Origin of the sequence: Streptococcus oralis (genome assembly GCF_001578935.1) — a bacterium.
Classification (GTDB): domain Bacteria; phylum Bacillota; class Bacilli; order Lactobacillales; family Streptococcaceae; genus Streptococcus; species Streptococcus oralis_R.
Genome location: NZ_KQ969522.1, coordinates 170,710 through 228,380, shown reverse-complemented (window position 1 = coordinate 228,380; position 57,671 = coordinate 170,710). Strand labels below are relative to the sequence as shown.

Here is a 57,671-nt window from a genome sequence, read left to right as displayed (position 1 = left end):
GGACCTAATATCGGTTTGATCAATAACTTGTCATCCTATGGACACTTGAACAAGTATGGATTTGTTCAAACACCATACCGCAAGGTGGACCGTGAAACGGGTGTGGTAACCAACGAAATCGTTTGGTTGACAGCCGATGAAGAAGATGAATTTACTGTAGCGCAGGCTAACTCTCGTCTTAACGAGGACGGTACTTTTGCTGAGAAAGTTGTCATGGGACGTCACCAAGGGGTCAACCAGGAGTATCCAGCTAATGTTGTGGACTACATGGACGTGTCACCAAAACAGGTAGTTGCCGTTGCGACAGCATGTATTCCTTTCTTGGAAAACGACGACTCCAACCGTGCCCTCATGGGTGCCAACATGCAACGTCAGGCTGTGCCTTTGATTGATCCAAAAGCACCTTACGTTGGTACTGGTATGGAATACCAAGCAGCTCATGACTCTGGTGCTGCTGTTATTGCTCAGTATGATGGTAAAGTTACATACGCAGATGCTGACAAGGTAGAAGTACGCCGCGAAGATGGTTCATTGGACGTTTACCACATTCAAAAATTCCGTCGTTCAAACTCAGGTACTGCCTACAACCAACGCACTCTCGTTAAAGTTGGCGATGTCGTTGAAAAAGGCGACTTTATCGCTGACGGACCTTCTATGGAAAAAGGGGAAATGGCGCTTGGACAAAACCCAATCGTTGCCTACATGACATGGGAAGGTTACAACTTCGAGGATGCCGTTATCATGAGCGAACGCTTGGTCAAAGACGATGTCTATACATCTGTCCACCTCGAAGAATACGAATCAGAAACGCGCGATACAAAGCTTGGGCCTGAAGAAATTACTCGTGAAATTCCAAACGTTGGTGAAGATGCTCTTAAAGACCTTGACGAAATGGGGATTATCCGCATCGGTGCTGAGGTTAAAGAAGGGGATATCCTTGTCGGTAAAGTCACACCTAAGGGTGAGAAAGACCTCTCAGCTGAAGAACGTCTCTTGCACGCTATCTTCGGAGACAAGTCTCGTGAAGTGCGTGACACTTCTCTTCGTGTACCTCACGGTGCCGATGGTGTCGTTCGTGATGTTAAGATCTTTACACGTGCAAATGGGGATGAGTTGCAATCCGGTGTGAACATGCTGGTTCGTGTCTACATCGCCCAAAAACGTAAGATCAAGGTCGGAGATAAGATGGCCGGACGTCACGGGAACAAAGGGGTTGTCTCTCGTATCGTTCCTGTAGAAGACATGCCTTACCTTCCTGATGGAACTCCAGTAGACATCATGTTGAACCCACTTGGGGTACCATCACGTATGAATATCGGTCAGGTTATGGAACTCCACCTTGGTATGGCAGCCCGTACTCTTGGTATCCACATCGCAACACCAGTCTTTGACGGAGCAAGTTCTGAAGACCTTTGGGACACTGTTAAAGAAGCAGGTATGGATAGCGATGCCAAAACAATCCTTTACGATGGACGTACAGGCGAGCCGTTTGACAACCGTGTATCAGTTGGTGTCATGTACATGATCAAACTCCACCACATGGTTGATGATAAATTGCACGCGCGTTCAGTCGGACCATACTCAACTGTTACCCAACAACCACTCGGAGGTAAAGCTCAGTTTGGTGGACAACGTTTCGGTGAGATGGAAGTTTGGGCTCTTGAAGCCTACGGTGCGTCAAATGTTCTCCAAGAAATCTTGACTTACAAATCTGACGATATCAACGGACGTTTGAAAGCTTATGAAGCTATTACAAAAGGAAAACCAATTCCAAAACCAGGTGTTCCAGAATCCTTCCGAGTTCTTGTCAAAGAATTGCAATCTCTTGGTCTTGACATGCGTGTCCTTGACGAAGACGACCAAGAAGTGGAACTTCGCGACTTGGATGAAGGAATGGACGAAGATGTCATCCACGTAGATGACCTTGAAAAAGCCCGCGAAAAAGCAGCTCAAGAGGCTAAAGCAGCCTTTGAAGCTGAAGAAGCTGAGAAAGCAACAAAAGCGGAAGCAACAGAAGAAGCTGCTGAACAAGAATAAGCAGTTCACTTAGAATAGAAAGGGAAGAAATAGTGGTTGATGTAAATCGTTTTAAAAGTATGCAAATCACCCTAGCTTCTCCAAGCAAAGTCCGTTCATGGTCTTATGGAGAAGTCAAAAAACCTGAAACAATCAATTACCGTACGTTGAAACCAGAACGTGAAGGGCTCTTTGATGAGGTCATCTTTGGTCCTACAAAGGACTGGGAATGTGCTTGTGGTAAGTACAAACGCATTCGCTACAGAGGAATTGTTTGTGACCGCTGTGGGGTTGAAGTAACGCGTACAAAAGTTCGTCGTGAGCGTATGGGGCACATCGAGTTGAAAGCTCCTGTATCTCACATCTGGTATTTCAAGGGGATTCCAAGCCGTATGGGCTTGACCCTTGATATGAGTCCTCGTGCCCTCGAGGAAGTTATCTACTTTGCGGCTTACGTGGTAATTGATCCGAAGGATACACCGCTTGAGCACAAGTCTATCATGACAGAGCGTGAATACCGTGAGCGCTTGCGTGAGTATGGTTATGGTTCATTCGTTGCCAAAATGGGTGCCGAAGCCATCCAAGACCTCTTGAAACAAGTAGATCTTGAAAAAGAAATTACTGAACTCAAAGAAGAGTTGAAAACAGCTACTGGACAAAAACGTGTCAAAGCCATCCGTCGTTTGGATGTTTTGGATGCCTTTTACAAGTCTGGGAACAAACCTGAATGGATGATTCTCAATATCCTTCCGGTTATTCCACCAGATCTTCGTCCAATGTTGCAGTTGGATGGTGGCCGTTTTGCCTCATCTGACTTGAACGACCTTTACCGCCGTGTTATCAACCGTAACAACCGTTTGGCTCGTTTGCTTGAGTTGAATGCACCAGGTATCATCGTTCAAAATGAGAAGCGTATGCTTCAAGAAGCAGTTGACGCTTTGATTGATAATGGTCGTCGTGGTCGTCCGATCACAGGACCAGGTAGCCGTCCACTGAAATCATTGAGCCACATGCTTAAAGGGAAACAAGGACGCTTCCGTCAAAACTTGCTCGGTAAACGTGTTGACTTCTCAGGACGTTCCGTTATCGCCGTTGGTCCAACTCTTAAGATGTACCAATGTGGTGTGCCACGTGAAATGGCGATTGAGCTCTTTAAACCATTTGTGATGCGTGAAATCGTTGCCCGCGACATCGTGCAGAACGTCAAAGCGGCTAAACGCTTGGTGGAACGTGGAGACGAACGTATCTGGGATATTCTTGAAGAAGTAATCAAAGAACACCCAGTACTTTTGAACCGCGCACCGACCCTTCACCGTTTGGGTATCCAAGCCTTCGAGCCAGTCTTGATTGATGGTAAGGCCCTTCGATTACACCCGCTTGTCTGTGAAGCCTACAATGCCGACTTTGACGGGGACCAAATGGCCATCCACGTACCGCTTTCAGAAGAAGCTCAAGCGGAAGCTCGTATTCTAATGCTTGCTGCTGAGCATATCTTGAACCCGAAAGATGGTAAACCAGTTGTTACTCCTTCTCAGGACATGGTTTTGGGTAACTACTACTTGACCATGGAAGAAGCTGGTCGTGAAGGTGAAGGAATGGTCTTCAAAGACCGTGACGAAGCTGTTATGGCTTACCGTAATGGTTATGTTCACCTCCACTCACGTGTTGGTATCGCGACAGATAGCCTCAACAAACCTTGGACTGAAGAGCAAAAACACAAGGTCTTGTTGACAACAGTTGGTAAAATCCTCTTCAACGATATCATGCCAGAGGGTCTGCCTTACTTGCAAGAACCAACAAATGCCAACTTGACAGAAGGTGTTCCAGCTAAATACTTCTTGCCACTTGGTGGAGATATCAAGGAAGCAATCAGCAAACTTGAACTCAACCCTCCATTCAAGAAGAAAAATCTTGGAAATATCATCGCTGAAATCTTCAAACGTTTCCGTACGACAGAAACTTCTGCCCTACTTGACCGCATGAAGAACCTCGGTTACCACCACTCAACTCTTGCAGGTTTGACAGTGGGTATTGCCGATATCCCAGTTGTTGAAGACAAGGCTGAAATCATCGAAGAATCACACAAACGTGTGGAACAAATCACCAAACAATTCCGTCGTGGTATGATCACAGACGACGAGCGCTACAACGCTGTTACAGCTGAATGGCGTGCAGCCCGTGAAAAATTGGAGAAACGTTTGGTTGCCAACCAAGATCCTAAGAACCCAATCGTTATGATGATGGACTCTGGAGCCCGTGGTAACATCTCAAACTTCTCACAGCTTGCCGGTATGCGTGGTCTGATGGCCGCTCCGAACGGACGTATCATGGAATTGCCAATCCTTTCAAACTTCCGCGAAGGTTTGTCAGTACTCGAAATGTTCTTCTCTACTCACGGTGCCCGTAAGGGTATGACCGATACGGCCCTTAAGACAGCCGACTCAGGTTACTTGACTCGTCGTTTGGTTGACGTTGCCCAAGACGTTATCATCCGTGAGGACGACTGTGGAACCGACCGTGGTCTCTTGATCCGCTCTATCGCAGAAGGAAAAGAGATGATCGAGTCTCTCGAAGAGCGTCTCAATGGTCGTTACACCAAGAAAACCGTTAAACATCCAGAAACTGGTGCAGTGATCATCGGTCCAAATGAGTTGATTACAGAAGACAAGGCGCGTGAGATTGTCAATGCTGGCGTGGAGGAAGTAACCATCCGTTCTGTATTTACATGTAACACTCGTCATGGTGTCTGCCGTCACTGTTACGGTATCAACTTGGCGACAGGTGATGCGGTTGAAGTTGGTGAAGCAGTTGGTACAATCGCTGCCCAATCTATCGGGGAACCTGGTACACAGCTTACAATGCGTACCTTCCACACGGGTGGGGTTGCCTCAAATACCGATATCACTCAGGGTCTTCCTCGTGTCCAAGAAATCTTTGAAGCCCGCAATCCTAAAGGGGAAGCGGTCATCACTGAAGTCAAGGGTGAGGTTACAGCTATCGAAGAAGATGCTTCAACTCGTACTAAGAAAGTCTTTGTTAAGGGCGAAACTGGCGAAGGTGAGTACGTGGTGCCATTTACAGCACGTATGCGTGTCGAAGTTGGAGACCAAGTCTCTCGCGGTGCAGCATTGACAGAAGGTTCTATCCAACCAAAACGTCTCCTTGCTGTTCGTGATGTCTTGTCAGTTGAAACCTACCTCCTCGGTGAAGTACAAAAAGTTTACCGTAGCCAAGGGGTAGAAATCGGTGACAAACACATCGAGGTAATGGTTCGTCAAATGATCCGTAAAGTTCGTGTCATGGATCCAGGTGACACAGACCTTCTTATGGGTACCCTCATGGATATCAACGACTTTACAGATGCTAACAAGGATGTTCTTATCGCAGGTGGAGTTCCAGCGACTGGTCGTCCAGTTCTTATGGGAATCACCAAAGCCTCACTTGAAACCAATAGTTTCTTGTCAGCGGCTTCCTTCCAGGAAACAACTCGTGTCCTTACTGATGCGGCCATCCGTGGTAAGAAAGATCATCTCCTTGGACTCAAGGAAAATGTTATTATCGGTAAGATCATCCCAGCTGGTACTGGTATGGCTCGTTACCGTAACCTTGAACCACAAGCCGTCAATGAAGCAGAATATCTGGCTCCAGAACAAGAAGAGGCAGAACTTGCTCCTGTAGAGGAAGTTGTAGAAGTTCAAGTTGAAGAAACAGTAGAATAAAAGCAAACAAGAGAACCTTTGGGTTCTCTTTGTTTTATTTCAGAAAATTTTCCCACTTTTTCATAAAGTATGGTAGAATAGAAGAACTAAAACGCCAAGGAGGTTCGTATGGAGCAAACATTTTTTATCATTAAACCAGATGGTGTGAAAAGAGGGCTGGTTGGCGAAATTCTGCAAAGAATGGAACAACGAGGTTTCAAACTCGAAAAATTAGAGTTACGTTCAACCGTTTCAGAAAATCTGATTGACCAACACTATCAAGACTTGGTTGAAAAAAGTTTTTATCCTCCTATCCGTCAGTTTATGACTTCAGGCCCAGTAGTAGTGGGCATTCTATCAGGTCCCAAGGTGATTGAAACCTGGCGGACTATGATGGGTGCTACTCGTCCAGAAGAAGCTCTGCCAGGAACTATCCGAGGAGATTTTGCCAAGGCTGCAGGAGGCAATCAAGCCATTCAAAATGTAGTTCACGGATCCGATTCTGAAGCTTCTGCAAAACGCGAAATTGCTCTCTGGTTTAAAGATTAAAGTTAGAAGAGAACAGTTCTGTGTATAACGGAACTGTTCTTTTGGTCAGTTGAGCACAAAAAAAGAACACTTGAGGCGGAAACAATCATTTCAAATTCTTCACAAGGTATAATCCCATATAGGGAGGGAAAAGAAATGGTAAAATCAATTCGCCTATTGTTACTGATTGCAGTCATCCAGATTAGTTTTAGTAGTTGTCTATTATGGAAAGAATCCTTTTTATCTTTAAAACAGGCTAATGCTTATTTTTTGATTTTGATAGTAGGAATTTCTGTTCTCTGTGCTGGGATAAATTATTTCCATACAGCAGACCAGTCTAGACATAGTATTTTACATGTTCAAAAGAAAGTGAGTCTGGTTTATTGCCTCCTTTTAGTAGTCAATCTTCTGGCAACCTGTCTGGTTCTCTCAGAAAGCATCCAAACCTCTAGCAAATTGCAGCAGGAACTGGTTGACCTCTTTTTACCCTCCTTCTTTTTCTTGCTAGGAGTAGATCTATTGATTTTCTTACCTTTTGATAAAATTTTTCGCGATATAGAAAATCGCCTAAATAAAAAGAAAACAGTCGTCATTTCCGTTCTAGCTACGATGGTTTTCTTGAGGAATCCCTTAGTGATTTCCTCGATTCTCATTTATATCAGTGTTGGTTTTCTATGCGCACGTTTCCTTTTTCCAAAATGTATTCAAAGGGAAATCTCCTTTTATGGACACCTGATTCGGGATATCCTGTTTGTTTTTTCAATAGTTGTATTCTTTTAAGTAGAGGAGAACTTTTCAAAATTGTTATAGTAAGTCCATAAAGAAAATTCACACAAAAGAAAACTTTTTGGTATAATAGTAACATGTACACAAAAAATGAAGAAGAGCTTCTAGCTCTCGGAGAAAGATTAGGTCATTTGTTTCAAAAAGACGATGTTCTGATCTTGACGGGAGAGTTGGGTGCGGGTAAAACAACCTTTACAAAAGGCATTGCCAAGGGTTTGGATATCCGTCAGATGATTAAAAGTCCAACTTATACTATTGTCAGAGAGTACGAAGGTCGCCTGCCACTTTACCATTTGGATGTCTATCGTATCGAAGGTGATGCTGATTCTATTGACTTGGATGAGTTTCTCTTTGGAGGTGGTGTGACTGTTATTGAGTGGGGGCATCTTTTGGGTGAAGATTTACCAGATTCTTACTTGGAGTTGGAAATCTTGAAAGAAGCTGAGGGTCGTTGCCTTCATTTTACAGCTCATGGCCCTCGGGCTGAACAACTCATCAAGGAGCTTCAGGATGGAGTATGAGTTGTGTATTCGTGAGGCAGAGATTTCAGATGCTACAGCCTTAATTGCATTTTTAGATTGTGTTGGTCAAGAGACAGACTTCACCAGCCTAGATGAAAATGGTATCATGATGACAGCTTCTGAAATGGCTCTTTTTATCGAAAAACAAGCTGCATCAGAGAATCAAATTACTCTCCTCGCCTTACTGAATGATGAGATTGCAGGAGTCTTAAATATCACAGCGGACCAACATTTAAGAGTTCGACATATTGGTGATGTTTTTCTAGCAGTTCGCAAGAAATTTTGGAACCAAGGCTTGGCAACTATACTTCTAGAAGAAGGCATCGAGTGGGCTAAAGCCAGTGGTGTCTTGCGCCGCTTGCAACTCAGTGTACAAAAACGAAATGAGGCTGCTATCCACCTCTATTCAAAAATGGGATTTATCACAGAAGGCTTGCAAGAAAGAGGAGCCTATTTAGCAGAAGGGATATTTTTAGATGTTTGTCTGATGGGCAAATTGATAGATGAATAACGAGATGATCAAAAAATTAATTGGAATGGTGCTAGGTTTCCTGGCAGTAACAGTTGTAGGTGTAGGAATTTATGCCTACACAATCTATCAGCAGGGAACTGCAACCCTGAGTCAAAAAACTTACAAAAAAATCGGTGAAGAAACCAACGTTATCGAAGCAACTGAGCCTTTAACGATTCTCCTAATGGGGGTGGATACGGGAAATTCGGAACGTACAGATCCGTGGGCAGGGAATAGTGACTCCATGATTCTCTTGACGGTTAATCCAAAAACAAAGAAAACCACAATGATGAGTTTGGAACGGGATATTCTGACCAAGATCGAGAGTGGAAATGGCCAAGTTCAGGAAGCCAAACTCAATGCGGCCTATGCCAATGGCGGTGCGGAGCTTGCAATTTCTACTATTCAAAAGATGATGAATATCCACATTGACCGCTATGTAATGGTCAACATGCAAGGCCTTCAACAATTGGTGGATGCAGTTGGTGGAATCACTGTCAACAATACACTTGGTTTTCCAATTTCCATCACTGACCAAGAAGAGTTTAATAAGATTTCCATTGGTGTTGGGGAACAAAACTTGAATGGTGAGGAAGCCTTGGTGTATTCACGGATGCGTTACCAAGATCCTGAAGGAGACTATGGGCGTCAAAAACGTCAACGTGAAGTCATTCAAAAAATCGTAGAGAAGGTTTTGAGTCTGAACAGTGTGAGTCATTATCAAGGGATTTTAAAAGCTTTGAGTGATAACATGCAGACCAATGTGGATTTATCAGCTAAGAGTATCCCACAATTGCTCGGCTATCAAGATTCTTTCAAGAATATCGAAACGCATCAATTGCGTGGGGAAGATGCTGAGCTACAGGGAATTTCTTATCAGATTGTCACTTCAGAACATATGCTCGAAATGCAAAATCTCTTGCGTAGTTCACTAGGTAAAGAGCCAGTGACAGAATTGGAAACCAATGCGGTACTGTACGAAACAGCCTTTGGCCGGACAGCACCTTCAACCAGTACTAGTATTACAAACGAAGAGGTAGAATAAAACAAAGAATCAAATCGTGGGAAATTTCCTACGATTTTTTCAAAAAAATACGAATAGATAGGTAGGAGGAAACATGAAAGCAGAAATCATTGCTGTTGGAACAGAGATTTTGACAGGACAGATTGTCAATACCAATGCTCAGTTTTTGTCGGAAAAACTAGCAGAGACTGGGGTTGATGTTTATTTTCAGACGGCTGTAGGAGACAATGAAACTCGTCTCTTGTCTTTACTTGAGATTGCCAGTCAACGTAGTAATCTTGTGATTTTGACAGGGGGCTTGGGACCAACTGAGGATGATTTGACCAAACAAACCCTGGCAAAATTTTTAGAAAAAAATCTAGTGTTTGACCCTCAAGCGCAAGATAAACTGGATATCTTCTTTGCTCATAGACCTGACTATGCTCGGACACCGAATAATGAGCGCCAAGCTCAAATTGTAGAAGGGGCAACTCCATTGCCAAATGAGACAGGTTTAGCAGTAGGAGGGGTGTCGGAAGTGGATGGCGTAACCTACGTGGTCCTTCCAGGACCGCCGAGTGAGTTGAAACCTATGGTCTTAAACCAACTCTTACCCAAGTTAATGACTGGTACCAAGTTATACTCACGTGTGCTCCGTTTCTTTGGAATTGGGGAGAGTCAGTTGGTGACCATTTTGGCGGATTTGATTGACCATCAAACCGATCCGACTTTGGCGCCGTATGCCAAAACAGGAGAAGTGACCTTGCGCTTGTCTACAAAAGCAGTTAGTCAAGAAAAGGCTGATCAAGCGCTGGATATCTTAGAAAATCAAATCTTGAGTCGCCAAACTTTCGAGGGAATTTATTTACGAGACATCTGTTACGGATATGGGGAAGAAACCAGTCTCGCAAGTGTCGTTGTAGAAGAGCTAAAGAAGAGACAGAAAAGCATTACTGCGGCAGAAAGCTTGACGGCAGGTCTCTTTCAAGCGACATTAGCAGACTTTTCGGGCGTTTCAGCAATCTTTAATGGCGGTTTTGTCACTTACAGCCTAGAAGAAAAGTCCAAGATGTTGGATATTTCCGAGCAAGAGCTAAAAGAACACGGGGTTGTTTCTGAGTTTACGGCTCGAAAAATGGCAGAGCAGGCACGGATCAAGACTCAGTCTGATTATGGAGTCAGTCTGACAGGTGTAGCTGGGCCAGATAGCCTAGAGGGTCATCCAGCTGGTACAGTTTTTATTGGACTGGCACATGCAAAAGGGACAGAGGTTATCAAGGCTAATATCGCAGGACGGAGTCGAGCAGATGTCCGACATATTGCGGTCATGCATGCCTTTAACCTAGTTCGCAAGGCTTTATTAAGTGACTAAATTTTGGTATAATGAAAGATAGGTCTAAGGACTAGTAGAATATAGGAGAACAAAATGGCGAAAAAACCAACAAAAAAATTAGATGAAATTGGGAAAAAATTTGGAGCAGACCGTGAAAAAGCATTGAACGATGCTCTTAAATTGATCGAAAAAGACTTTGGTAAAGGCTCAATCATGCGCTTGGGTGAGCGCGCGGAGCAAAAAGTTCAAGTGATGAGCTCAGGCTCATTGGCTCTGGACATTGCTCTTGGTTCAGGTGGTTATCCTAAAGGACGTATCATCGAAATCTATGGACCAGAATCATCTGGTAAGACAACGGTTGCCCTTCACGCTGTTGCGCAAGCACAGAAAGAAGGTGGTATTGCAGCCTTTATCGATGCGGAACATGCTCTTGACCCAGCCTATGCAGCGGCTCTTGGAGTCAACATTGACGAATTGCTCTTGTCACAACCAGACTCAGGTGAACAAGGTCTTGAAATTGCTGGAAAATTGATTGACTCAGGTGCAGTTGACCTTGTCGTTATCGACTCAGTTGCGGCCCTTGTACCTCGTGCGGAAATTGATGGGGATATTGGAGACAGTCACGTTGGTTTGCAGGCTCGTATGATGAGTCAGGCCATGCGTAAACTCGGAGCTTCTATCAATAAAACCAAAACAATTGCCATCTTTATCAACCAATTGCGTGAAAAAGTTGGGGTTATGTTTGGAAATCCAGAAACAACACCTGGTGGACGTGCTCTGAAATTCTACGCTTCAGTCCGTTTGGATGTTCGTGGAAGTACGCAAATCAAGGGAACTGGTGACCAAAAAGATACCAATGTCGGTAAGGAAACCAAGATCAAGGTCGTGAAAAACAAGGTAGCTCCACCATTTAAGGAAGCCTTTGTTGAAATCATGTACGGAGAAGGGATTTCTAAAACTGGTGAGCTCTTGAAGATCGCAAGTGATCTCGATATCATCCAAAAAGCGGGAGCATGGTACTCTTACAAGGGTGAAAAAATCGGACAAGGATCTGAAAATGCTAAGAAATACTTGGCGGATCACCCAGAAATTTTTGATGCTATTGACCACCAAGTTCGTGTTCAATATGGCTTGATTGAAGATGAAGAAGGGACAACTCCTACCACTGTTGCGGAAGATCTAGCACCTAACCAAGAAGTAACGCTTGACCTAGGCGATGGACTTGAAATCGAAATTGAAGATTAAAAATAAAAGCGGAGAAGTCCTTCTCTGCTTTTTATGTTTAATTATTAAGTCTCCATAAGCTTCAAAAGCGTAATAAAAGAATATTTAATCAAAAAAATTAAAAAAACTGTTGCAATTTTTTTAATTTGATGATAAAATTAAATCATTCTATAAAAAGGAGACTACTATAATAGGGAAACGCCTTGTTCGTAACGTACAAGACAAAAAGATTGCTGGTGTTTGTGCAGGTATCGGTGACTACTTTAACATGGACCACACACTTGTTCGTGCACTTTGGATCATCTTCACTCTACTTGGTGGTTCTGGAATCTTAGCTTATGCTGTTCTCTACTTCCTTCTTCCAGAAGGCAATGCAGAAGCTTAAGCCATAGAGAGAATAAAAGTTTATTCTGATCAGTTGAAAATAAAAAATGCATGTAATCGTGGATTACATGCATTTTTATATGTAGCTTCTATCGAAAAAGAGAGGTCCTTCACCAGATGGACAAGTCTTGTTTAATGGTCACTAAAACGACGATACTCTATATGAAAGTCAAAATAATGTTCCTTTTGTAACTTTTGGAAGATATCGCGATAGGCCTCTTCGTCAAAATGGTCGCCACGGTAGAGAATTTCAAAACTCAAACCTTCGTACTCTAGAAAAGCGTTGGCTGTTTTGAAACCATTTTGGTGATAGAAATCCATGCGGGCCTTTCTCTGCTCCAAGTTATCGCATTCTTCATCCAATCGCTCGACTTCTAGTAACATGGTTCGCTGGTAAAAATCAGTCAGCTTTTCGATGATCTCTTTTCCATATCCGTGGCTCCTCAAGTGAGGCATGATGGCAAAAAAACTGATATAGAAGGCCTTTGGATTGGAGATGGCAAAAGCAAAGCCGACAAACTCTTCTTGGTTATAAAAGGCAAAAAAGTGGGCGTCCTCTCGGTCCTGATAGCGCAAGAACTCTGACAGAGGAACTCGTTCTTCCTCGGGGAATGCTTCCTTGTTTAGCTTTTCAACTTTATCCAGATCAGGAAATACATCGGTAATTAATTGACTGGTCAAACTCATAAATGACCTCCTTTTCTTGATTATAGCAAATTGTCTCTCTGTAAGCAATTGATTGCAAACTTAGTGCAGAGCCTTGTCGCTCCTTTAGAAAGCTGATATAATAGCTTTATGAATAAGAAACGATCCGTGGACTTGATACATGGTCCTATTCTTCCTGCGCTGTTAAGCTTTGCCTTTCCAATCTTGCTGTCTAATATTTTCCAACAGCTCTATAATACAGCTGACGTCTTGATTGTTGGGCGATTTCTTGGTCAAGATTCCTTGGCTGCAGTAGGGGCGACAACGGCCATTTTTGACTTGATTATAGGTTTTACGCTTGGTGTTGGAAATGGCATGGGGATTGTCATTGCCCGCTATTATGGGGCTCGTAATTTCACCAAAATCAAGGAAGTAGTAGCAGCAACTTGGATTTTAGGTGCTCTTTTGAGCATTCTGGTTATGCTGATGGGCTTCTTTGGTCTTTATCCACTCTTGCAATATTTAGAGACACCTGTAGAAATCCTTCCTCAATCCTACGAGTACATCTCTATGATTGTGACCTGTGTAGGCGTCAGCTTTGCCTATAACCTCTTTGCAGGTTTGTTGCGGTCCATTGGTGACAGTCTAGCAGCTCTTGGCTTTTTGATTTTTTCTGCTTTGGTTAATGTGGTTCTGGATCTCTATTTTATTACGCAACTGCATCTGGGAGTTCAATCTGCTGGCCTTGCTACCATTATCTCGCAAGGCTTGTCAGCGGTTCTCTGCTTTGCTTATATCCGTAAGAGTGTTCCAGAACTACTCCCTCAACTCAAGCATTTTAAATGGAACAAGGCCCTGTATGTGGACCTCTTGGAGCAAGGTTTGGCTATGGGGCTGATGAGTTCGATTGTGTCTATTGGCAGTGTGATTTTACAATCCTCTGTTAATACCTTTGGAGCCGTGATTATTAGCGCCCAGACGGCAGCTAGACGCCTTATGGCTTTTGCTCTCCTTCCGATGACGGCTATTTCTTCTGCTATGACGACCTTTGCCTCTCAGAATCTAGGCGCTAAACGACCAGACCGCATTGTTCAGGGGCTTGGGATTGGGAGTCGCTTGAGCATGTCCTGGGCAGGCATTATGTGTATCTTCCTCTTTTTTGCCAGTCCGACCTTGGTTTCCTTCTTGGCCAGTTCGACGGATGGATACCTGGTAGAAAATGGTAGCCTATACTTACAGATTAGTTCAGTATTTTATCCGATTTTGAGCCTTTTGCTGATTTATCGGAATTGCTTGCAGGGATTGGGGCAGAAAGTCCTTCCTCTAGTTTCCAGCTTTATAGAACTAATCGGGAAAATCGTTTTTGTGGTCTTGATTATCCCTTGGGCAGGGTATAGGGGAGTTATTCTCTGCGAACCTCTTATCTGGGTTGCCATGACTACCCAACTGTACTTTTCACTTTTCCGCCATCCCCTGATAAAAGAAGGCAAGGCAATCTTGGCAACAAAAGGACAATCCTAGCTAGATTTGCTGAATAAAATCCATTTCCTCTAGTGAAAATCGAAAAAACTTGTGTTATAATAAGAAAGATTAAAATGTGAAAAAAGGAGATTCCTAATGGGACGTAAATGGGCCAATATTGTAGCCAAGAAAACGGCTAAAGATGGAGCTAACTCTAAAGTATATGCAAAATTTGGTGTAGAAATCTATGTAGCAGCTAAAAAAGGTGATCCAGACCCAGAATCAAACACTGCTTTGAAATTCGTTATCGACCGTGCTAAACAAGCCCAAGTGCCAAAACACGTTATCGATAAAGCGATTGATAAAGCAAAAGGGAACACAGATGAAACCTTTACAGAAGGACGTTACGAAGGATTTGGACCAAATGGTTCTATGCTGATTGTGGATACCTTGACTTCAAACGTCAACCGTACAGCTGCGAACGTTCGTGCTGCTTTTGGTAAAAATGGCGGAAACATGGGTGCTTCAGGTTCTGTTTCTTACCTCTTTGACAACAAGGGTGTTATCGTATTTGCTGGTGATGATGCGGATGCTATCTTTGAATTGTTGCTTGAAGCAGATATTGATGTGGACGATGTAGAAGCAGAAGAAGGAACAATCACTGTTTACACAGCTCCAACAGATCTTCACAAGGCTATCGTTGCTCTTCGTGAGTCTGGCATCCAAGAATTCCAAGTGACTGAATTGGAAATGATTCCTCAGTCTGAAGTGGAATTGTCAGGCGAAGACCTTGAAACCTTTGAAAAACTTTACAGCGTTCTTGAGGACGACGAAGACGTACAAAAGATCTACACAAACGTCGATGGGTTCTAATAGAAAAACGAACAGTTTTACTAGCTGTTCGTTTTTTGTTATTTGAGCTTAGATTCTGGTTCCAGAATCTCTTTGCTGCTGGCTTTCTCCTAGGCCTACAGCTATTTTATGAATTAGTAAGAGCTGTCCATTGTCCTGTTTTGCAAAAGTTAAGGTAACAGTCTTGATATTGTCATCAATAGAGATATAGGTGATTTTTCTCGTATCGTATCCCCCAATAGTGGAATCAAACTCGGAGTCTGGCAGTCCGTGTTTTTTGATAATATCCTTGTAATTGGTACCACCTTTTCCTTTGTTATCGAGGTCACCTTCGATTAAGGCGTCGAACTGTTCTTGGGTCCAAGTGAAGGTATCGTCTTCTTCCTCCTCTTCAGGGAGTGAATCAATGGTATCATCTGTCAAGTCGCGTTCCATTGAGGAGCTAGCTTCTCTATAGGAACGGTTAAACTCTCTGACAAACTCTTTGTAAACATTAGCATACAACATCTGGGTCGTAAGGAAGAGTATAATAGAAGCAATTGACAAGGATGTTCCGATAATGGCCATTGTTTTCCGTTTTTTGAGGTTGACGATAAGGCCGATAATCCCCAAGATAAATGCGACGATGGCGATGAAAAATGATAGATAGTTAATAAATGGGATCCAGGACCCTAAAAGTGCGATGGCTCCAAAAATGGTTGCCAAGATTCCTAAAACTCTTTGTTCTTCTGGTTTCATTTGAACGTTTTCTCCCTTCATCGAGTGAATGGATTCCTATCCACGGTAGCTAGTGCTTATTATAGAGAAAATATTCTCCAATGTCAATTCAGACTAAAATAGTTCTCTAGGAAACTTTTTTCTTGACATTTCTTCTGGGAGTGATAAAATAGTTCTCATGGGAACATAAATGATTCTTATGAGAACTATTTAAAAGTAGAGAAAGGAGTATCCATGGAGAAACCCTTGTTAATTTTCAGGCGCTTTGGCCATCAAGTTCATCTGATGATGAAGACGGAAGCCAAACGATCTGGTTTTGAATTTATTGGAGGACCACAGGGCCAGGTCTTACGCTATCTCAATCATCAAGAAGAAATGGGCCAAACCTCCAAGGTCGGAGATATTGAAAAAGAGCTAAATATCAGTAAATCTGTAGCCAGTAACTTGGTCAAGCGTATGATCCAAAATGGCTTAGTTACGATTGAGGTCTGTGAAAAGGATAAACGGGCCAAGTTTGTCTCCCTCACGGACCAGTCCCGAGCGCAGATGAAACAAGTTCAGGAGTTCTTTGATCAGCTGGATCAAAACCTAGTAGAGGGAATTTCCCCACAGGACTTGCAGACTTTTGAGCGAGTTCTGGCACAATTTCAAGAAAATATCGAAAAGATTGGAGAAAGAAGTCATGAAGAAACTCGCTAAACGCATGACCGGTAAAGAGTGGGGAATGGTCCTCTTGGCCATTCTTTTTACCTGCTTTACCGTGTATTTAGAACTCGAGGTGCCCACCTACATCTCCCAAATTACCGAACTCTTAGGAACGAGTGGAACTGAGTTAGGGGATCTCTGGTCACCAGCTGCGAAGATGATTGGTTTGTCTTTATTGGCTTTCTTTTCATCTGTTATGGTTGGTTTCTTTGCCGCTCGCGTTGCAGCCTCCTATACAACCCATCTACGTAGAGATGTATTTCATCAGGTTTTAGATTTTTCACAGACAGAAATCAAACGTTTCTCCATCCCAAGTCTTTTGACTCGGACGACTAATGATATTACCCAAATACAGATGCTCTTTACCATGGGCTTGCAAGTGGTTACTCGTGGGCCAATCATGGCTATCTGGGCTATTGGAAAAATCCTTGGAAAATCGGAATACTGGCTCTGGGCGGTCCTTGTGGCTGTTATTGTGAATGTTTTGATGACCACTGTTCTCATAACTCTGGCCTTTCCAAAACAATCGGTCATCCAAAAATTGACAGATAAACTCAATAGCATCACTCGTGAAAGTTTGACTGGGATTCGAGTTGTTCGCGCCTACAATGCGGAAGATTATCAAGACGAAAAATTTGAAGTAGCTAATGACGAAGTGACGCGTCTCAATCTCTTTGTTAATCGGCTGATGGCGATTATGAACCCGATTATGATGGCGATTTCGAGTGGGTTGAGTTTAGCCATTTACTGGATTGGTGCCTATATCATCAACGATGCAAGTCTGACAGAACGTCTGCCACTCTTTAGTGATATGGTGGTCTTCATGTCCTATGCTATGCAGGTTGTGATGGGCTTCCTTCTCATGGGAGCACTCTTTATCGTTCTTCCTCGTACCTTGGTTTCGGCAGGACGTATCAATCAAGTATTGGATTTGCATTCTTCTATTGAAAATCCTAGTCATGCACAGACAGCGGATCCTTCAGTTCAAGGACAAGTGGAATTTCGTGATGTAACTTTCCGCTACTCTAAAAACTCAGAAGCAGTCGTGGAACATGTCACTTTCAAAGCAGAAGCGGGTCAAACCGTAGCCTTCATCGGTTCGACTGGATCAGGTAAATCTACTCTAGTTAATCTGATACCTCGTTTTTACGATGTTTCAGATGGACAGATCCTAGTGGATGGTGTCAATGTGCAAGATTACGATTTGGAAGATTTGCGCAATAAGGTCGGCTATATTCCACAAAAAGCTGTACTCTTTTCTGGAGATGTCAAGGAGAACTTAGATTTTGGTAAGAGCAAAGAAACTCCTCTAAGCGAGGCTGCTATGTGGCAAGCTCTTGAATTGGCCCAGTCTAAAAGCTTCATCGAGGACAAGGAAGCAGGACTTGCATCAGAAGTGGCCCAAGGCGGGACCAACTTCTCAGGTGGACAAAGACAGCGGTTGGCTATTGCGCGTGCCTTGGCTCGTAAACCAGAGATTCTCATCTTTGATGATTCATTCTCAGCCTTGGACTACAAGACAGATCGTGTCCTGCGCCAAGAGCTAGCTGAGAAAACAAAATCCATGACCAAGCTCATCGTAGCGCAACGGATTTCTACCATTATGGATGCTGACCTGATTTTAGTTCTGGATCAAGGAAAAGTCGTGGGACAAGGCACCCACAAGGAACTTCTAGCTAGCAACGAAGTTTACCAAGAAATTGCCTATTCACAACTATCGAAGGAGGAATTGGAACATGGAAAATAAAAAAGTGTCGCTCTGGAAACAGTGCAAACCGTATATGACAGGTCTCCAACTCCCTCTCCTAATAGCAGTTGTGGCTGTAGTCATTTCAAGCATTATTACCGTTTATGGGCCAACTAAGATTAAAGAAATTACTAACTTGATTTCAGACGGATTGGCAACTGGAATTGATTTAGGAGCTGTATCAAGTATTGCTGGTTTCTTGGTTGTCCTCTATGTATTTGGAGCTATTCTTAACTATACACAAGCTTATATCTTTTCAACTAGCATTCAGTATTTTTCAAAACGCTTACGGACGGCTATTGCTGAGAAAATTAATCGTTTGCCTCTCGGCTATTTTGACCGTCATTCACAAGGAGATACTCTTTCGCGTGTGACCAATGATGTGGATACGGCGGCGCAATCTCTCAACCAAAGTCTGGGAACAGTTATCTCAGCTAGTTTCTTGTTGATTGCTGTTCTAGTGACCATGTTTGGGATGAACTGGATTTTGGCCTTAGTAACAGTTGTTTCTACGCTTCTTGGTTTTGCTGCTGTTTCGGTAATCATGCTTAAATCACAGGGACACTTTGAAGCTCAACAAAACAATCTGGCAGCCGTCAATGGTTACGTAGAGGAAATGTACTCTGGCCACAATGTAGTGACCAGCTATAACGCTGTGGACACCACTAAAGAAACATTCGCAGGTTTAAACCAAGACTTGCACGACAGTATCTGGAAATCTCAATTTATTTCTGGTATCATGATGCCAGCCATGATTTTTGTTGGAAACTTTAGTTATGTCTTAGTCATTATCGTTGGGGCCGCGCTGGCGTTAGAAGGACATATCAGTATCGGAATTATCGTGGCCTTTATGGTTTACGTACGTACTTTTTCTCAACCTCTGTCACAGATTGCCCAAGGGATTACGAGTTTACAACAAGCGAGTGCGGCCATGACTCGTGTATTAGAATTTCTAGCTGAAGCAGAGATGCGAGATGAATCTCACAAGGAAAGACAATTGAGCAACATGAAGGGGGAAGTAGTCTTTGATCATGTGTCATTTGGCTACACACCAGAGCGCACCATCATCCATGACTTTTCTGCGACAGCTCATGCAGGTCAAAAGGTCGCGATCGTTGGACCGACTGGGGCTGGTAAGACAACCATTGTCAATCTTTTGATGAAGTTCTATGAGATAGATAAGGGAAGTATCCGCATCGATGGTGTCGATACCAAGGATATGAAGCGATCAGAAGTACACGATGCCTTTTCAATGGTCTTGCAGGATACATGGCTCTTTGAAGGAACGATTCGAGAGAACCTGATCTATAATCAGACAGACATCAGTGATGAACGAATGATGGAAGCCAGCAAGGCTGTAGGAATCCACCACTTTATCATGACCTTGCCAGATGGCTACGATACTGTTTTGGATGACACTGTGACCTTGTCTGTTGGACAGAAACAGCTCTTAACCATTGCTCGTGCGCTTCTTAAGGATGCGCCACTCTTGATTTTGGATGAGGCGACATCTTCAGTCGACACACGTACAGAGGAATTGATCCAAAAAGCTATGGACCGTTTGATGGAGGGTAGAACTTCCTTTGTCATCGCCCACCGCTTGTCTACTATTCGTAATGCCGACTTGATTCTTGTCATGAAAGATGGCAATATCATCGAACAAGGCAACCATGAGGAACTGATGGCGCAAGGTGGCTTCTACGCTGACTTGTACAATAGTCAATTTACAGAAGACGAAGCAGAAGAATAAATCAAAAGAAGGCTTGACGGCCTTCTTTTTCTGGACTATACTAGAAGACAAACGTCTCACCAGTAGACAAAAACAAGGTAATGAATGAGAATTATAAATGAAAAATTATCAAGAATGGTATCGAAATATCAGCTCTAGACTAATCAGTCATCCCCCCCTTTTATTTCTATTACGCAGTTTCAATCGCTTGATGACAGTCGCTATGCCCCTAGTCTACTTGACCTTGCTAGTCACCACTTACCTGCAACTAGGACTTGGTCAGCAAGTTGGGGTTTCTGTGCTTATTCCTGCATCAGGCTTTGTGATTTTGTCTCTTTTTCGTAAGAAAATCAACCACCCGCGACCTTATGAAACTTGGGATATCAGTCCCCTGCTTGAAAAGGATAGTTCGGGACGATCGATGCCCAGTCGCCATGTTTTTTCGGCAACCATCATCTCCATGGTCTGTCTGCATGCTAGTCTACCTGTTGGATTGGCATGCTTGCTCTTCTCAGCTTTGCTGGGCTTGGTGAGGGTTTTAGGGGGTGTTCATTATCCCAAGGATGTCTTGGTTGGCTATATTTGCGGTCTGGTGTGGGGATTCCTTTTCTTCCTATTCTGACATGTAAGTTAAGCTAGCCCTACAACCACTTACTGCTTCAAATTGACCACTTGCTTTTTTGTCCTTGTATTCCTAACTTAGCTTTGATATAGTAGAGTCAGAAAGGAGATGTGATGAAGTTACGAATTGAGATTGACGGCAATTTAGAGGAAACTGAAATTGTCATCAAGACCCCCACTTTGACAGATGAAATTGCAGACTTGCAACGACTTTTGCAAGAGTCAAAGGCTCCGAGGTTAACTTTTTACAAGGGGACAGGTGAATATTATCTAGACCTGTCAGAAATTCTCTTCTTTGAAACAGAAGGAAGCAAGATCTACGCTCATAACCAGAAGGAAGCCTATGAGGTTCGCCTCAAGCTCTATGAGTTGGAGTCCATCTTACCTCGCTATTTTAGTCGAGTTTCCAAGTCAACGATCGCAAACATCCGTCAGATTTACTCAGTGGACAAGTCCTTTTCAGGAACGGGCACCATTTCCTTTTATCAGACGCACAAGGAGGTTCATGTGTCACGACATTACCAATCCCTCCTAAAAGAAAATCTAAGAAACATGAGGTAAAAAACATGAAAAAGAAAGCATTTGGTATTGTTTTATTGGTTTTAGCAGCTTGGATCTTGCTGCAAGGAAATTTTGGCATTCCTTCTTTGGATGGCAAGATATGGCCTTTACTAGGTATTGTTTTTTTTGCTTATAAGTCCATTGAGTCCATCCTTAGACGCCATCTCACTTCGGCAGTTTTTACAGGGTTACTAGCGCTCATCATTGCAAATTACGCTTATGACTTGTTACCAGTTACCAATCATTCTCTCATCTGGGCTAGCATCTTGGTGGTACTCGGTGTTGGTTATCTGACGCATTCAAGTAAGTTCTGGAATGAAAAAAAATGGTGGTACGATGGGAAAAAAACAGTCGTCACGGATAAGGAAGTCGCTTTTGGTAGCGGGACCTTCTATAAGCAAGATCAAGATCTCGTAGATGACCAAGTGGAAGTCGCTTTTGGAGATGCTAAAATCTACTATGACAATGCAGAGATGTTAGGTGATTTTGCTACTTTGAATATCGAAGTGGCTTTTGGTAATGCAACAGTCTATGTTCCACAACACTGGCGTGTCGATTTGAAAGTAGAAACCTCCTTTGGTGCAGCTAAGGCAGACGCTCCTGTAGCGCCAACAAACAAAACCTTGGTTATCCGTGGGGAAGTCGCTTTTGGTAAACTTGGAGTTGTTTACGTTAAATAAAAAAATAGTTCTAAGTGTCTAGAGTTTTGGGAAAGTGAAAAATTAAATATTAAATATCATATAACCTGAGAGGGCGAGAAAATCGCTCTCTTTTTTCGTTGCAAAAATTAAAGAAAGGAGAAAAAATGTCAGATAATCCAGAATTGATGAGATATATTTAGGGAAATAAATTCTATAATTTATTTCATTGTCCCTTTAAAACAGATTTTCTCATTATCCATTATGATATAGCTGTGAATTAACACTAGCTTGTGACAAGAAAGGATTACCTATGAAACAACACCAAACAAAGGTCTCAAGGTTGACTAGAGACGTAATGATTTTAGATTTGATGAATACAATGGGATGGACTAGAAGCCGTGCTATTGCAGCTATTGAAGAGTTAGAACAAACTCATCTTGTTTATTTTCCTGAAGCTGGTGGCTTGAGGTTACAAGTTGTAGGGGGATACTAATGGCAGATATCACGATTGACCAACTAGCCACTCTAACTTTTTATCAAATTCCAGAAATCTTTTTCACCCGTATTCAACACAATGAGAACGGCTATGTCAAATTGACTAGTTCTTACACGGGTCTTTCATCTGATGCTAAGTTAGCTTATGGCGCTCTTTATAATCGCTGTAAATTAAGTATCAGTTCATTCCAGAAGGGAAATAGAGATTACGTTGATGAAAATGGAGCGGTCTTTCTAATTTTTACAGTTTCTGACCTGATGCTGCTATTGGATAAGGGAAAGATGAAGGTTACTAAGATCAAGAAAGAACTGCAAGAACATGGTCTCTTACGGGAAGTTAGGCAGGGACTCAATAAGCCAAATAGACTTTATCTTCAGCTAGTAGATGCTAATTTAGAAATAGTGGAGCACTATTCAGCTGATGGTGAGTTACTGAAGAGGGTTAATGCTTTTGGTAAAGTTCTCTATGAAAAAGTATCCCAAAGCATTGGTAATAGCGAAAGTATCAAAAATGGACGTCCGCAAAATGGACTTCAAAACGTCCACGAAGCGGACGGAATAAATACAGAGAGGAGTCAGACAGAGTCCTCATACGATACTAATCGATACGAGGGCGAGTCATCTTTATCTGATCTATCAATTTCTGAAGCGTTTAAAATGGGGCAACATGGTTTTCTTTCTCCTCAACTAGTTCAGAAACTCAGTTTGTTTGGGAAAGATGCAAAAATTCTTGAAAATAAAATCTATCAAGCAAAACGTCAAGTTGAGAAGAATTACAACAACCTCTTAGCTAATCAGGAAATTTATGGAGAGGTTTGGCTGCAAGATCTTGAACGTGAGCTTGATAAATTGATTTTCAAAATTAAAACAGGAGAGGCTGAAGGAAAATCAATCCAGAATGTCCCAGCCTACTTCTACAAAATGATGATTCGCTTCTGGAAAATGGCACTGCTTATCGAAAAAGAACATGGTTTCCTGGAGCTATCAGGACAAAGTGAGCACGCTAGAAAATTCCCTGATGAGTGCCCTAGTCTGATTGCATATTATTATCCAGATAAACTGTCGGAGACGAAACTCAATAGCTATTTATCAGAATTGTCTAAGGGAGTTGAAACATGTTAAAAGATGAATTTAGACCAATTGATGGTAAAGTGCTAACGATAGGTCGTAGCCCGAAGGAGAAAATCTACATGGTTCCTAAAGCTGTTTTTGATTTACCGAAAAAAGAAAGAGCTGAGCAACTCAGCCAAATTTTCTCATCATGGCAACAGAAAGAGGATTGATTTCATGGGATTGTTTAATAACCAAGAGAGAATGAACAGATTACAAGCTGTGAAGGCTACACCTTCTCAACCAGTTCAAGAGATTGAAATGATTGTAGAGTATTTTGATAAAACGGTAGACAGTATTTCCGTCACTTCCAACTTAGAGGAACTAGAAAAATTGGTATCAAGTTCATTTGGAACAGGAGCGAGTATGAATTTTCCATCAGCGATTCCGCCGTTTTCTATCAATCCTCGATGGGTGAAGAAGATAACTTATCGGATAAAATAAGGAACAGTATCAGGAGGATAGTAATGTTTAAACTAGTTACAATGGCTTTATTATTGATCTTAGCTTATGGAATAGGGCTTGTCATGCTGGAGCTGAAGAATGCTCCTCTGATGGATGATGAAATACTATCAAGTTCAAATAATGAAGGAGATAAGTAGATGTGAGGAAACAAACACAAAATCGTATCAGAGAATTACGAAAAAAAGCCAGGTTGTCACAACAGACTTTGGCTGATCAGATAGGAGTGTTTCGCAACACAATATCTAACTGGGAGACAGGATATAGTCAGATAAGTCTTGAAAATGCTAAAAAAGTAGCAGAATACTTTGGGGTAACTATTGACTACCTGTTAGGATCAGAATCGGACCAAACCTAGTACAGATAAATCTATATTGACCGAGAAGTCATTAAACTACAGATCTTTGAAAACTGAATATAAGGCTTGCCCTGATGCAGCGTGGCTATGGATAAAAAAGAAACGGGGGCGAGTAGCAAACTAGAAAAGGATATCTAGTCCAGCCACTGAACGAAAAAGCATGACAATGGTCATAAGCTGAAGGAGTAAGGGTTCCTAGACTATAAACCCAGCGTATGAAATACCGATGTAAAAATACGTTTTTACACAGCACGGCGTAATTTTCGCCTTTCAACTTCAAGGAGAAATCTATGACAGATGAAATAACCGTCCGCCTAAAGGACTTAAAAAACTTAGGAAAACAAGGAGGTGCGACAGCTCGCTTAGAGGACGGCACAGACCTTATTCTGAAGCCAGACTATGCAGTCAAACAGGCTAGAGGATACGTAGACGGTCTTTTAAGGGATGTTGAATTTCATTTGCCTTATAAAAAGGTTTATGATCAAATTCGCACTATTAAGAGAGATGCTCAAGTTATAGCTCGAAAAGTTAAGACACCATCAGGAATGGAGCTTCGTTTAACTGGAAAAGGTTATAACCCGAAAAATAAATAAAGAAAAGGAAAAATCAAAATGAACAAGAAACAAGTATTAGCTACACTCGCACTTTCAACTATCGCACTTGCACAAGCTGGCTATGTAGCAGCAGACGAAGTGACACCAATTGATTCTTCTGCTCCAACAACAGAAGTGGTTACACCAACTACCTCAACAGATACAGAAACTCCAGCAGTTCAACCAACAGATCCTTCTGTTACTCCAGTTGATCCAACCACTCCAAGCGCACCGCAAGGGAAGGACGATGCGGAGAGCTTGGACGGTGTCCCAACTGACAAGCCAGTAACACCAGAGAAACCGCAAGGCAAGGACGATGCGGAGAGCTTGGATGGTGTCCCAACTGATAAGCCAACACCTTCAGATAAACCACAAGGGAAAGACGATGCTGAAAGTCTTGACGGTGTTCCAGCTGAAAAGCCTGAAAAACCACAAACAACTGACCAAGCCAACCAGCAAGGTACATCACAAATTGGCACAACTTCCACTTCGACAGGTCAAGTGGTGCATGATGTAACCAAAGAGCCAGTTCAAACCAACACAGGAGCTTCCGTCGTCAGCACACAAAACGGGAACGTGGTTCTCTCAGATGGTTCTGTAGTGGCTCCTGAAGAAGTAGGGGGAAGCCTTAACGAAGATAAGACTATTTCTATCACTGATAAAGATGGCAAGCTCAAAACACTTCCAAACACTGGGACAGCAGAAAGCATTCTAGGAGCTATTGGTGGGATGTTGTTGACCGCAGTTGGCTACTTCTACAAGAAAAAATTATTTTAATCAAGTAAAGGAGACGAACCGATGACAGAAAAGAAACAAGGATACGGATATTTCCGTAAGAAAAAATGGGCGAAAGGTTTAGTATCAGGAATTGCAATCGCAGGGGCTATTGCCTTTTCAACCGGAGCCGTACTTGCGGATGAGGTAAAGCCAGCTGATCAAAAATCAGATAGCGCTACAGTGGTTGAAGAAAGTAAATCAGCTGAAACCGTGCAACCAGAGAGCAAGAATGATAACAATGCTTACGCTAAGCAGGCTGGTAAAACAACAGGAAGCCAGTCTGTAGCGATTGATAATGGAGTAGTTACTAAGGCAGCTGGAAAAGCAAGAGAAGCAGGGGTAAATGTTTCTGAGACTCAATCAGTTGACAAGGGGACAGATACCACTGCTCCAAAACTTGAACAGTCTAAGTCTGAGATTAAACAAGATCAGGATAAACAAGTTCAGGAACTTGAAGCCACAACTACAAAACAAGTTCAAAACAACGAAGCTTTCAAGGAAGCACAGAAAGCCATCCAAGCTAACAATCAATTTGTAGCGGATGAAAAAGCCAAACATGAAGGGGCAACAGCTGTCACAGTGACCAATGACGGTTCGACTGCCACAGATGGTTCAGCAGCCCAAAACAAGAAAGCTACTCAAACAGCTAAACAGGTCTTGTTAGAGAACAAGAAAGCAGTAGCAGATTACCTGGTTGAAAAAGGGAAGTATGATGCGACTGTGAAGCAAGCTACTACCTTAAACAAAGCGGTAGAAAGCGCATCTGAACAGCTGAAGAAAGAAAAAGTTGATGTTAAGGTCGTGACACATACCGTTTCTTCAGTCAAAGAAGTAGAGGATCTACAAAAGAAAAATGAACAGGCTATTGCAGCTGCAAAAGGAAAAGTTGAGCTTAACAAAGCGATTATGGCTGCCTACACAGAGAAGAAGAATGCTAGTGAACAAGTCAATCAAGATGCTGATCGCAAATCAGCTGATTTGAAAAATTCTGGTGTACTTTTAACTTCTAAAACACAAGAAGTTTCTTCAGCAGATGAAGCGAAGCAAATTGGGAAACAAAACCAAGCAGCTTATGACAAAGCTAAGCAAGCACAAGCAGACTGGCAGAAGAAATACAATGAACTTCAATCTAAAACAAGTACGGAAGGGTACACAAAAGAGGTTGTCTTACAGGCTCTTAGTCTTGCAACAGCTAATCCTGAAGCAACAGTGAAGTCATCTGCTTCAGGTTCAACAGTAGTAACGACAAGTTATATTGCTTCCTCAAGTGGTTCTTCAGGATATGGTCGTATTCTTGATTCTACCAAAGTCTTAAAATATAAGGATGTTGGTAATGGCTGGAAAACTGAAATTGACTACACAGGCTTAAAAGGTTTAACCGTTTCAACTGCAGATGGTTCAAAGCATGCTATTTCTCGTATCCATCGCAAATTTGAAATCCTTAACCAAGGGAAAACGGGCTTGAATGATGTATACGTTTTGAATGATCCAACAGAAGGCTTTGTAGTGGCTCGTAATGATGGTACTGGTGATACTTCGGATTACATGAAGTTTAGGGTGACTGACACTTATTACTACAATGTTGATGGTAAAGAAGTAGTGTTCACTGCTTCAGAAAAAACTCCAGCAAGTATAACTTATTCATCTCTTAACTATAACATAATTGGTTGGGAAGGTGCTGGAGCAGTTAATGGTAAAAATGTTGAGATTAACGGTTCAACTGTAACATATCATAAAAACGATGGTTACAACTATGCTGATAACTATAATACAGAGGAAAATGTAGGGGTTACATGGGATACTTCTGACTCTTCTTATCAATATAAAGGAGCAGCACTCGGTGTCTTCACTGAAGGTACTGATTTCACTACTGATTTTGCTCAATGGGATGGCTCTGCAACACCAGCAGGACAGACATACTGGTTTGCTTTGAATACGAAGGTTGTAACTCCAGTTGTTGAAGTTCCAGCTACTGCAACTATCACAAAAACAACTGTGAAGCCTGTCAAAACTGAACCTGTATCAGCCGAATTGGTTAATACAAAGAATCCAGTCAGACCAACCTTGACTCTTAAAACTCTCTCTGAAACCAAAAATCAGAAATTATCTGCAAGCTATCACGGTTATAAATTGCAGTATAAGCCAGTTGTCAGCAAATCTGTAGCAGATACAGATAAGACCAATACAGATGGCCAAACAGTAGCTAAAAACGCTACTCAGACCTATACATTGACCCATGATAATATCTATGCGAACCTTAAAAAAGGGGACAAGATTACCATCATTGATCCACTTGAAACTGGTGCTGTTCCTGATGTAGCTGTCACAAAAGCAACTGCAGAGAAAGCAGGATGGGGCGTTGCCTATGATGCAGAAAAGAACACTTATACCTTTACTGCAACTTACGAAGGGAAACGCTTAGAAGCTCCAGTGATTACCTGGAAGCCAATCTATGACAAGGGATTCTATGATAACACTTATAAAGTGTTAGTGAATAACTACGAGGCTTACTCAAACACTGTAACAAACTATACGCCGAAACCACCAAAACCAGTCAAAGCTGTGTTAGATCATTCTGGTAAGGATATCAACGGTGCGACAACATTTGACCGCAACGTGACCTTCCGTTTGACAACAGATTATAGCCCATATACCAAAACTCTTGCTTCAGCGCAAGCACTTGGTAAGAAGTTTGGAATCTTTGATGATGTTCAAGACAAAGCCTTCACAGTTGACCATGACAAGATTACGATGACGGCTGCAGGGAAAGATGTGAAAGAGCTCTTTGATATGTATCACGTGCTTTCAGACAAAGGACGTACAGATGCAATCAATAAGATTTTGAAGGAATTGAACTTGGCACCTAAAGGTGAATTTTATCTTTGGGTTGCAAAAGACTCTGCGAGCTTCTACAACAATTACGTGAAGCAAAATAAAAATGTGACGATTGATCTTTCAGCTAAACTCTTAGTAAAAGAGGGAGAGATCGTGAAGAACGATTTTAAACAAATCGATTTTGGGAATAGCTATCAGTCGAATCTTGTAACAGTTGAAGTTCCAAATGTTAAGCCAGAAAAACATGTACTTGATAGAACTGGCAAGAAAGTCCTTGATGGCAAAGAAGTCCAGATAGGTGATTTTGTTCAGTACCTTCTTGATGGAGTAACTGTTCCAGAAAAACATGATACATTGTACCAATATGATGGTCTGGATAAACTCGATACGAAACATGACCGCTATACTGGTAATTGGAAAGGTATCATCAAGGGTACAGAATACACAGCAGAAAAAGATCTAACCTTACCTTACGATGTTATCCTGAAGGATGGTAAAGTGGTTAAGGCAGGCGATAAGATTGCCAAAGGTGCCTCTTATGCCTTTACCTTTGAGTTCAACCAAGATACCAATTCAGAGTTCATCAAGAAACTTGTGACTGTTAAGTGGGATGCCAAAGGAGGCAAATGGTCTTATGTTATTAACCAAGACTTCCTAAACTCTTTAGGAGTTAAAGGAACCTTTGATGCAGACTTCTACATCGAAGTGGAACGCATTGCAGCTGGAGAAGTTGAGAATACTTTTGTCAATATTGTCAATGGACAAGAAATGACTGCCAAGGTAACAACCCACACTCCAGAACCACCAAAACCTGAAGAACCAGGAAAACCAAAACAATCACTGCCAAACACTGGAACAGCAGCAAGCATGCTTCCAACTTGGGGAATGTTTTTGGGATTGTTGAGTCTTGCAGGGCTTCGTAAACATAAAAAATAGAACATCTAGAAATTCCCCCTCATCTATGGTATAATGAAGCCATAAAAAAGAGGGGGAAGAGAGATGAGAAAGGACACGAAAATGGATACCCATGTGACTAGAAGTGGATATAGATACTACACTCCAACTCAAAAAAAATCAGAAGTCACTAAGCCTGAAGAAGAGAAGAAGTGGAAAAAAGGCCTCCGTTGGCTAGGAAAAGCCATCTGGTCAGGAATAAAGAATCTACCGAGTGTAATTGCGAGAGCTGCCGTTTTGATGGTTGCGACTCCACTCATGTTTCTCCTCTTTATCTTTAATCTGATTAAGAGCTTGATTGCGACAGCAATTGGATGGGTAGTATTTAAGATTGTAGTTGTCCTAGGCTATGCTGCTTTTTGGGAAATATATTTTTGGATAACAAAATCAGGTCCCTCTGCAGATGTAGAGAAGCAGTTAGATTGGCTTATGACTAACTTTTTCTTTCCTCAAAAGGTCCCCATCTACTATTGGTGGGAAACAACTATTATCGTTGTCTTAGCTGTGATTACAGCCCTCTCTCTAACCTTTCGTCCAACGGATGAAACATAGTATTGAATAAACAATGTAGGTGCTAAGGAATTTTCTTAGTACCTTTTTATAAAAAGAAAGTGAGAAAAAAATAATGGATGCAGTTGTAGATTTTATTAACAAAATTGGAAATATCGGTGGGATTATCGGTATTGGTTGGGCCGCTTGGGGTGCCTGGGACTTAGCAGTAGGAATCAAACGTGAATTGGATGATAAGAAGGATAAAGGAATCCAAAGTTTGATACTAGGTGCACTTTTAGGTGCCGTTCTAAAAGCCCTCTTTACAGCTTTAGCAACAGGTCTTCAATCTCTTGGTTAGGATGAAGAAGAAAGAGGAGGTGGTTTTATGGACCAATCCACACTTGATCAACTAACCATGAGTCTGAAAGACTATAATGCGACAGCCTATGAATTGATGGAAACTGTTTCGGGATCGATGGAGAAGGTAGCAATTTTGCTTCTTCTCCTTTTTATGGGGATCAACCTCATGAATTGGCACCAACAACTTAAAAGCAATGGTGGGGAGCTGTCTTTTCAGCTTTGGATTGAAGAAATCCTCAAATATGCTATTGCGCTCTTTTTTATCCTCTATGTTGACGCAATTTTTGATGCCTTGTCATGGTTGTTCAATGTTATCATTAAGTTAGTAGCCAAGAATGCTACAGATCCTTTCAGTTCTGAGCCACCAGATTTTAAAGGTTTGGGTATGATTGAGAAATCATTCTTTAAAATTGTTTATGCGGTTGTTGATTTTGTCGGTCAGATATCGACTAAGTTGTTGATCTTGTTACGCTCCTTTACGCTTTACACGTATAAGGGAATCGCTAAAATTATTGTCGCTTGTTACATGGTGGATAGCTTACGCCCGATCTGCCTCGGTTTCTTTAAGCTCTATGCTGCTGCTGTCCTTCAGGGATTGATTTTAGTGGTTGTGACCATGCTTTATCCAGCTGTTGTCACGAATGATTTATTGACACTTAGCAAGACTGGAGCTTTTATAACTGCACTCGTAGCCATTGCAAAAGGAATCATTTACATCATTATGCTCTTTGGCAGCCAACGCATGGCTAAGAATATCATGCAGGTGAACTAGGAGGAGAAATGGTTAAAAAGCACTCACAGAAAAATCAGCAAGTGCTAGGAAATATTTGGAGAGTTGTTTTAAAAACAGTAGTCTGGGGGCTACTGTTTTTACTTAGGGCTCTCTTTTTCTATTACTTGTGCCGTAGGGCTTTACAGCCACATTGGCTGGCTCTCGTAAGTGGTATTATTTTAGCGTGTGGAAGTGAATTTATTTTCTGTAGAAAAGATAACTGGAAGAAAGGAACAGAATGACACGTTTAGGTAGTGAATTTTTAAAGGCTTTAGATAGCTACGAAAGGCCAGTTATAGGGTATATGACACTGAGACAGTTAGTGCTACTATTTGGGATAGCATTGACAGTAGTTGTCACTACTATTCTCTATTGGCTGAAGGCACCTGATATAATCCTTTATGGCGTTGATATTTTATTATTAGCGCCTTTTGTTATTTTCGGGTGTTACATTGATGAAAAAATTAAAGATGAGGTTCGTTTCCTTTTGACTAAGCAGGAACGCTCTTATCAGACAGATTATGACAGAAAGGAATATACAAGAAATGAATTTATTCGGCCGAAAGAAAACCCCGAAACTCTCTAAGGAAGAACGGGAACGGGCCAAACGTCTAAGACGTACCATGACGGCATCTACACAGAATAGTCTTAATTATCAATGGTTGATGCCTGATGGGCTCATGAAAATTACAAATGATCAATTTTCAAAGACCTATCGCCTAGGTGATACAAGCTATATTACTGCAACAGATGATGAGCGAATTGATATCATTGAAACAAGCGCTGATATTTTTAATTCGCTGGATATTGACAATGATATGCAGCTATTGATCCTAAATCGTAGGGTAGAAAGCAATAGCTTATCTTCTATCCGCTATGATTTAGTTGGAGATGGATATGATGATTATCGTAAAGAATACAATGCGATGATCAATGATCGTTTTTCTCAGGAACAAAACACCTTCAAGGTAGAAAAATATCTGACGATTACTACCCAAACTGACCAGGATCATCAAGCTAGAAGAATCCTTGATGATACAGCCAGCGTTATTGAAAGTCAATACAGTGGCTTAGGAATCTCCTTTAAAGAGTTAGAGGGATTAGATCGTCTTCTTATCTTCCGAAAAATCTTGAGGCGAGAAGGTTTTATTGATTTTAACTATGAAGACATCGCTATTTCTGGATTATCCACCAGGGACTTTGTAGCTCCAAACTATCTGAAGTTTGAAAAAGATCATATGAAAATTGATGATTGTTTCGCAAGGGTGATGTATGTTAGACAATATCCTACCTTCTTGAATGACAAACTGATTAAGAATATCCTGGATACAGGAATTGAACTGGCTATCAGTCTGCATGCGAAGCCCTATGATACTGCAGATGCCCTGAAGAAAATCAAGACAGTTAAGTCAAGTGTACGTAGGGAAATGATCAAAAGTCAGAAGGCTGCCGCAAAAGAAGGTTATGGAAGTGACCTGGCTGTTGGTGGAAAGGCTGTGGAGACATCTCGTGAAACAGAGAAATGGACTGAAGAACTCCAGGACAATGACCAAAAAATGTTTTCAGGTGTGATGACGATTTTCTTCATGGCTGACAGTCTGGAGGAGTTGAATATCTACACTGAGCAGGTTCAACGATCTGTCCGTAAGAATACGGTAGAACTGGATAAGTGTTACTTGTACCAGGAAGAATCCTTGAATACGATTCTACCGATTGGGATTCCATTTATCAACGTAAAACGCCGTTTTATGAGAGATATGACTACCAGTAACTTGGCCACACAAGTCCCATTTACCAACGTAGATCTTCGATCTAACAGTCCACGTGCAATTTATTATGGCCAGAATCAGCTATCTAAGAACGCTATCACAGTTGACCGCAAGAAAGACTTGAACACAGGTTCAGGTTGTATCTTTGGGACTTCAGGATCAGGAAAGTCTGTTCTTGCTAAAGGTGGAGAGATAATTCCTACAACTCTACGTTACCCTGAAGATAATATTATTATCGTCGATCCTGAAGATGAGTACACTGGTATTGGCCGAGAATTAGGTGCAGAAATTATCACAATCGCTCCTGGATCGCAACATCACTTTAACTTGTTGGATCTTCCTGATAAGGATAAACTGCAGGCAGAAGATAGTGACCCGATTGGCCAAAAATCAAACCTCTTATCAACCTTGTTTGAAAATATATTCTCTGAGGTATCAGACGATGAATTTGCGATGATTGACCGTGTAACGAGAAAGACCTATGAGGAATTTGAAAAACCAACATTTAAGGATTGGCAATCCGTTTTAGAACGACAACCTGAAGATGTGGCCAAGGAGTTGGCGCTGAAGGCTGAACCTTATACGGTTGGATCAAATGATATTTTCGCACATCCTACAAACGTCAATATGAATAGTCGCTTTATTATCTTCAATCTCAAGCAGTTGAGTGGTAAATTGAAGCCATTTGCCCTCCTGGTGATTCAGGACTTCATCTGGAATCAGGTAGTCAATAATCAAGGAAAAGCTATTACATGGTTGTACTTCGATGAGTTGCAACTATACTTCAAAAATAAACTGCAAGCAACCTTCTTTACAGAGCTATACTCACGTATTCGTAAGTACGGGGCTATTCCAACAGGGATTACCCAGAACCCAGAGACTGTTTTATCTACAGAGGAAGGTAGAAAGCTAGTCGCAAACTGTGAGTTTCTAGCCCTCCTGAAGCTGAAGCGGACAGACCTAGATGCCCTGGAGCAGGTTATCCCTCTTACGCCTTCACTGGAGCGATTTGTCTTGCGGCCAAAAGCAAAAGGTACTGGTTTGATCGTGGCTGGGGATACGATTGTACCATTTGAAAATCCTATCCCTAAAGATACCAAACTGTATCAATTGGTTGCGACAGATGGTTAAAAAAATAGAAAGAGAGGTAATTTCTTTTGTCTAAAAGTAATCGCAAACAATTAAAACAGGAACGCAAGCGAAGAATCAAAGAAGGATTAGCTCTCAATGCTGAAAAAAAGCCTAAAGAAGCACGTTTAGACTCAAAAGTTGCATTTAAAGAAGCTAAGAAGAATTATCGCTTAGCGAACAAAGATTATAAACTACATAAAGGACCTCAAGCAACAGCTAGAGGTCTTTTCTTTAAGCAACAACGTGATCGAGCAAAGTTGGAAAAACAAATTGCAACAACGCTCTATAAACGAGCTAAAAAAGCTGATGACAGTTATATCCCTAACCGCCTAAAGAAACGTGCTAAACAAAGTGCTCGAATGAAAGCGAGACACGACGTTGAGAAGACAGTCAGAGATAATGAGATTCTTGGAGATTGGGTTCAGGCGAGGCAAAACATTCGTCAATTTAAGTATCAGGTAAACGCCTCTAAAAGAGCGTTAAATGCTGTAGGAAAATTATCCAAGTATTCAATCAAGCGCAGCTATGGACAGCTCAATAGAAGCTATAATTTCATCAGAGGGCGAGGATATACTCGAACACCAAAAGAGTTCTCCTGGGAAGGAAAGCTCAGCAAAAAGATGAAACAGGCCAGAAAGCGACTTGCAGGTTCAAAGTTTGGGAAGGTGTCAAGAGGGACAGGAAAGGTTTTGAAGGTTGCGACAAAGCCCCTGCGTTCCATCTTATCCAATCCTTTAGCTGTCAAGTCCTATTTCTTAATGTTCCTCATCTTTGCAGTATTTGGGGCATTTATGGCCATGTTTGGAGGCAGTGGTCCTGTCCAACAAAATGAATTTGACCTGAACAAGTCATGGCTTCAAATTAGTAAACGAGATCGAGAGAAGTCAAATGATAAGGTAGACTATTGGACAAACATCGATGACATGATCTTTTTCATGAACTTTCGCTACGGTAGTGAGTGGAAACCAGAAAGTAACTGGAATGAGGGGACTGGTGGTGAATGGGCTGGGATATTAGGTTTCAATCACTATTCGGATGCCTTGAATGATCTTTGGAATCATTTGAATGATGACCCTCACAACTTGAAAAAGATGGCTGACTTATATGGCCCCTCGTCAGATCTCAAGTGGACTAAGTTGAGTGATAGCGAGTTAGAAGAGTATAAAGAGCTAGAGGATTTGACTAAAGAAGTTGGTCGATACCCCTCTTATCAAGAACTAGCTAATCCCTTTTACCAGGAGGACGACCCTTCTTATCAGGCCCCTTTAGTTATCCTGAAGCGGTTTGGTTATACCTCTAAGAGTGAAATCTATGAGAAAACACAACTAAAAGCTTCAACAGGACAAGCTCTAAGAGCTCCTATTGACGGTCAAGTCAGTGTGACAGATGATACTACTGTATCCATCAAAACAGATAAAGCCATCTTTACTTATGAAGAGGTAGGAAATATCCGTGTTTCTGACGGAGATCAGGTCAAAGCTGGAGACGAGGTTGGGAAGGTAACGGCAAATGGTTACCAGGTCATTCAGTATCAAAAACTGGAGAAAAAAGAGACAAAGGATAAGAAAGAAAAGTGGACATCAGTCAATCCAGGCTTTTACTTTCAATCTGTCACGTACAATCAGACGACCTCAGTCATTACTACACTTGATGGTGATTTAGGACAAAAATCAAGAGCGATAAAAGACTACTTGAAGCAAAAGGTACCAGGGCTGACAGATAATGGTTTGGCAGCCATGCTTGGAAACTTTGCAACTGAAAGTAATATCAATCCTAAACGTGCTGAAGGAGATTATCTTAGTCCGCCAGTAGGGGCTGATTCTTCTTCCTGGGATGATGAGTCCTGGTTAGCTATAGGAGGACCTGCTATCTATGATGGTGGGTATCCAAATATTCTTCATCGAGGTTTAGGATTAGGTCAGTGGACAGATACAGCAGATGGTTCTACTAGGCATACTCTATTATTGAATTATGCAAAATCAAAAGATAAAAAGTGGTACGATTTAGAACTGCAGTTAGATTTTATGTTGGAGGGGGATACTCCTTACTATATCACTGAATTGACATCGATTCTAACTAGCACAGAAGACGTGGAGACACTTACAGAGCGGTTCCTGGTTAACTGGGAAGGGAACTCCGGAGATAAGGTCTTAGAGCGCCAGAATAATGCTAAACAGATCCATGCCTTTCTCACACAACAAGTTCGAGGAGGTGGAGCGTTAGCATCTTCCTGGAATTTCCCTGCAGAGTATCAGTCAAAAGTGGAACACCCTCCTACACAGGCTTCTATGACTACACAAGCAGGAAGTGGCTACCCAGTTGGTCAATGCACTTGGTATGCCTATAATCGTTTAGTCGAGCTAGGAACCATTACAGACTTATCTGGAGCCTATGGTTATCTTGGTAATGGTCAGGATTGGGTGATGAGCCTAGTCGCAAAAGGATGGAAATATAGCACGTCGCCAACGAAAGGGGCAGTTGTCTCGGTTCAAGGTGGCTTTGCTGGGACACCAAGTATTTACGGGCACGTTGCTATCGTAGAGGCCGTCAATGCGGATGGTTCCTTCCTTGTCTCAGAATGTAATATCCAAGGGGTACAGGATAAGGTTCATTTTTCGGTACTTTATCCAGCTTACTATTATACATTTGCGACACCGAATTAAAAAAGAAAGAAGGTAAATCATGAAAATGATAGATATGGAGAAATTGAAACTCCTTAAAATAGGAGCAATCCTCATAGGAGTTGTGCTAGTTCTAGGATTCGTATTCTGGATTGGAGCAGCAACCTCAGCGCAAAATAAAGCTAAACAGGAAGCTGAAACTACGCAACAAGAAACCAAAGCAGAGGGAAGCGAACTAACTCAAGAATATGTGAAGGAATTTTTGACGGCTTACTTCAATAAGCAAGATCTTGGAGAAAATAGAAATCGCTATTTGCCCTATATGACAGAAGCTGCCTACAATCAGGAGGTGAATTCTGAGGAAGAACCATCGGTACAAACCTATAAGGGCTATGTAGTGGACACGCAGCTGAAGTCTTCTACCATTTACATCGATCAAGAAAATAATGTTGTCCTAGCTCAAGTGAGATACACTCAGACACAGTTACAGAAGAAGTACGATTATACAAACGCCCAAACAAACGTAGGGTCTTCAAGAACCATACGGATCCGCTTCAGCAAGCAAGATGGGAAATACCTGGTCAATCATATTGATCCTATTTTGATTGTGGACAGCCTAAGCGCAAGTGAAAAGGCGAGTATTCCATCGTTAAACAAACCAAATACCAATCAAACAACAGAAGGGAAAAAGGAACAATGACAAAATTAGAAACTTTGGAAAAACAAAAACAGAAAGCGGAAAACCGCTTAGCTGACTATCTGTCCAAGGCCAAGAAGGAAGAAGAAAGACTGAAGGAGCTAGAAACTCAAATCATTCTGGCCAAACATGAGGAACGCTCAAGCTACTTGGCCAAACATAATTTAACCTGGGCTGATATTGAAGCTGCTCTTGCTGAAGGAAAATTGAAAGGAGCTGAAAAACATGTACCGTTTAACCAATCTGACACAAAACACGACCACAACGTATAAAAATCGGGACCTTGTGTATCAAGCGCTGGAGCGAGAAAATGCTAAGGTTAAACACCAGGATGCAGAAGCCGTTTTATTGGTAGAGGAACTGGATAAAAAGAATGTAGTGGTGTACCAAGAAGATGTCTATTTGCCGTTTGAAGGGATCGCAGATGGCCTCTTCCTGAAGCCTGGTATGGTGAATAACAAGGAAGCTGCACCAAAAGAAGCAAAAACCTCTTTCTTTAAGCGCCAGCCAAAAACAAAACATCAAGAGAAGACTCCTGAAGAAAAAGCTGAAGCTTCTTCCTTGAAACATGAAACTCCCAAACCTCGAAACTCTTCTAAACGCTCTTTTTGGGTGTATTTAGGAAGAGTTTTGGTGTTATTGGGTCTAGTAGGAAGTCTGACACTTGCTGGCTTATCACTTACGCTAGTTTACCATCAAGAAAAGCAACTCTCGGCCGTATCAAAGGAACTTTCAAATCTAAAAACCATTCAGTCAAAAACAGGGGAACTAGATGCCTTTTCACGTTACTTTTTGCCAGCCTATTACTCTGATAAAGGGAAAATGGCTGATTTCGTAGCTCCTCAATTAACGATAGATAGACAAGCAGGTCAACTGCAGTCTGTGATTTTGGAATCTAGCTTGATTGTTGATGAAGCAACTTATCAGCTAACCTATGTAGTAGCCGTGAAAGACGGTGAGAACAGAAGTCAGAAACGTTTGGTAGTTACTGTGAAGGAAGAACCTTCAGCGCCTTACGGATTCCAGGTTATTGCCAAGCCAGAACTATCCAATTATCCAAAATAAAGGAGGTCTTACATGGATCAAGAAAAAGTCAGTCATTCTCTGGCTTTAAAAGGAAAAGTTACCCTGGAGATGACGATACAAGCTCTGTATGCCCTCGCAAAAGCCCATTATGACAAGAAACAACATAAGGCGGCAAATCGAACTTTTGAAGGGGAGACACGTTTTAATGACTTTATGGCCACAAAATCAAAAAAAGATGTCGAGAAGTTATTAAATAGTGAAGTTCACTTGGCTAAGTTGAAGCATTACCTGGAGGAGTATAAGGTAGGTTTTACCTATCATCAAAAAGATGATACAACCTATCTCTTCTTTGAAACAAAAAATCGTCCCCTGGTAGAAAAGGCTCTCAAAGATATGTTGGCAGACATCACGAAAAGTCCAGAAAAATTGGAAGACTTTGCGAAAAAGGTGCTGAAGAAACCACATGAAATGACTCCTGAAGATAAAATCAATTACTATAAGACAAATAAGGTCTATAAAGGAATGATGCCAGTTGTTACGAAGGAGATTGGGAAGGAGAAGACACGATGATTAGAAAACCTATATGGCCCTACCTGGTGGTGGGGCTATTTTCATTTGTTATTTTCCAGTCCTTTTACCATTACTACCAACTTTCGACTGCAGCAGTACCTTTCATGGGAATGTTGCGACTTCGTTGGTTGCTAGAACACTGGGAACGCTTCTCTTTTGGTGTTTTCTTTGATTCAGGAGCCTTATATGCAGGGTTGATTGGATTTGGTCTCCCTATGCTTGTCTATGCTTCTATGGATAAGAATTTATATCGTCAGGGAGAAGAACAAGGTAGTGCTCGTTTTGCGACTTTGAAGGAAATGAGACGGTTTGAAGACGTTGATTTTGAGAAGAATATGATTTTTTCAAAACAGGTCAAAATGGGACTATTTAACTTTCGCTTAGCCTACAATGTGCAACTCAATAAAAATGTGATTGTCATTGGTCTTCCAGGAGACGGTAAAACCTTTACGTTTGTATTGCCAAATTTAATGCAGATGAACTCAAACTTTGTTGTGACGGATCCTAAAGGAAACCTGGTACATGAAGTTGGGAAGATGCTTGAGAAAGCTGGCTATGCTGTTAAAATCTTTGATTTGATTCGTCTCAAGAATTCAGATCGGTTTAATCCTTTTCATTACATGAAATCCGAGCTAGATATTGATCGTATCTCTGAAGCGATTACTGAGGGAACGAAGAAGAGTGAGCATACTGGAGAAGACTTCTGGGTTCAAGCAGAGTTGATGCTGCAACGTGCATTGATTGGTTATCTCTATTTTGACTCTAAGGATCCTGAAACAGGAGTCCAGTTATATATGCCAAACCTAGGTCACGTTGCGGATCTATTAAGAAATATGTACCGAGAGGATCCAGATGTCCCAAGCCCTGTCGAGCAGATGTTTGAAGAACTGAACGAACATCAACCTAACAACTATGCTTATAAACAGTGGAAATTATTCCAAAACTTCAGAGGTGAGACAAGAAACAGTGTGGTAGCGATTTTGTCTTCTCGCTATTCTATCTTTGACCATGAAGATGTACGAAACTTGATCAGTGAAGATACTATGGAAATGGATACCTGGAATACGAAAAAGACAGCTGTTTTTATTGCGATTCCTGAAACCAATAACGCCTTTAATTTTCTTTCCTCAATCTTGTTTGCGATTGGTTTTGAGGTGCTCACACATAAGGCTGATGATATCCTGCAAGGGAAAGTACCTGGCTACGGCAGAAAAAATCTTCGCCACATTCAGTTTATCTTCGATGAGTTTGCACAAATTGGCCGTATTCCAAACTTCGCCCAGGTTCTCTCTTCTATTCGTAGTCGTGAGATGTCTATTAAGATTATCATTCAAGCTGTCAATCAGCTAGAATCACTATATAAAAGCGATTGGAAGACAATCTTTAATAACTGTGCTACTCACCTATTTTTAGGAACCAATGACAAGGATACGATGGAATACTATTCTACAAGGTCAGGTAAGCAGACGATACGCACTCGATCCACTTCAAAATCGCATAGTTATCGGAACGGATCATCAAGTGAAAACAAACAAATTCAGGGTCGTCCTCTTCTAACTCCAGATGAAGTCGCAAGAATTGGGGTAGAAGAAGGATTGGTCTTTATTTCTAAACAAAATGTCTTCAGAGATAAAAAAGCAAGTGTCTATGATCATCCTCGAAAAGATGAGATTGCAAGTTCCCCTGAAGACAAAGAAAACTGGTACGAATATACTCGAAAAGGGACAGATATCGATGGCTTGCTTCTATATGCCAGCGATTTGACTCCGCAGCTAAAAGAGTTATTCGTGGCCTAACATATAGAAAGGACAATAGGATGGAAACACCAAAAATACAATTAGGATACATGGAGAGTATCTCACAAGTTTTAGCACTAAAGCCAGAAAATTTAGCTACAGAACGTTATGCTATTTGGAAACTATTTAAACAGGCAGATGAGGAGACTTTCTATCAATTAGCTCCTCATCTTTTTGTAACAACGAGTCAGGAAGATCCAATAGTTGTTAGTGAACTAGATGCAACTCCTGAAGGATATCTTTTATTTAAGGAATTAGTAGAGGAGGAAAGAGTATGCCTTTAACAAAAGCACAGGCAAAATCGCTGGATATTTTAGAAGTAGCTCGTAGCCTTGGAATGGAGATGAAGCGAAAGTCACATCGAGAGTATTATTGGGCTGATCATGACTCGTTTAAGATTGATACTGTGAAGAATACCTGGCATTGGTATTCACAAGCAGATAAGTATGGGGACACCATCAACCTTGTCCAAGAAATGCGAAATGTCAGCTATAAGGAAGCCATGGTATTCTTAGAGACAGGTTCCTTTCCTGAAGCAAAACCAGTAGAGGAAGAACGTAAACCTTTCAATTATACACTAGCCCCTTACGAACAACCATTTGTGGAGGCGAGATCCTATCTCAAGGAGATTAGAGGTCTCTCTGATGATACAATCGACTTCTTCCTGGAAAAGGGAGTATTAGCCCAAGCTAAACGTAAGGATAAAGATGGTGTTATAGAAGATGTCTTGGTTTTTAAATACTTGGACAGAAATCAGCAACTGGTAGGTGCGAGCCTTCAGGGACTTGTTCCTGATCAAGAACGTCATCCAGGTAAGGGCTACTTGAAACAAATCATGTATCTATCAGAGGCTATTAGTGGCTTAAACGTTTCTATAGGCTCTCCTGAGCGTTTAATTGTGACAGAGGCACCAATTGACCTTATGAGCTATTATGAACTTCATAAGGGCGAATTAAACGATGTTCGACTGGTTGCGATGGAAGGATTAAAAGAGGGAGTTTTGTCTCACTATGTTCTTGAAATTCTGCAGGAGCGAGGGGAGATTGCGATGGATGAAAGGGATTATACCAAGGCTAGTGAGTTAACACGTACCTCTAAATTTTTATCTGTTGCAGCGGAAACATCCACACTTTTCCAAGATCACAAATATGATGATCTCATCACGCTGGCAGTTGATCACGATAAAGCAGGTACAGACTTTATTACCAAACTACGGGAGAAGAAAATCCCAGTTATCGATGCAAGACCACCAAAACGTGAAGGCCAGGAGAAGACAGACTGGAATGAGATTCTGAAGCAGACCAAGCAACTGGAAAAGGCTGAGGAAATTCAATCATCAAGTCACTTTCCTGATACCAGCCACCTTTCTCCTGAAGATGCAACATGGTTGAAGGAAAACTGGAATAATATAGGTTTTTCAGTAGAGCCTAGAAAACAAATGGTTATTGATTCGGACAAAACAGTGACCTATGAAAAACCTTCCAATCCTCTTGGAGATGGTAGGGAGCCTAAAAAACAAATTCAGAGCACAGAAAAAGCTCCTGAGAACTCTCAGGAGCAAATGAATGATAGGACCAGTGGTGGCACGGGTTCTTTACAGCCTAAAGCTGAAGGCAGTACCTCACCTGTACTTGAAACAAGTACCTTTGAGCAAACTGTTACCAGTCACCCGACATCATCCTATCCTTACTTACAGTTTAGCACAAATTATGATAAAGTGCAACGGAGAACAGCGAATTATCATCCGATTACACCAGCGGATTTAAGACGATTAAATCAATATGCGCCGTCTATCCAAAGTACAGCTTCCTGGTATTTAAATGAACTGGCTGACAGTAAGATCAGCTTTGTTTATGCGGATCATGGAGAGAAGAATGTGCTTCAGGTGACTTTTCAAAAGGATAACTTTATCCATCTTTCAGGGATCAGACCTTTTGAAGAGGGAAAGGGGGCAGCAAATTTCCTAGATGATATTGCCAATGGTCAGGGGCATTATGACGGTATGTTGATTAGTAATGCAATTAAGGATAAATTGCAGGTTCTTCCTATGTTGCGTGATATTTTAGATCCACATTCTTTTGTTTTAGATGATTTGAGCAGTGTTGAAAAGCTTCACAATCTCAATATGAGTGAAGCTATTAAAGCAAAAGATGAAGATTTCTTACTACTTTTTAAAGATATCGGAGATGAAAAAATTCCAGCCTCTCTTATGAAACTCAAGGGAGAGCTTGCAACTAATGTTAAATCGTTGGATGAAAAGATCATTCTTGGTGTTTATAGAGAAAGAGATGGCCACATTGAGCAACTTTCAATCAATGAAGAGTATGTTAAAGACAAAGGTGCAGAAATGCTGTCAGTTTTGAAGAATAAGCAGTTTGAAGAAGTTTCTAAAGAAATTGAACAAACAACGCTAGAGAACACACTGAATAGCCCCCTACTTGATTCGGCTACGTTTACTCAAGTCTTAGATACTGTCTATAATTTAGGTGTGCCAGGTGACATTTCAAAAACTCCAAAAGAATTTCATCAAGCCTGGAATCAGTATCTTGACTATGCGAAGCAACACAATGATAAATTTGATCAGATTGTTGCTGCAGCTGGAGAAGATAATCTCCTGGATACAAATTCAGACTTTTATAAAGAGTGGAAACAAGATCATATCTATAAGGAGAACTACCATGTACGCCTTCAATGGGCTGAGGAGCGCCCCGATGGGCCTAAATTGCCCTTTAAAGAAACAGAGCTGATATCTTATCAAGATTTTGCTAGAGAGCTTTACAAGGCCAACCAGAGCTTCTATCAGCTATATCAGGAAGGGCTAAAACAAGTGACTGGTGGTCATCCAGAAGCCTATATCTCTCCAACTAAGATCCAGTTTAGTATCTACGCTCCCGATGGTGAACTGATTCAGGATAGCATCCGTTACAATATCGGTGAGGAGATTAACCCCATCGCTCATAAAGAAAGACTTGGTACACGAGAAATGAGAGAGTACCCAGAATTGATGAAGATAGATGGGGCCATATTCACTCCGTATCATCTGGAGAGATTGGCGAGTGAGTTAGATATTTCTCAGTTCAGTTACGCTTTAGAAGATACTCTTTACGCAGATCAACTTCTATCCCAACTACCGTTTGGAGATTTGGAAAATAGTCCAATTGGATTTACAGATAGTAGTCATGATGGTCGTCTTGGATTTATCTCTTTTGATGGAATGGATAGTGTTGAGGTCGAAAATCTATCTGCTTGGTTTGAGAAGTTGGGAGTCAAGGACTCTCCGTTGGAACAAGTAGCTCTTGTAGAAAAATGGCAAAAAGAAATCAAAGGTTTATCAGAAAAAGTTGAACAAACGATCTCCACAGTTCGAGAAGAATTTGAGAAATCACAAGAGGAAGAAATCAAACTAGAAGAACAAGGCTACAACAAGCAGGAGTTGGAACGTGATGCGGATGCTGACGGTGTTCCTGATGAGGAGGAGTTGCTTCAGGGAACGAATCCGTATGATTTTAGATCGAAGCCAGGTTCTAAACCAGAGGGCGAGGAGAGTCTACAAGCGGATGAAGTTGTTTTAGCAGCTGGTAGTCTTGCAGTCGCAGATTTTATTCAGAATAAAGATATGGCAGGATTAAGTCGTCATCTCAAAGAAGGAATTAAGGAGTTTCTGGACTCAGATAAGTACAAAGACTATCTAACGAAAATGAGCCAACTAAATAATTATTCTAATCGCAACCTACGCTTAATTCTTGCACAAAATCCTGAAGCAAGGCAAGTAGCTTCTTTCAAGCAGTGGAAAGAAAACTTTGGCCGCTATGTGAAAAAAGGCGAGAAGGCTTTACGTATTTTTAAGCCTATGACGAAGATCAAAAAGGATGAGAATAACCAACCAATATTGGATAAAAATGGGAAACCAGAAACAGTTACATTCTTTGGTTTAGTGCCAGTCTTTGATGTTAGTCAGACAGAAGGAAAGGAGATGCCAAAAGCAGCAGAAGTTAAAGAGCAGCTGACTGATTTGGACTATGCAAATCTTTACCGTGCCCTGATGGCTATTGCGAAAGAAAATGATGTATCGGTTCGATTTGAGGAGATGGAAAATAATAAACATGGATATTATTCTGTCCCAGAAAATCAAATTGTTTTACGTAGTAATGAGATGAACAAGGCTCAAATTATTAAAACTTTCTTACATGAAATGGCTCATGCAGAGTTGCATCATGCAGACAATCCTCAGAAGGAAAATCTGACTAGAAGCACAGCTGAACTCCAGGCTGAAAGTGTCGCTTATGTTGTTTCTTCATACTACGGTATTGATACGTCAGAGTATTCCTTTAACTATCTATCTGGCTGGTCTGCTGACAAAGAGACACTTGCTGATTTAGAAGCACAGTTGGATATTGTCCAACAAGAAGCTAAAAGTTTAATGGTTCGGATGGATCAAGCATTGGAACAATTAAGATTGAGTCAGGAGAAACAAACGAAGCGCAGTTTTGAACAAAAACTGGAGAAGTTTAAAGATCAGAGCAAGCAAGCTGTCGAAGAACACAAGCAGGAGTTGAAAGCAGATGCACAATCAAAAAAAGAGAAGGGTTTCTCGAAATGACCGAACGGGACACCCAAAATAAACCCAAGGTCAAATTAAAAACAAATCATCATCAAGGAGGACAACACTCATGACTAATGAACAAGAAGAACAACTGATTATCATCCTTTCAGACTTTATTCCAATCATGGATGGAGACAGAGTTGTAGGAGTATCACCAAATGCTAGAGACTTGACTCGTCAAAAAATTCTGGAGCAACTAGAGGAAGAACAGTCTCAACTACCTGAAGGAGATCCTGCTCTTTGGGAGTGGGAAGAAGAAAATATTGAGCTACTCAAGATGATTACAGACGAAGAATTTCAAGCTGTACTCACAGAAAAAATCTTACTGACTGAAATACAAATTGGGCAGTCTATTTTCCAGCCTCTAACTACTCAACAACTTTCTGTCCTAGCTGAAAAGTTACAAGGTCAGGAAGAAAAAAATATAGAAAATAGTGATAAGCAATCATCTATTTTCAAAAACATCTTTAGTTGGTTACGATAAAATGTTAGAAGCTGTACTCCAAAAGATATAGAAAAGGGGCTTGGGGGTTTCCCCAAAACTGAGAAAATCAAGAAGGAAAACTACAAGGTTCTCCTTCTCTGATTTTTTTAAATTTCGCAAATGGATATCCATTTGCTACGCTTGCCGGAAGGAAGTTGGGGGTTGATGCCTGGTCAGAAAATGCCAGAGCCTTTGAGAGAAAGAGGATGAGAAAACAATGCAGAAACAAGAAAATAGAAAACGCTATATACAAAAATTGATACGATTAACACCAGAGGAAGATCGTCAAATTAAAACAGCGATGGCCCAAATGGGAGTTCCCTCATTTCAATACTATGCGAAGAATCAACTGGTGCAAGGCAAGGTGGTGCAAATTGATTTTTCTGAATTGAAAGACCTTCGAGTTGCCATCAATCGAGTTGGTACAAACATTAACCAAATTGCCAAGCATGCTAACGAAAATCAAGGGGTTACGACAGAGGAAGTGGCACAAGTTATTGGTTATCTATCTGAGTTGAAAGAGATGGTAGCTGCCAAACTTTCTAGCGCAGAAAAACAGAGTCTACAGGAACGGAAACGAACGATAAGGAGTGATATAGAAGAATGGTAGTTATTAAATCTCCAACTCAAATTAAAACACCAGCTAATTTGAAGAGAGCTGTTAATTATATTCTAAATGAAGCGAAAACTCTTGTATCAGGAACTGCAGAAAGTGATCTTGATTTTCCTCTTGTCTATCATAATGGTGAACTTCAAATGAAGCTAGTATCTGGCAATGGGATTTCTGATTTTAGTGTAGCAGATGAAGAAATGGTCATGACAAAATTGGCTGCAGCCTTTAAAAAAGGAGATGACGACTTGAAAGAATTATCTTCAGGAAAACAAGTATTGGCCCATCACATTATCCAGTCTTTTTCTCCAGATGATAACTTGACTCCTGAGCAAGTTCATGAAATTGGCCGTCAAACGATGTTAGAATTGACAGGTGGAAATTATGAGTTTGTGATCGCAACACACACGGACAAAGATCATCTTCATAATCACATCATACTCAATACCACCAATACCTCAACGCTCAAGAAATTTCGTTGGGAAAAGAAAACCCTGAAAAATTTGAGAGCCATTTCGGACAAACATGCGACACGGTATGGCGCTAAAATCATTGAGCCTACAATGAAAAATTCCTACACAAAGTATTCTGCTTGGCGTAGACAAAATAATTATCGGTTTGAAATTAAGGAACGTCTGGATTTTCTTCTGAAGCACTCTTTGTCGTTGGAAGATTTTAAACAAAAGGCAGCTGCTCTTGATCTTCAGATCGATTTCTCTGGTAAATTTGTGAAGTATAAATTGCTTGATCAGCCACAACAAAGAAATGTCCGAGATGATACATTATCAAAGAAGGGACTTTATTCTCTTGAAAAAATAAAAGAGAGAATTTCTAAGAATCAGTTAGTTTTTGATGTGGAGGAATTGAAAGAACAATATCAAGAATCAAAAGAAAAGACGGCAAATGATTTTGAATTGAAATTGGAAGTGGAATCCTGGCAGGTCGAGCAAGAAAGCAAGCAAGGCATTTACGTGCAGATGGATATGGGAGCTTTAAATAGTGGTACCATTTTAATACCTTCTCATAAAGTTGATAAAAATGAGGATGGAAATTATACCATCTATATCAAAGAGAAAGACTATTTTTATTTTCTCAATCCAGATCAATCACAAAAAAATCGGTACATGATGGGCTTGACTGTCGCAAGGCAATTGGCCAAACAAAATGGAGAAACACTTGTAACTAAAAACGCTCAAATTTCCTCTATGCGTGAACTGATTAAGGAATATAATTTCTTAGTCGAGCACGGCGTGACAGATGGAACACAATTTCAACATTTGGAGAAGTGCTTTAATGAAAAGATAGAGGCTACCCAAGAGGAATTAAGACAGCTAGATGAGCGACTTGGACGTTATCATAAAATTGAAGGAGCACTTTTAGCCATCCAGCAATCTCCAGAAAATAGTCTTGCGGCGGTACAACTATTGGATGATTTAGGAGTTCCAAAAGATATGGGACTGGAAGATGTCAGTCAGCTGATTAAACAATTCCAAATTGAAAAAGGAGCCTTACAAGAGTTCTTTGACGACACTCTAAAACATTACACAGATTATAGAGATATTAAGGAGCAGGTGCGTAGTCGTGAAGAGAAAGTTGACCGACGATTTGAGGATGAAAAAGTCTTGTAGAAGTTTCTGATGTTTTCAATCTAGTCATGATTTCAGTACAGAGAGAACAGTTCTCTTTACATTTGGAAAGAGAACCTTTTCTAGGAATTGCTGGTGAAAAGGAAGGAGAAACTTCATTGCGAAAATAATTATAAATATAATTATAAACATATTGACAAATATAATTATAATGGTATAATAGAAGTATAGAAAACAGGAGGATATCAAATGAAGATTATCACATTTGCTGCTATTAAGGGCGGTGTTGGGAAAACAACTTTAACATTTAATTATGGGGAATGGCTGGCAAAGAAAGGGCATAAGATTCTCTTTATAGACTTAGACCATCAGTGTAATTTAACCCAGTGCTATAATATTTACGAGAGCAAGAATACGATTGCTAATGCTTTTAAAGGTGGCGATGTGGATATTAAGCAAGTCAAGGAAAATATCAATCTAATTCCAGGTTCAGTTCAGCTTGACACGGTGGAACGAGATCTGGAGAACAGCGATAAGAAAAATATGCTACTTTATCTTTGGCTAGAGGATAACTACGAAAAGAAGAAGTTGGATCAGTTTGACTATATCTTGATTGATTGTAGACCAGACTTTGCAACAGCTACTAAAAATGCTGTTGCGGTCAGTCACGCTATTATTAGTCCCTTGACTCCTTCAGAGTTTGGCTATAATGCCAAATTCAATTTATCAACTCGGTTAGAAGCATTCAGAAAGGATGTAATTGACTATCGTACAAGAGAATCATACATCACTGCTGAGTTATATTTCTTAGCAAATATGATCCGACCGAACTATGGATCATCAAGAGAATTACTGGAAGCCCTGGGACTTGAAGCCAAAGAAAAAGGAACAGATAACCTTCTAGGAATTGTACCAGCAAAAGAGTTATTCAATCATTCCACGATTGATAAGATCTCTATTGCAGATATGAAGGAGAATCCTGAGCTTTATCAAAAACACAAAAAGTTTTTCACTGAGCTGGAGCAGACTTTTTCAAAAATTTATGATACAATATAATTATATTTATAAACACAAATACAATTATAAATATAATTAGAAGGAGATTGTCATGGCATTCACACCAAAAGAAAAAGAGATTTCGCAGATTATCGAAGCAACCCATCAACCTGAGCAGATTTCAGATGTAGCCAGCTTTGAAAGTTTTGAACGTAAGAAACAATTTCAGTTTACTTTGAAACCAAGCAATCGGAAAAAATTGGATAAAATTGCTAAAGCAGCTGGAGCAAAGTCTGCATCAGATTATCTTGATAAACTAATCGAAAGTTTATCGTTATAAATATAATTATATTTATAATCAAACAACCTTCCCAATAAGGGAAGGCTTTTATTTTTGAAAGAGTCTTGCAGAAAGTTTGTGATGTTTTCAATATAGTCATGATTTCAGTACAATAGAGAGTATGTTTAGATTTGATGAAAAAGAATTTGTCGCAGAACTAGATCGCAAACGTGAGCAGCAATTCCTGAAGCGAGTAAGAGATTATGACGAGCAGATAGCTCCCTCCGTGAGACTGAAAGGGTATAAACGAATAGACAGTACCGAGAGGACAGTTGTCTTCACATTTGGAGAGATGACCTTTTCTAGGAATCGCTGGCGAAAGGGAAAGAAAAGCTGTTATCCTGTAGATGAGTGGCTAGGTTTAGAAAAGTATATGCGTTATTCTCCAGAGTTGATTTTTCACATGGCAAAACACGCTTCTGTTTTATCCTATCGTGAAGTTTGTCGAACAGTTAAGATGGCTTATCGCTTGGAGATAACAAAGGACGCTGTTTTGAAGTCTGTAAAAATGGCAGGTAGACTCTTTTCAGAGAGGGAACGCTATCGGCTTTTTAGAGGTGATGAGCAACCGAAAAAAATCCAGGCAGATAAAATCTACCTGGAGGGAGATGGTGTGCTCGTCAAGACAACATCAAGCAACGATGAACGACACAATACAGACTTAGCCCATTTTCTGATTCATACGGGAGCGAAGAAGATTGGAAAAAATCGGTATGTACTCGAGAATAAGCATGAAATTATCCATACAAGCCATGAGCAAGCAAAGGAAGAATTGATAGACTATCTCTACAATCATTTTGAAATCACTGATCGAACTCTTCTTATCACTAACTCGGACAATGGTATAGGATATACTCGAAGAGTATTTCAAGAAATCAAGAAAGCTCTACGGATTAAACGTCATGAGCATTTCTGGGATGCTTATCATGTCAATGAAGAATTAAAAAGATTCCTGAAGCCGTACCCATCTACACTGCTTGATCTGGCTTTTAAGGCTATCCAGACACATCAGAGAAGCCTTCTTCAGACCGTACTAGATACAGTAGAGTCTCTTATAGAAAGTCAGGAGGCTTTTGATAGCTTTTACAATTTCCGTAAAAAATTATTGAGAAATTTTGGGGATACCAGACCACCTAAACATCGAGGCTTGTCCTCTCATGGTATTGGGGTAATGGAGAGTCAACACAGAAAGGTCACCTACCGTATGAAACATCGAGGGATGTATTGGTCTATTGAAGGAGCTTGTACTATGGCTAGGATGATACTCCTTGAACGAATAGATCAGCTATACGAATTGTTTTTCGGGGATTGGCGGAATGAGTATGAGGAGTATAGGGCGAGCCGTTTAGGAGCAGGATTTCTTGTTGACCACCGTCCCCATGGAGCCGTTATACGAAAACGAGGGCGTAAGCGAAAGTAAGGAAAAGGTAAAGAAAATCCTCTAAAAAATGCAATTTTAGAGGTCTTTTTGCCATGTTTTTTAGACAAAACAGTTGCTTTTTTGCCTAATATGTGTTACAATAATAGAGTAAATAAAAACGAAAAAGGTGTAGAAGCAGCAACTCCTACACCACCGATTAAGACAAACACACACTTTGCTTAATCAGTCAAACAATATTGTAGCATAAATAGTGCAATATAGTCAAGGGCTGGGGTAAAGTGAGAAACTTTTTCCAGTTTTTTTTGTCTGAAAAATCTCGCTTTCTTATTGAGTTATAAGGATATTTAATTATTCCCAAAAATTTAGACACAAACAAAATAGTTTAGGCCCTTGATAAATTCAAGAAAGTGTGATAACATAGTACGGTATGTGGTGCTAGCACATCCGCTATATTAGATCTAATAGGAGGAAAACACAATGGCTAAAGTATGTTACTTTACAGGTCGTAAGACTGTATCAGGAAACAACCGTTCACACGCGATGAACCAAACAAAACGTGCCGTAAAACCAAACCTTCAAAAAGTTACTGTTCTTATCGATGGTAAACCTAAAAAAGTTTGGGCTTCAGCTCGTGCTTTGAAATCAGGTAAAGTTGAACGCGTTTAATAAAGATGAAAAGACCGCTTAGGTCTTTTTCTTTTGCTCTATAGATAAAATCATTTGAAAAATAGAGTAAATATCCGCTGATACAGCATTCTGCTTTTACACTTGGGCTGAAATATGATAAAATAGAGTATCAACTAGTTGAGGTAAAAAAATGACTGTAAAAATTAATACAAAAGATGGTCAAATCGAACTGACTGATGAAGTGATTGCAACCGTAGTAGGTGGTGCCGCAACTGAGATTTTTGGTGTGGTCGGTATGGCTAGTAAAAATGCCCTCAAAGACAATTTCCAAGCCCTTCTTGGTAAGGAAAATTATTCTAAGGGTGTTGTTATAAAAGCAGCCGAAGATGGTAGCATTGCAGTTGATGTTTATACCGTATTGAGCTACGGAGTAAAGATAAGCGAAGTGTCAAAAAACATTCAAGAGCGTGTTCGTTTTAGTTTAGAAAATCAACTAGGAATCACTGCTCAGACTGTGAATGTCTACATTCAAAATATCAAAGTTGTAGGAGAATAATCGTGTCAAAAATTACTACCAGTTTATTCCAAGAGATGGTGCAAGCTGCATCAACTCGTTTGAATAAGCAAGCAGAATATGTCAATTCATTGAACGTCTTTCCAGTTCCAGATGGAGATACTGGGACAAACATGGGAATGACCATTGAAAATGGTGCGAAAGAAGTAGCAGATAAGCCTGCTTCTACAGTTGGAGAAGTAGCGAGCATTCTTGCTAAAGGTCTCTTGATGGGTGCCCGTGGGAACTCAGGGGTTATCACATCTCAGCTCTTCCGTGGCTTCTCTCAGGCTATCAAGGAAAAAGATGAATTAACAGGTCAAGACTTGGCTCTTGCCTTCCAATCCGGTGTCGAAGTAGCTTATAAAGCGGTTATGAAACCAGTTGAAGGGACCATTTTGACAGTTTCTCGTGGAGCGGCTATTGGGGCTAAGAAAAAAGCCGAGGAGACAGATGATGCTGTTGAGGTCATGCGTGCAGCCTTGGAAGGTGCAAAAGCAGCTTTGGCTAAGACACCAGAAATGCTTCCAGTTCTTAAGGAAGTTGGTGTGGTAGACTCAGGTGGTCAAGGTTTGGTCTTCATCTACGAAGGATTCCTATCTGCCCTTACTGGTGAATACAGTGCGTCTGAGGACTTTGTAGCGACTCCTGCCAACATGGGTGAAATGATCAATGCAGAGCACCACAAGTCTGTAGCAGGGCATGTGGCAACTGAGGATATTACCTTCGGTTACTGTACGGAGATCATGGTAGCCCTCAAACAAGGTCCAACTTATTCTAAGGAATTTGACTACGACGAATTCCGTAACTACTTGAATGAACTTGGAGATTCTCTCCTCGTTGTCAATGATGATGAAATTGTCAAAGTCCATGTCCATACCGAAGATCCAGGTCTTGTTATGCAAGAAGGTCTCAAGTACGGTAGCTTGGTTAAGGTCAAGGTTGACAACATGCGCAACCAACACGAAGCCCAAGTGGAAAAAGAAGCCAACCAAAGCAAGCCAGCTGAAGAAAAAGAGTATGCTTTGATTGCTGTGGTGGCTGGTAAAGGTCTAGCAGATATCTTCCGCTCTCAAGGTGTTGATTATGTTATCGAAGGGGGTCAAACCATGAACCCTTCAACAGAAGACTTTATCAAGGCTGTTGAACAGGTCAACGCTCGTAATATTATCTTCTTGCCAAACAACAAAAATATCTTTATGGCAGCTCAGTCTGCGGCTGAAGTGCTTGAACAACAAGCTGTTGTAGTAGAAGCACGTACTCTTCCTCAAGGATTGACCAGTCTTCTTGCCTTTGATCCAAGTAAGTCAATCGAAGAAAACCAAGAGCGTATGACAGCTGCTCTTGGCGATGTCGTTAGCGGAAGCGTCACAACAGCTGTGCGTGATACAACGATTGATGGCTTAGAAATCCATGAAAATGATAATCTTGGTATGGTAGATGGGAAAATCCTCGTGTCAAACCCTGACATGCACCAAACTTTGACAGAAACCTTGAAACATATGTTGGACGAAGACAGTGAAATCGTGACTTTCTATGTCGGTGAAGACGGAAGCGAAGAACTTGCCAATGAAATTGCCCAAGAAATCGCAGAAGAATTCGAAGATGTTGAAGTAGAGATTCACCAAGGTCAACAACCCGTATATCCATATCTTTTCAGTGTGGAATAAAATAAAATGAAGGAAAGAGCCGAAAAATCGGCTCTTTTTAATTTGCTTATATAAATATCTTTAATTTGTAAGTTTTATAACATATTATATAGAAGCAGTTTGTTTGTTATCTCAGATTATATGAAGTATAATAGTAATACAAAAATGCTATGAATATAAACATCGAGGTAATAATGGGACGTTATTTTTATCATCAATTTTTATCCAAATTTTCCATTCGGAAATTGAGTGTTGGGACCTGTTCGGTATTGCTAGGAACCTTTATGGTGATGGCTACTTCTCCAGTTCGAGCAGATGAAGCTCAAGTCAATAATAAGGAACAACAAACGCAGGCGGAAATTCAACAGAAGGAAAAAAATACTGAGAATGGACAGGAAGTCATTTCTGAGCCTCAAAAAGAGGTAACACAGAACGAAGCAGTTAAGGACCTGAAGGATAAAGCTGAACCGTCCAAAACAGAAGTCTCTGCACCAGTCGCTCAGAGTCAACCAGTTTCTCAAGTTGACAATGCGAAGGAGGAAAGTCAGCCCTCTTTAGATGAGGAGAAAAAGCAATCTCTAGAATCAACTCAAACTGAGCAGAAAAGCAAGGAAGAAAGCGGTTCTAGCGGGAAAACGTCTTCAAGACGCAAGAGATCGTTAGATGAAGTCAATGCAGCATTTAAAGCTCATTCGCCAATCAAAGATATCCATGCTGTAGATAGTGTTCGTGAATCCTTGACTTTTAGTATTACTGGACACGAAGCAGACTATTCTGGCGGGTATATCAAAATTCATTTCCAAAATGGGAAAGCTATTAAATTAACCCCTTCTCCAGTTGGTGGTGTAAAGTTCAGCCAAGAAAAAACGAATGGGGATCTTGATTTAAAGATAGAACCTGTGAATCTGAGAGGTGGAGCAAACTATAACTTAGTCTATACTTTTCAGATAGATCCTCTGACGCATAACTGGGGAGGTGCTGTCCAAGCCATTGGGCCAGACCATAAGGTGACCGCAACTGCTAAGCTCTATGACAAAAATGGCAATGTCCTCAAAGAACTTGGAAGTATTGAACACACATGGAAAGTCTTAGAAAACGGTGTAGGTGGTCTGACACCAATGTCTAACAATCAGGTCATTGGCTACGATCGGAACAATGATGGTATCGTTGACGATGATTCGTCGGTTGTATCCTACTATCTATTTAATGGTGCGAAAGATCCTAAGAATAATACGGCAAGAAATGATTACTTCAACTATGGGAATGGTGTTTTTGATGGTCGTATGATCAATGGTATGGGGATTAGTGATGTCGGGGGGAATATCATTGATCCTGTCACATCTTATACCTATAATATAGAGTTAAAAGAAGGTTATGAATTGACAGATGAAGCCAAAGCTTTGGGATGGACTGCCGATGCGACGGGTTACCATCTGACGATTAACAGAACTAACAATCCGCTTCAAGATATCAATAACAATAAAAATAAGCTCATTCCAATTTCTTTCAAGTTAAAGAATGCCAAAGTAGCAGATATCAATAGAAAAGCGCAAAACCTATCTGTGACGGGTATCTATACAAAAGCAGATGGGACTAGTTATCAAAATACGGCTGTTCTTCCCTATACTCTCTTTGTTCAAAAAACTGATCAGCCAGAGTCTTCTCTCTTTGAATTTAGACACTATAATCAGTCTGACTCGGAGATAATTCGTTCCTATGGTGAAACAGAATACCGTTCTAATGTTCGACTTTCATCAGTCGCAGAGGTTGAAAAAGATTATCTTATCAATGACTATACTGTTACTCATAAAATACAGGATTCACGAGAGTCTTATCGGGAAGTCAATGCGATTGAGGAGCGTTATTGGAATGAATTTTTCTCTTCACCGGATGCATCTGTAGAAGTATACAATAAAGCTACAGGTGAATTATTAGGGACTTTTAATAGTAACACCCGTAGTCTACGATTGACGGAAGAGCAAGATGTGAAGGAACTGGAGTACAAGTTTAAAAACATCAAGATGAGGAAGTCCTCAACAAATGATACATCAATGTTTGTTTTCCAGACCAAAACACGTTTTAATAATTGGGAAAGTCTTTATAAAGATTCGACGATTAGTAAGTTGGATTCTAGAACGGATTTCACTTTTAAGAATACTAGCAACACTGTTTCCTTATCTCAAACGGCCTCAGCCGAATTAACGCGCGTTAGCCAGCAAATTTCGATGATTGGACGACGTCGGACAGATGTCTTTAATCGACACACAGATGCTTCTGGTTTTAAAGAAGATTTTATCACAAGGACTGCGGGTAAAGACACCCCTACTCAGAACTTCGCAAACTTGACGGGAGTTTACCATCTGGCTTATTTGGCTGATCCACAATTAAACTTTAGTGGAAACCCTAATTTTAAGGTTTATTATAATTACAAAGATACTGGGAAAACTCTCTACTATGCCCAAGTAAAGGGGACTCCAGACTCCCCTATGCCTGCAACACTTTTGAAGTTAGAAAACAAGACGATTCCAAATGGGACTTATACCTATAAAGCGATTGCTTTCTGGGACGAGGAACTTCCTGACGTTCAAGCTCAGAATGGCTACGACTTAGGGGAGCTCGACGGCATTACAGTTACCTCGAAAAATTCAGTTTCTTATGACTTCGATGTGATCGTACAGGCTTCTGAAGCGAGTGGTGTCTACTCTGAAGTGAAGAGAGCTACAGATCAGCACTTTGCCTATAATACCCAAGAGCACTATCCTGGCGATGAGATTGATTTCAGAGTGACTTATAAAAACGCAGCGAAACAGCCTGTTTCAGACGTTTATGTTTTGTCATCCTTGCCGATGAAAGGTGATAAACAGCTAGAATCCAGAAATCGTGGCTCTGAATTTACAGTTAGTTTGACAAAAGCTCTAACACCACCTTCAGGCTGGGAAGTTCAATATAGTCGTACTGCGGGCACTGCTGCAGAAATTAATGCTTCACAATGGCTTACAGCAGACCAAGTGTCGGATTGGTCAGAGATTCGTGCAGTTCGTTGGCATTCGACTGCTCCGGTTGCTGCTGGAAGTAGGGTTCAGTTTCCTATCGGTGGAGCAGTTATCGGGCAAGATACTGCCCCAGGTGCTACGGCTTATCTTTCTTCGGCTCTGGCAAATGGCAGTTCAAAGTACACTGAGTCCAATAATGTTTCAATCCAAATGTCGACCAAACTGTCATCTGCAAGTTTTACCTTTGTGGATGTAAATGATTCGTCTAAGGAAGTGCAACTAGGACAGGTAGACACAGTTGTAGGCAAACCTAATGGACCAATTTCTTATGATCCTGCTCGTCGAATTAAGGAATTGGAAGATGCAGGATATGAACTGATCCGTAACGATTTTACAGATCATACCTTTGGTGATTCGGCTAATCCAAAACAATTCAAGTTTCAGTTTAGACACAAGATTACAGAACTAACCGAAACTGTTCGTGGAACTCGCGAAATTGATTATGAATATCTCAAAAAAACAAACCATTCTGATTTATCACTCCTTCCTCCAAAACATGTTGAGACTCATTCGTTTACTCGCACGAAGAGAATTGATCAGGTTTTGGCGAAACGGCAACCAAATGATGCGACAGCAGGTGTGACATACTCAGCCTGGTCTGCAGACCAAACTTGGTCTCAAGTGATTTCTCCTGAAATTCCTGGCTATTATCCAAGAGAGGATATTGACGCAAACACAATGTCGGGAGAAGGAGCTCTTGATGAATATTTATTGAACGCGGATGATCCTAGGGATGAAGAGTTGGAAAAAGAATTCTCTTGGGATAGGTTGGTGTATTATGTTCCACTTCCAGTTGTACCTTCAGCAAGTGCAGCGAAATCTAAAGGTCTTCAAGGGCAGAAGCAGGCAGCAACGATTCAGTTTGATGAGGATAGAGCAAGCGAGAGTGAGGTTCACTTTACAAAAGGGACAACAACCATTAATGGAGCAAAGAAATCCGTTGAACTAGTCCAAAGCAGTGTCTTTCTTTATGATGAGAATGGACAAAAGGTAACTTCGCTAACCATTGCCGACCAAGGAACATATGAATTAGATCTTGTAAATAAAACAATTGTCTTTACTCCACTGAAAACCTTCTATGGTTCGGCAACTCCAGTCCAAGTTGAGGTGGTGGATAAAAATGGAAAATCTGCTGTAACAACCTACACCCCAGTTGTTGAGAGAGTAATACCAACCAGCACTAACGCAACCAGCACAGGCCCTCAAGGTGTTCCACAAACAGGTACTCCAACCTTCCAAGGTGGTGATCCATTGGTTCCAATCGATGAAACAATAGAGCCAGCCTTCG

Annotated in this window: 53 protein-coding genes (1 of these 53 running past the window's edge); 51 read left to right on the top strand and 2 right to left on the bottom strand. The window is 41.1% G+C overall.

From position 1 onward, the window contains the following. The 10 genes from rpoB to SORDD15_RS07400 form a co-directional block, all read left to right on the top strand. On the top strand, nucleotides 1-2,037 hold the 3' portion of the coding sequence (rpoB, locus tag SORDD15_RS07445; RefSeq protein WP_061416037.1) for a DNA-directed RNA polymerase subunit beta. 1,575 nt of this gene lie to the left of the window's left edge; only the last 2,037 of its 3,612 coding nucleotides appear in the window; its start codon lies off the left edge, out of view; its stop codon occupies nucleotides 2,035-2,037. A gap of 32 nt (nucleotides 2,038-2,069) precedes the next feature. After that, the gene (gene rpoC / locus SORDD15_RS07440; protein WP_061416035.1) at nucleotides 2,070-5,735 is read left to right on the top strand and encodes a DNA-directed RNA polymerase subunit beta'; all 3,666 of its coding nucleotides are present in this window, start codon (nucleotides 2,070-2,072) and stop codon (nucleotides 5,733-5,735) included. 108 nt (nucleotides 5,736-5,843) lie between these two features. After that, complete coding sequence (gene ndk, locus SORDD15_RS07435; RefSeq protein WP_061416033.1) at nucleotides 5,844-6,263, top strand: nucleoside-diphosphate kinase; 420 nt, start codon at nucleotides 5,844-5,846, stop codon at nucleotides 6,261-6,263. A 135-nt stretch (nucleotides 6,264-6,398) separates the two neighbouring features. Continuing rightward, on the top strand, nucleotides 6,399-7,022 hold the full coding sequence (locus tag SORDD15_RS07430) for a hypothetical protein (protein WP_061416031.1): 624 nt from the start codon (nucleotides 6,399-6,401) through the stop codon (nucleotides 7,020-7,022). An 83-nt stretch (nucleotides 7,023-7,105) separates the two neighbouring features. Then, a complete protein-coding gene (tsaE, locus tag SORDD15_RS07425; protein WP_061416029.1) occupies nucleotides 7,106-7,549 on the top strand; it encodes a tRNA (adenosine(37)-N6)-threonylcarbamoyltransferase complex ATPase subunit type 1 TsaE in 444 nt (147 codons plus the stop codon). Beyond that, nucleotides 7,539-8,060 (top strand): GNAT family N-acetyltransferase, encoded by a 522-nt coding sequence (locus tag SORDD15_RS07420; protein ID WP_000455512.1) that lies wholly within the window; start codon nucleotides 7,539-7,541, stop codon nucleotides 8,058-8,060. Before tsaE ends, SORDD15_RS07420 begins: the two co-directional genes overlap by 11 nt. 4 nt (nucleotides 8,061-8,064) lie before the next feature. Next, nucleotides 8,065-9,105 carry a glycopolymer--peptidoglycan transferase LytR gene (gene brpA, locus SORDD15_RS07415; protein WP_061416424.1) on the top strand — a complete coding sequence of 347 codons (1,041 nt, stop codon included), beginning with the start codon at nucleotides 8,065-8,067 and terminating at the stop codon, nucleotides 9,103-9,105. A 73-nt stretch (nucleotides 9,106-9,178) separates the two neighbouring features. Beyond that, entirely contained in the window at nucleotides 9,179-10,435 is a 1,257-nt protein-coding gene (locus tag SORDD15_RS07410; RefSeq protein ID WP_061416026.1) for a competence/damage-inducible protein A, read from the top strand. Nucleotides 10,436-10,489: 54 nt separating this feature from the next. Beyond that, nucleotides 10,490-11,641: a recombinase RecA gene (gene recA, locus SORDD15_RS07405; RefSeq protein ID WP_001085518.1), complete on the top strand. Its 1,152-nt coding sequence runs from the start codon at nucleotides 10,490-10,492 to the stop codon at nucleotides 11,639-11,641. Nucleotides 11,642-11,810: 169 nt separating this feature from the next. Further along, entirely contained in the window at nucleotides 11,811-12,005 is a 195-nt protein-coding gene (locus SORDD15_RS07400) for a PspC domain-containing protein (protein WP_049477431.1), read from the top strand. A gap of 131 nt (nucleotides 12,006-12,136) precedes the next feature. On the opposite strand, the gene SORDD15_RS07395 is transcribed toward SORDD15_RS07400, so the two are convergent. Further along, nucleotides 12,137-12,691 (bottom strand): GNAT family N-acetyltransferase, encoded by a 555-nt coding sequence (locus tag SORDD15_RS07395; protein WP_061416024.1) that lies wholly within the window; start codon nucleotides 12,689-12,691, stop codon nucleotides 12,137-12,139. Between the two features lie 108 nt (nucleotides 12,692-12,799). Here SORDD15_RS07395 and SORDD15_RS07390 point away from each other — a divergent pair, with 108 nt between their 5' ends. Further along, nucleotides 12,800-14,170 (top strand): MATE family efflux transporter, encoded by a 1,371-nt coding sequence (locus SORDD15_RS07390; protein WP_061416022.1) that lies wholly within the window; start codon nucleotides 12,800-12,802, stop codon nucleotides 14,168-14,170. A 96-nt stretch (nucleotides 14,171-14,266) separates the two neighbouring features. Beyond that, nucleotides 14,267-14,983, top strand: coding sequence for a YebC/PmpR family DNA-binding transcriptional regulator (locus SORDD15_RS07385; RefSeq protein ID WP_061416020.1), 717 nt, complete (start codon nucleotides 14,267-14,269; stop codon nucleotides 14,981-14,983). A 48-nt stretch (nucleotides 14,984-15,031) separates the two neighbouring features. On the opposite strand, the gene SORDD15_RS07380 is transcribed toward SORDD15_RS07385, so the two are convergent. Next, nucleotides 15,032-15,721 (bottom strand): DUF308 domain-containing protein, encoded by a 690-nt coding sequence (locus tag SORDD15_RS07380; RefSeq protein WP_061416019.1) that lies wholly within the window; start codon nucleotides 15,719-15,721, stop codon nucleotides 15,032-15,034. 192 nt (nucleotides 15,722-15,913) lie between these two features. On the opposite strand from SORDD15_RS07380, the gene SORDD15_RS07375 reads away from it, so the two are divergent. From SORDD15_RS07375 to SORDD15_RS10570, 39 genes are all read left to right on the top strand, one after another. Further along, nucleotides 15,914-16,378: a MarR family winged helix-turn-helix transcriptional regulator gene (locus SORDD15_RS07375; RefSeq protein WP_061416016.1), complete on the top strand. Its 465-nt coding sequence runs from the start codon at nucleotides 15,914-15,916 to the stop codon at nucleotides 16,376-16,378. Beyond that, nucleotides 16,362-18,131: an ABC transporter ATP-binding protein gene (locus SORDD15_RS07370; RefSeq protein WP_061416015.1), complete on the top strand. Its 1,770-nt coding sequence runs from the start codon at nucleotides 16,362-16,364 to the stop codon at nucleotides 18,129-18,131. Before SORDD15_RS07375 ends, SORDD15_RS07370 begins: the two co-directional genes overlap by 17 nt. Next, entirely contained in the window at nucleotides 18,121-19,881 is a 1,761-nt protein-coding gene (locus SORDD15_RS07365; RefSeq protein ID WP_061416012.1) for an ABC transporter ATP-binding protein, read from the top strand. The genes SORDD15_RS07370 and SORDD15_RS07365 overlap by 11 nt, the downstream gene beginning before the upstream one ends. Nucleotides 19,882-19,978: 97 nt before the next feature. Further along, nucleotides 19,979-20,482, top strand: coding sequence for a phosphatase PAP2 family protein (locus tag SORDD15_RS07360; protein WP_061416010.1), 504 nt, complete (start codon nucleotides 19,979-19,981; stop codon nucleotides 20,480-20,482). Nucleotides 20,483-20,595: 113 nt separating this feature from the next. Further along, nucleotides 20,596-21,042 carry a LytTR family DNA-binding domain-containing protein gene (locus SORDD15_RS07355; RefSeq protein WP_000776591.1) on the top strand — a complete coding sequence of 149 codons (447 nt, stop codon included), beginning with the start codon at nucleotides 20,596-20,598 and terminating at the stop codon, nucleotides 21,040-21,042. A gap of 5 nt (nucleotides 21,043-21,047) precedes the next feature. Continuing rightward, the gene (locus SORDD15_RS07350; RefSeq protein WP_061416008.1) at nucleotides 21,048-21,722 is read left to right on the top strand and encodes a LiaF transmembrane domain-containing protein; all 675 of its coding nucleotides are present in this window, start codon (nucleotides 21,048-21,050) and stop codon (nucleotides 21,720-21,722) included. 271 nt (nucleotides 21,723-21,993) lie between these two features. Continuing rightward, nucleotides 21,994-22,176: a hypothetical protein gene (locus SORDD15_RS07345; protein WP_061416006.1), complete on the top strand. Its 183-nt coding sequence runs from the start codon at nucleotides 21,994-21,996 to the stop codon at nucleotides 22,174-22,176. Continuing rightward, nucleotides 22,176-23,300 (top strand): replication initiator protein A, encoded by a 1,125-nt coding sequence (locus SORDD15_RS07340; protein ID WP_061416004.1) that lies wholly within the window; start codon nucleotides 22,176-22,178, stop codon nucleotides 23,298-23,300. Before SORDD15_RS07345 ends, SORDD15_RS07340 begins: the two co-directional genes overlap by 1 nt. Beyond that, nucleotides 23,294-23,461, top strand: a complete 168-nt coding sequence (locus tag SORDD15_RS10295; protein ID WP_196756223.1) for a hypothetical protein — start codon at nucleotides 23,294-23,296, stop codon at nucleotides 23,459-23,461. The genes SORDD15_RS07340 and SORDD15_RS10295 overlap by 7 nt, the downstream gene beginning before the upstream one ends. A gap of 4 nt (nucleotides 23,462-23,465) precedes the next feature. Beyond that, nucleotides 23,466-23,732 (top strand): hypothetical protein, encoded by a 267-nt coding sequence (locus tag SORDD15_RS07335; protein ID WP_061416002.1) that lies wholly within the window; start codon nucleotides 23,466-23,468, stop codon nucleotides 23,730-23,732. Between the two features lie 23 nt (nucleotides 23,733-23,755). Beyond that, nucleotides 23,756-23,890, top strand: coding sequence for a hypothetical protein (locus tag SORDD15_RS10615; protein ID WP_258010732.1), 135 nt, complete (start codon nucleotides 23,756-23,758; stop codon nucleotides 23,888-23,890). Nucleotides 23,891-23,892: 2 nt separating this feature from the next. Then, nucleotides 23,893-24,108, top strand: a complete 216-nt coding sequence (locus SORDD15_RS07330) for a helix-turn-helix transcriptional regulator (protein ID WP_061416000.1) — start codon at nucleotides 23,893-23,895, stop codon at nucleotides 24,106-24,108. 290 nt (nucleotides 24,109-24,398) lie between these two features. Beyond that, entirely contained in the window at nucleotides 24,399-24,701 is a 303-nt protein-coding gene (locus SORDD15_RS07325) for a hypothetical protein (RefSeq protein WP_000128978.1), read from the top strand. Nucleotides 24,702-24,719: 18 nt separating this feature from the next. Continuing rightward, entirely contained in the window at nucleotides 24,720-25,478 is a 759-nt protein-coding gene (locus SORDD15_RS07320; RefSeq protein WP_061415998.1) for an LPXTG cell wall anchor domain-containing protein, read from the top strand. 21 nt (nucleotides 25,479-25,499) lie between these two features. After that, a complete protein-coding gene (locus SORDD15_RS07315) occupies nucleotides 25,500-29,249 on the top strand; it encodes an SspB-related isopeptide-forming adhesin (protein WP_061415996.1) in 3,750 nt (1,249 codons plus the stop codon). 63 nt (nucleotides 29,250-29,312) lie between these two features. Further along, a complete protein-coding gene (locus SORDD15_RS07310; RefSeq protein ID WP_061415994.1) occupies nucleotides 29,313-29,819 on the top strand; it encodes a hypothetical protein in 507 nt (168 codons plus the stop codon). Between the two features lie 73 nt (nucleotides 29,820-29,892). Then, on the top strand, nucleotides 29,893-30,117 hold the full coding sequence (locus SORDD15_RS07305) for a hypothetical protein (RefSeq protein WP_000340303.1): 225 nt from the start codon (nucleotides 29,893-29,895) through the stop codon (nucleotides 30,115-30,117). 27 nt (nucleotides 30,118-30,144) lie between these two features. Further along, nucleotides 30,145-30,891, top strand: coding sequence for a hypothetical protein (locus SORDD15_RS07300; RefSeq protein ID WP_061415992.1), 747 nt, complete (start codon nucleotides 30,145-30,147; stop codon nucleotides 30,889-30,891). Between the two features lie 8 nt (nucleotides 30,892-30,899). Next, on the top strand, nucleotides 30,900-31,133 hold the full coding sequence (locus tag SORDD15_RS07295; RefSeq protein WP_061415990.1) for a hypothetical protein: 234 nt from the start codon (nucleotides 30,900-30,902) through the stop codon (nucleotides 31,131-31,133). Beyond that, nucleotides 31,130-31,477, top strand: a complete 348-nt coding sequence (locus tag SORDD15_RS07290) for a PrgI family mobile element protein (RefSeq protein WP_000197454.1) — start codon at nucleotides 31,130-31,132, stop codon at nucleotides 31,475-31,477. The genes SORDD15_RS07295 and SORDD15_RS07290 overlap by 4 nt, the downstream gene beginning before the upstream one ends. Continuing rightward, entirely contained in the window at nucleotides 31,437-33,791 is a 2,355-nt protein-coding gene (locus tag SORDD15_RS07285; RefSeq protein ID WP_061415988.1) for a VirB4-like conjugal transfer ATPase, CD1110 family, read from the top strand. Before SORDD15_RS07290 ends, SORDD15_RS07285 begins: the two co-directional genes overlap by 41 nt. 26 nt (nucleotides 33,792-33,817) lie before the next feature. After that, nucleotides 33,818-36,454 carry a phage tail tip lysozyme gene (locus tag SORDD15_RS07280; RefSeq protein ID WP_061415986.1) on the top strand — a complete coding sequence of 879 codons (2,637 nt, stop codon included), beginning with the start codon at nucleotides 33,818-33,820 and terminating at the stop codon, nucleotides 36,452-36,454. Between the two features lie 19 nt (nucleotides 36,455-36,473). Further along, on the top strand, nucleotides 36,474-37,112 hold the full coding sequence (locus SORDD15_RS07275) for a hypothetical protein (protein ID WP_061415984.1): 639 nt from the start codon (nucleotides 36,474-36,476) through the stop codon (nucleotides 37,110-37,112). Continuing rightward, nucleotides 37,109-37,381, top strand: coding sequence for a hypothetical protein (locus SORDD15_RS07270; RefSeq protein WP_061415982.1), 273 nt, complete (start codon nucleotides 37,109-37,111; stop codon nucleotides 37,379-37,381). Before SORDD15_RS07275 ends, SORDD15_RS07270 begins: the two co-directional genes overlap by 4 nt. Further along, entirely contained in the window at nucleotides 37,335-38,174 is an 840-nt protein-coding gene (locus SORDD15_RS07265) for a hypothetical protein (RefSeq protein WP_061415981.1), read from the top strand. Before SORDD15_RS07270 ends, SORDD15_RS07265 begins: the two co-directional genes overlap by 47 nt. A gap of 12 nt (nucleotides 38,175-38,186) precedes the next feature. Beyond that, nucleotides 38,187-38,705 carry a DUF3801 domain-containing protein gene (locus tag SORDD15_RS07260; RefSeq protein WP_061415979.1) on the top strand — a complete coding sequence of 173 codons (519 nt, stop codon included), beginning with the start codon at nucleotides 38,187-38,189 and terminating at the stop codon, nucleotides 38,703-38,705. Next, nucleotides 38,702-40,501 carry a VirD4-like conjugal transfer protein, CD1115 family gene (locus tag SORDD15_RS07255; RefSeq protein WP_061415977.1) on the top strand — a complete coding sequence of 600 codons (1,800 nt, stop codon included), beginning with the start codon at nucleotides 38,702-38,704 and terminating at the stop codon, nucleotides 40,499-40,501. The genes SORDD15_RS07260 and SORDD15_RS07255 overlap by 4 nt, the downstream gene beginning before the upstream one ends. A 20-nt stretch (nucleotides 40,502-40,521) precedes the next feature. After that, the gene (locus SORDD15_RS07250) at nucleotides 40,522-40,785 is read left to right on the top strand and encodes a hypothetical protein (RefSeq protein ID WP_061415975.1); all 264 of its coding nucleotides are present in this window, start codon (nucleotides 40,522-40,524) and stop codon (nucleotides 40,783-40,785) included. Next, entirely contained in the window at nucleotides 40,776-45,101 is a 4,326-nt protein-coding gene (locus SORDD15_RS07245) for a PBECR4 domain-containing protein (RefSeq protein WP_061415973.1), read from the top strand. The genes SORDD15_RS07250 and SORDD15_RS07245 overlap by 10 nt, the downstream gene beginning before the upstream one ends. Before the next feature lie 70 nt (nucleotides 45,102-45,171). Further along, entirely contained in the window at nucleotides 45,172-45,588 is a 417-nt protein-coding gene (locus SORDD15_RS07240; RefSeq protein WP_061415971.1) for a hypothetical protein, read from the top strand. A 217-nt stretch (nucleotides 45,589-45,805) separates the two neighbouring features. Further along, nucleotides 45,806-46,198, top strand: coding sequence for a plasmid mobilization protein (locus SORDD15_RS07235; protein ID WP_061415970.1), 393 nt, complete (start codon nucleotides 45,806-45,808; stop codon nucleotides 46,196-46,198). Beyond that, entirely contained in the window at nucleotides 46,192-47,826 is a 1,635-nt protein-coding gene (locus SORDD15_RS07230; protein ID WP_061415968.1) for a relaxase/mobilization nuclease domain-containing protein, read from the top strand. The genes SORDD15_RS07235 and SORDD15_RS07230 overlap by 7 nt, the downstream gene beginning before the upstream one ends. Nucleotides 47,827-48,033: 207 nt before the next feature. Continuing rightward, nucleotides 48,034-48,840, top strand: coding sequence for a ParA family protein (locus SORDD15_RS07225; protein ID WP_061415966.1), 807 nt, complete (start codon nucleotides 48,034-48,036; stop codon nucleotides 48,838-48,840). Between the two features lie 52 nt (nucleotides 48,841-48,892). Beyond that, on the top strand, nucleotides 48,893-49,120 hold the full coding sequence (locus SORDD15_RS07220; protein ID WP_000896112.1) for a hypothetical protein: 228 nt from the start codon (nucleotides 48,893-48,895) through the stop codon (nucleotides 49,118-49,120). A 121-nt stretch (nucleotides 49,121-49,241) separates the two neighbouring features. Continuing rightward, nucleotides 49,242-50,540, top strand: coding sequence for an ISLre2 family transposase (locus SORDD15_RS07215; protein WP_061415964.1), 1,299 nt, complete (start codon nucleotides 49,242-49,244; stop codon nucleotides 50,538-50,540). Between the two features lie 438 nt (nucleotides 50,541-50,978). Further along, nucleotides 50,979-51,167: a 50S ribosomal protein L28 gene (gene rpmB, locus SORDD15_RS07210; protein WP_001140948.1), complete on the top strand. Its 189-nt coding sequence runs from the start codon at nucleotides 50,979-50,981 to the stop codon at nucleotides 51,165-51,167. A gap of 151 nt (nucleotides 51,168-51,318) precedes the next feature. Beyond that, nucleotides 51,319-51,684, top strand: coding sequence for an Asp23/Gls24 family envelope stress response protein (locus SORDD15_RS07205; RefSeq protein ID WP_000216434.1), 366 nt, complete (start codon nucleotides 51,319-51,321; stop codon nucleotides 51,682-51,684). 2 nt (nucleotides 51,685-51,686) lie between these two features. Beyond that, a complete protein-coding gene (locus SORDD15_RS07200) occupies nucleotides 51,687-53,351 on the top strand; it encodes a DAK2 domain-containing protein (RefSeq protein ID WP_061415962.1) in 1,665 nt (554 codons plus the stop codon). 173 nt (nucleotides 53,352-53,524) lie between these two features. Beyond that, on the top strand, nucleotides 53,525-57,671 hold a 4,147-nt coding region (locus tag SORDD15_RS10570; protein WP_231097649.1), incomplete at its 3' end, for a mucin-binding protein.

What these genes read in the sequence shown, in the direction of transcription:
- ndk (WP_061416033.1), top strand. Translation starts at nt 5,844, where the DNA reads ATGGAGCAAACATTTTTTATCATTAAACCAGATGGTGTGAAAAGAGGG.
- SORDD15_RS07430 (WP_061416031.1), top strand. Translation starts at nt 6,399, where the DNA reads ATGGTAAAATCAATTCGCCTATTGTTACTGATTGCAGTCATCCAGATT.
- tsaE (WP_061416029.1), top strand. Translation starts at nt 7,106, where the DNA reads ATGTACACAAAAAATGAAGAAGAGCTTCTAGCTCTCGGAGAAAGATTA.
- SORDD15_RS07420 (WP_000455512.1), top strand. Translation starts at nt 7,539, where the DNA reads ATGGAGTATGAGTTGTGTATTCGTGAGGCAGAGATTTCAGATGCTACA.
- brpA (WP_061416424.1), top strand. Translation starts at nt 8,065, where the DNA reads ATGATCAAAAAATTAATTGGAATGGTGCTAGGTTTCCTGGCAGTAACA.
- SORDD15_RS07410 (WP_061416026.1), top strand. Translation starts at nt 9,179, where the DNA reads ATGAAAGCAGAAATCATTGCTGTTGGAACAGAGATTTTGACAGGACAG.
- recA (WP_001085518.1), top strand. Translation starts at nt 10,490, where the DNA reads ATGGCGAAAAAACCAACAAAAAAATTAGATGAAATTGGGAAAAAATTT.
- SORDD15_RS07395 (WP_061416024.1), bottom strand. Translation starts at nt 12,691, where the DNA reads ATGAGTTTGACCAGTCAATTAATTACCGATGTATTTCCTGATCTGGAT.
- SORDD15_RS07390 (WP_061416022.1), top strand. Translation starts at nt 12,800, where the DNA reads ATGAATAAGAAACGATCCGTGGACTTGATACATGGTCCTATTCTTCCT.
- SORDD15_RS07385 (WP_061416020.1), top strand. Translation starts at nt 14,267, where the DNA reads ATGGGACGTAAATGGGCCAATATTGTAGCCAAGAAAACGGCTAAAGAT.
- SORDD15_RS07380 (WP_061416019.1), bottom strand. Translation starts at nt 15,721, where the DNA reads ATGAAGGGAGAAAACGTTCAAATGAAACCAGAAGAACAAAGAGTTTTA.
- SORDD15_RS07375 (WP_061416016.1), top strand. Translation starts at nt 15,914, where the DNA reads ATGGAGAAACCCTTGTTAATTTTCAGGCGCTTTGGCCATCAAGTTCAT.
- SORDD15_RS07370 (WP_061416015.1), top strand. Translation starts at nt 16,362, where the DNA reads ATGAAGAAACTCGCTAAACGCATGACCGGTAAAGAGTGGGGAATGGTC.
- SORDD15_RS07365 (WP_061416012.1), top strand. Translation starts at nt 18,121, where the DNA reads ATGGAAAATAAAAAAGTGTCGCTCTGGAAACAGTGCAAACCGTATATG.
- SORDD15_RS07360 (WP_061416010.1), top strand. Translation starts at nt 19,979, where the DNA reads ATGAAAAATTATCAAGAATGGTATCGAAATATCAGCTCTAGACTAATC.
- SORDD15_RS07355 (WP_000776591.1), top strand. Translation starts at nt 20,596, where the DNA reads ATGAAGTTACGAATTGAGATTGACGGCAATTTAGAGGAAACTGAAATT.
- SORDD15_RS07350 (WP_061416008.1), top strand. Translation starts at nt 21,048, where the DNA reads ATGAAAAAGAAAGCATTTGGTATTGTTTTATTGGTTTTAGCAGCTTGG.
- SORDD15_RS07345 (WP_061416006.1), top strand. Translation starts at nt 21,994, where the DNA reads ATGAAACAACACCAAACAAAGGTCTCAAGGTTGACTAGAGACGTAATG.
- SORDD15_RS07340 (WP_061416004.1), top strand. Translation starts at nt 22,176, where the DNA reads ATGGCAGATATCACGATTGACCAACTAGCCACTCTAACTTTTTATCAA.
- SORDD15_RS10295 (WP_196756223.1), top strand. Translation starts at nt 23,294, where the DNA reads ATGTTAAAAGATGAATTTAGACCAATTGATGGTAAAGTGCTAACGATA.
- SORDD15_RS07335 (WP_061416002.1), top strand. Translation starts at nt 23,466, where the DNA reads ATGGGATTGTTTAATAACCAAGAGAGAATGAACAGATTACAAGCTGTG.
- SORDD15_RS10615 (WP_258010732.1), top strand. Translation starts at nt 23,756, where the DNA reads ATGTTTAAACTAGTTACAATGGCTTTATTATTGATCTTAGCTTATGGA.
- SORDD15_RS07325 (WP_000128978.1), top strand. Translation starts at nt 24,399, where the DNA reads ATGACAGATGAAATAACCGTCCGCCTAAAGGACTTAAAAAACTTAGGA.
- SORDD15_RS07320 (WP_061415998.1), top strand. Translation starts at nt 24,720, where the DNA reads ATGAACAAGAAACAAGTATTAGCTACACTCGCACTTTCAACTATCGCA.
- SORDD15_RS07315 (WP_061415996.1), top strand. Translation starts at nt 25,500, where the DNA reads ATGACAGAAAAGAAACAAGGATACGGATATTTCCGTAAGAAAAAATGG.
- SORDD15_RS07310 (WP_061415994.1), top strand. Translation starts at nt 29,313, where the DNA reads ATGAGAAAGGACACGAAAATGGATACCCATGTGACTAGAAGTGGATAT.
- SORDD15_RS07305 (WP_000340303.1), top strand. Translation starts at nt 29,893, where the DNA reads ATGGATGCAGTTGTAGATTTTATTAACAAAATTGGAAATATCGGTGGG.
- SORDD15_RS07300 (WP_061415992.1), top strand. Translation starts at nt 30,145, where the DNA reads ATGGACCAATCCACACTTGATCAACTAACCATGAGTCTGAAAGACTAT.
- SORDD15_RS07295 (WP_061415990.1), top strand. Translation starts at nt 30,900, where the DNA reads ATGGTTAAAAAGCACTCACAGAAAAATCAGCAAGTGCTAGGAAATATT.
- SORDD15_RS07290 (WP_000197454.1), top strand. Translation starts at nt 31,130, where the DNA reads ATGACACGTTTAGGTAGTGAATTTTTAAAGGCTTTAGATAGCTACGAA.
- SORDD15_RS07285 (WP_061415988.1), top strand. Translation starts at nt 31,437, where the DNA reads ATGAATTTATTCGGCCGAAAGAAAACCCCGAAACTCTCTAAGGAAGAA.
- SORDD15_RS07275 (WP_061415984.1), top strand. Translation starts at nt 36,474, where the DNA reads ATGAAAATGATAGATATGGAGAAATTGAAACTCCTTAAAATAGGAGCA.
- SORDD15_RS07270 (WP_061415982.1), top strand. Translation starts at nt 37,109, where the DNA reads ATGACAAAATTAGAAACTTTGGAAAAACAAAAACAGAAAGCGGAAAAC.
- SORDD15_RS07265 (WP_061415981.1), top strand. Translation starts at nt 37,335, where the DNA reads ATGTACCGTTTAACCAATCTGACACAAAACACGACCACAACGTATAAA.
- SORDD15_RS07260 (WP_061415979.1), top strand. Translation starts at nt 38,187, where the DNA reads ATGGATCAAGAAAAAGTCAGTCATTCTCTGGCTTTAAAAGGAAAAGTT.
- SORDD15_RS07255 (WP_061415977.1), top strand. Translation starts at nt 38,702, where the DNA reads ATGATTAGAAAACCTATATGGCCCTACCTGGTGGTGGGGCTATTTTCA.
- SORDD15_RS07250 (WP_061415975.1), top strand. Translation starts at nt 40,522, where the DNA reads ATGGAAACACCAAAAATACAATTAGGATACATGGAGAGTATCTCACAA.
- SORDD15_RS07245 (WP_061415973.1), top strand. Translation starts at nt 40,776, where the DNA reads ATGCCTTTAACAAAAGCACAGGCAAAATCGCTGGATATTTTAGAAGTA.
- SORDD15_RS07240 (WP_061415971.1), top strand. Translation starts at nt 45,172, where the DNA reads ATGACTAATGAACAAGAAGAACAACTGATTATCATCCTTTCAGACTTT.
- SORDD15_RS07235 (WP_061415970.1), top strand. Translation starts at nt 45,806, where the DNA reads ATGCAGAAACAAGAAAATAGAAAACGCTATATACAAAAATTGATACGA.
- SORDD15_RS07230 (WP_061415968.1), top strand. Translation starts at nt 46,192, where the DNA reads ATGGTAGTTATTAAATCTCCAACTCAAATTAAAACACCAGCTAATTTG.
- SORDD15_RS07225 (WP_061415966.1), top strand. Translation starts at nt 48,034, where the DNA reads ATGAAGATTATCACATTTGCTGCTATTAAGGGCGGTGTTGGGAAAACA.
- SORDD15_RS07220 (WP_000896112.1), top strand. Translation starts at nt 48,893, where the DNA reads ATGGCATTCACACCAAAAGAAAAAGAGATTTCGCAGATTATCGAAGCA.
- SORDD15_RS07215 (WP_061415964.1), top strand. Translation starts at nt 49,242, where the DNA reads ATGTTTAGATTTGATGAAAAAGAATTTGTCGCAGAACTAGATCGCAAA.
- rpmB (WP_001140948.1), top strand. Translation starts at nt 50,979, where the DNA reads ATGGCTAAAGTATGTTACTTTACAGGTCGTAAGACTGTATCAGGAAAC.
- SORDD15_RS07205 (WP_000216434.1), top strand. Translation starts at nt 51,319, where the DNA reads ATGACTGTAAAAATTAATACAAAAGATGGTCAAATCGAACTGACTGAT.